The organism is Candidatus Nanosyncoccus alces (assembly GCF_004138395.1).
GTDB classification, from domain to species: domain Bacteria; phylum Patescibacteriota; class Saccharimonadia; order Saccharimonadales; family Saccharimonadaceae; genus Nanosyncoccus; species Nanosyncoccus alces.
Map to the genome: position 1 here is coordinate 55,423 of NZ_PRLM01000003.1, position 57,671 is coordinate 113,093.

Here is a 57,671-nt window from a genome sequence, read left to right on the forward strand (position 1 = left end):
AACGGTTGTTGCCGAATCGAGAGACAAAAATATCTTCTCGATGGTTGTAACGAACGCGTTCATAGAGTTTACGTCATAAGGCATTCCTCTATGTGTTTTCCAAACAGGGAAATATAGCTTAAATTTATTTTTGTCGCCTTGTGTCTCCAAGCAATCAAGCTCTGCGTTCCAAGAGTGACTGGACTTAAATACGATTGCCTGCTTTCCGCCTGCGTTGTAGTAAATCTCCACCGAGCTGTCAGAAAAGCTGTTATTCTTAACAGCCGCTTTGACTTGTTCATATGTAGCTGTTGTGGTGAAGTATTCCGCACTCTCCCAAAAGCTCATTTGCCGCTGTATAATCTTTCCTTCTCTTGCCATTTGATCTGTTTTCTTTGCATTTGAAACGCCTACAGCGATTCCAATTCCAACTACAGCTACTATAATAAGAATGATTAACCAAGTCATACTTTGTTTCCTTTCCGTTATTTATATTTGTCATAAGACTAAACTGACTAATAAGCGTTATAATGAATCGTTTTATCCTTTAAATAAAAATCATCAGTTCCCGATATAGCAGCCCATTCAGATTCATTGCCTTCATAGTAGATTTCAGAAACACTTGCTTCATCGAAATAGAAAACATTCTTGCCAAAATAATCCATTGTTTTGGGTATATATACCGACTTTAAAGCATCGTCGTTAGCAAATGCCATTTCGCCTACACTTGTACATTTTTTCCCGAATGCAATACTCTCTAATTCAAGGCAATTACCAAAAGCATATTCACCGATTGCAGTAACAGAATCAGGAATAAAGATATTTTTAAGCTTTTCACAATTTGCAAAGGCAAAGTCTTTTATTTCTGTGATATTATTTCCCAAAATGACGTCTGTAAGGTTGGTGCACTCATAAAAAACATCCTCACCAAGTTTGGTGACAGAATCAGGTATAGTAACCGATGTTAATGCATAACAACAACGAAAAGCGTTATCACCAATTTCTTCAATATTATCATGAAACAAAACATTTGATAGGCTCTCGCAAGATATGAACGTTTCTTGCTTTATTTCAGTTACCCCTTCTGGTATTTCAATCGATTTAAGACTTTTGCACGAGCTAAAAGCGGCACTATCAATGTTTGTTACACCCTTTCCAATTGATACCTCGGTCAAATTACTACATCTTGCAAATGCTCTTTTACTAATGCTCTCAACACCATCACCAATAACAATCGAAGTTATCATTTGAGTTGTAAAATTGTTTTGCCAATTTGTACCCCATTTGATTTCATCCATTTGTCCTGTGCCGATTATATAAAGTACACCGTCATCCGTTAAATTCCATGTCAAATTATCTCCACATGTACCTGAATCAGAAATATTCCCTATGATTTGAGGTTCAGCATCTGTAAAAAGCTCCTCATCTGTGTTCAAAGTGGGTGAAGAAATAACCGAGGTCGGTGTTTTATATCCATTTTCACTATTAGTGCTGGAATTTGAGCACCCAAATAATAGTACAACTATAATCATCGAAATTGCTAAAGATATATTCTTTTTCATTTTGGATTTCCTCCTAATTTTTAGCTAACTCTTGTCAATTCAACGATATCCGAGCCGTTGAATATATCTATATTGTTCTCGTCAATGATTTTAACCGTAAAGCTAACAGTATCAGCAAGTGGACTGGTGCAGTCGAGTTTATAGTTATCGCCGTTTTTATAAAAAGCGTATGTATCTTTCGGGCTGAAGAAGTTGCAGTTTGTTCCGTCAAATGAAATGATAGAACCTTTCTGCGCTTGACCAAAAGTGTATTCTCCTACGTTTTTCCACTTGCCGACGATGGAAAACTCGTTGATAGTTTGATAGATTTTGGTTGCTATCGTTTCTGACGTTTCTGTAGCTGTTGCATTAGGTTTTATTCCTGATTTCGATACCTCTTCATAATTGCTAAGTATGATAACCGTGTTTATCGTTGACCCATCTATACCTGAAAAACTATCAAACTTATCGGTTTTGGCGTTTTTAATCTTTCGAAAACCATTATGTACAGTGATTTCACCAATAGCATAATCTTCACTCAATTGGTTTATCTCATTTAATGATGTTTTTTCTCCAGCGGGTGAGATGATAACATCTTCGTTGTCAATTTTTGCTTGTATATATCCGTGCCACGCCGGGAAGGTACATTCGTCAACCTTTATTGGTTTATATTGTTCCTTTCCGTTTTTATTAACCACAGTAACATAATACTTTTTGTCCGCACCTTTAATTTTTAATGCAGCCAATCCATTAGAAAAGCCATCACCCTGCTCAATATTCCATTCAGATGGGTATTCGGCTATCAATCTTCCATCGTAATCATAGATGCCTTTTTTGATCTTGTAGTATTCGTTATCCTCAGTGTTATTAATGAGTCCTTCCGATAAATAGTTTATTTTTATATTTGGACCCCAAATAATCTTTTGATTATCACAATAGCTCATCCACTTTTCATAGTTAGTCAAATCGCTTGGTGCAATAGAGCGTATTTCACTGACTGAATCATCCCATCTATCACTAGTTGTAGTTGATCCAATAGTTTTACTATCTTCAAATACATCATAAAAACGCAGGAAAGGAATACCCTTAGAAGTTGCACCTGTTTCTTCGTAAGTTTGAAACAACTCTTGATTGTTTTTGTTGTAGATCATATCAAGATAACCGCCAAGGAAAATCCCTTCTCCATAATACCTAAACGAACCGGTAAGCCATTTGCTCTGATAGTCATCATCAAACACATACTTTTCTTCCAGCTTTGTTTCTTTCTCAATTTCACCGGATGTATTCATTTCGCATATGTATCCAGTATTTGACGAAAAGTCTGCAACCTGTTTTACAATCAGAATAGTTTCATCACCGTAACCCCAGTAAAAATAATTTATTGTATCGTCAGTTTCTCGACTGTCAAAAACTACATTTCCTTTGTTGTTAACAATAATCATTCCCGGTTTGGCTTTTGAAAATCTGCTGCTATTGTCTACGTGTAGACAGGAAACGCCATCTTTAAATTCAGATGCCGTTATTGAATACCATCCATCTCCAACTTCGGATTGTTTAATGTTGTACACTAGGTAACCATTTGTATCAATAACACCGTAATTTAATTCATTATCGTTATCTACATATGTTACCCACGCTCTATCTTCAGAGAAGGGCGTGATTATCTCTTTGATTGAATGTCTTGATTCTACAATCGGTTGGACTTCTGTGGGTGCTTCAGTCGGCGCTTCTGTTATGCGCTCGGTAGCCTGCTGTACACTAGATCCTTTAGCCTCGGTATGCTCTGATGTAGTGTCGCTATTGGTTTTTGAGCAACCAACTAATAACACTATCATTGCAAATGTGATGATAATTGACAACGCTTTATTCATTTAAATTTTCCCCTTAAAATTTGATTTTTTATTTTAAACATATTGTTTATAAGGATAATGTGAGTATCCATGTGATAAACTTATAATAAATGAGGTTGCCTAATTCTCGGCGGAATCAAAAATATCAACGCAACCATATGACTATTCAAAAGGTCATACTTAATCTGACAAAGAATCCACGTAAACGATTTACTGTTCTCCGAGTTGCGAAAGAAACAAAATTAAGCAAAAAAACTCTTTACTCTCATTACACAAATATATACAATGCACCGGAGGAAATAAAAAAGGAGATTTCAAAGAGCTATGGAATTGAACTTAAAAATCAGTATAGTTCACTGTCAAAAATTATCGTTGATAACAACGAGCGGCTATTTTATATTATGATGATATTTATGGCGCACAACAAGGATATTTTTATCCCAATATGTAATAACCTAGCCAACCACACGATATTATTTGAGATGATGAAAATAACATTCCCACATTTAAGTATAATTTGGTTCCCGCTGAACGCTCCGTCTCCGATAATAGGTAGCGAAAAAGCTGATATGTACTTAAATATGTGCGTTGAGATATTAAGCAGATGGGGCTCTAGAACAAAATGCAACATACATAAAAGCAGACGTTATGTCAGGCGACTCTTGATTCTTACATCCGAAGCTTCTATGAGATGTAAGTGAATTGTTCTAAAGAAAAATGAGTATACAATCTCTAATGTAACATTTTTTGGATTCTGTTAAATACTATAACATATTTCCTATTGATTTTCAATACGATATCAAAAGTTTTAAGAAGTTGTTACGTGAAACTCCCCAATTACTACATATTTAACGCGCCAAGTGATTGGACAATCTCCCTAAAGAAATGTAACAATTTCCAAAGAGTGTTAAAAGCCCCTTACCTTAGTGCGTTACAATGTGTTTACACTAAGATAAGGGGGCTATTATTTATGGCTAAAACCGAACCAATCAGAGATAAAGAACAGTTGAAAGCATTAAGCGAATACTTTTTGAGGCAGGGAAATTTGCGGAATTATACCTTGCTAATCATGGGGATATATACTGCCGTTAGGATCAGTGATCTTCTCAATCTCAGATGGAAAGATGTATATAATCAGGAAAGAGATGAATTTAGGCAGCATTTGTCGTTAGTTGAGCACAAGACCGGTAAGCGCAGATCAATTGCTTTAAACGATCATGTCATTAAAGCTTTAAATCTATATCTACCCTGCCGTAAAAGCGAATATATTTTTGATAACGGACGTGGCAAACCAATCAGTAGAGTACAGGCGTGGCGTATTATGCATGAAGCCACATTAGACGTTGGGATTGACGATACTATCGCTTGTCATGGGCTAAGAAAAACATGGGGATACCATGCATGGACAAGCCAACAGGTATCCCCGGTTGTTATTATGGATATTTATAATCACAGCAATTACGAAGTCACCAAACGCTATCTCGGCGTAGAGCAGGATGATTTGGATCAGGCGTATCTAGAGATGAAGCTACTATAAAAAGCACTATTATTCAGTTATTGAAGATTGTATTTGGATAAATCCTTACACGCTGATACACGCCAAGAGGGATCTCCATCTAGTTTATATGAATCTGTTTCATCATTATCCCACACATCTATTGCTGCTTTAGCGGATGGGAGTCGGGGAGAATCGGTGAAATCACGAATTTGAGTGCATTCATATATGTAATCTGTCTGTGATTGCCTACGTTCAGAGGGCGTTGGGTATCTTCTCCAGATAATGAAATTTCCTAATTGCCATGACAATCGGTTATAAAAGATTCTTTCGTAGTAGAGCATCTTTTCTTTAAGATGGGTGATATCATCAGTACCGTAAATGTATTTTGATATTTTAAACCAAATACTCATACCGCGTTTTATCATATCTTCATCTGAATACTTTAGCAAACGGACAAAAACGGGATATAGCTTTACGGTTTCTTCTAATAGAAGATCTACACTGTTAAACTCCGGATCTATGGGGTGATCGGATATTGAATCAATAACGGTTTCAACAATATTCATCTTATTTTCAAGCGCCAGTCGCTCATATTTGTTATATGACTCTTTATCGCCGTGATAATCATATATATCGGCTTTGAATGAATAAATTGAAAAATCATCTTTTTGTCCTACTGCAAACTCATCCCTTATTATTTCTGCAAGCATAGGGTGCATAATCAACACTTCACCATCCCAACTGGCTAACGAATACTTTGTTAATGACCGTATGGCTTCGCCCCGTTCTAATTCATCTTGCAGCATTAAAAATGATTCGCTAGGATACTCAATGATGATATTTCCTTTGTTTTCTTCTGATATACACTCCCATTTTTCGGAATAATCATCACAAGCTTCAATCATTTTATACATATGTACAGAGGAGTTCCCAACAAAACCATCTTCAAAGGAATTGGTTGGGTTTTTGCCTTGTTTTATCAAAGTACGATAATATTGCAGCAATTCGTCTTTCAGACCCTTATAATAATCCGAAAAGCTCTTGATTGGGAAATATTCCAGTTTGTACTTTGCGCAGATTTCAAGCAGATATAGTACCTTATTATATTCTTCAGGGTTCTCTCTTAATTTATCCAAAGTGATTTTAAAAGCTTGCCGAATAGTCATTTCGGCGTAGTCTTTTTTATCAAACAACTTTGTTCCTTGCCTATCCCACAAGTCTAAGTAGTCCTTATAGGATATCTGTTGTGTGGCAATATATGAGCCGACATAATCAAGCGCAAGGGGTAAATAACCAAGTTTTTCGGCTAACTGCTTTGCGTTAGCGTTTCGTTTACGTCCTGATTTTAATTCTAAATACTCCAATGCTAACGAAGGATTAAACAAATCAATTTTGATACGTTTGATCCCATGAAACTCGCTGTTACAGCGAGTTGTAATCAACACTCTTCCTGTATTAGCGGATATTAGTTTCGTAAGAGCATTTTTTGCAATAACAGCATTTTCATTATCTTTATCCAAATAGTCTGCATTATCTATAATCAATAGGTAGTTTGCTCTTGAGTTAATAAAACGATTGAAAGCAATTAACACAGAATCGTAGTCATCTAATGTGTTGACATCAGAATCTTTATCGTTTTCTTTCAAAAAGGTTTTGCAATCATCAATAAGTTTCGATATATCAGTTGCGTTTATCCAGACTACCGTATTATATTCGTCCCTGTTAAGATAAGCATATTTCAATGCAATTTGTGTTTTTCCAACACCTCCCATACCATACAGTAACTGGATACACGGGCTATTGTCATTATCAAAGTTTTCCTTGATTTTATTTAATATATCTTCACGTCCACAGAAAATGAGGTTTTCGATTCGATTTACAAAGAAAATCTTATTTGCATACTTTGACTTTAATGTAATGGCTATGCGAGTTCTTTTACCGGGGATTATCATTGTATATTTAATACAAGCATACTTGAAAAACGAAGCTTTCTCCGGTTTATCCATAAAATGTTGGATTAGGCTGTTGAGTCGTGCATCCTCTGTTTTATATAAATCTTTCGCCTTAGATTTCAACTTGTTTTTAGGGAGGTCTCTATTATTAACAGATAATGAGCCAAGATCACTTCTTTTGCCTTTGTAGTTACTTTCAACAAAAAACTTTTGTCGTCTTGCTTCTGCTCCCAAGGCAAAATAATCGCTATACAGTCCCGTGCAATAAAAAACAATCTCAGAGTCGATGGACTCCTCAAACTTGTCATATGTTAATCCAATCCAAAACGCCTTTGCACATTCTTTTTCATCGTATTGGTCTGAGCTCATCTGTGGATAACCGATTTTTGCTCTTTCGAAAAGAAACTTTGCGGCTTGAAGATAGCAGCCTTCCTTAAGCGCCTCAATAATATGGGTGTATAATTGTGTGGGTTTTTGTTTCGGCACCAAATTCACCCCCTGCAGTAATGTCGTTAGTATTATTTTAGTCTATTTAGAGACTTTTTTCAACAGGTAGTTTAATTTAATCATTTTCAGCAGAGATAGCACAATATATTGTGTTGCTATATAGCATAAACACAATATATTGACATTTTTTCAAATGTGTGCTATAATACAATCATAGAGCTTATGTTAAAAGCTCTATAGCAACTTAAAAGCTTATTGCTGAATGTCCCCGGATTATTGCAGATTTCGCTTGTTTATTGTAGACAGGCGATGATGCAATAATCTATTATTATAAATAAGGGGGACATATCAATGAAGTTCAAACAGTATTTTTGGGATGATTTCTACGGAAAGATCATTTGCGGTTTAAAGGACGGAGACGCTGACGAAATTCACGAACTTGAACATGAGGCATACAATTATTCAGTTGCTGATTTCAGTCAGATGAAAATATCTTTCTCCTCAGTGGACGATCAGCTCGTGACGCTCAAGGGAAAAGATGGTATTTCAAATGATGATCCAATCGGCTTTAAGTACGATTGTGATGAACAGGATGACTTCTGGTTTACTCAAAACTATAGTCAAATAGTCAGAGGTAAAGTGCCTGAATGGAAGCCTGTTCTGATTGGTATACCTTATGATTCTGAAATCATGCTCGTATATTTCCACGCTGACGAAGACGGCGACTTTGACACCGCCGAAAGGATCCAGATTACTTATCTGCCCCATAACCTCAGTATCAGGATTTCCATTGAAAATGATGATCTGATGTACGTTATTAGAAATATTTCAACCGAAATAGGCAAAATGGATATATTGGTAGAGGAATATAGAGGCAAAGATCTGCTGAGAACAAGTACAATCGGCGAAGATGAAAACGGCGGATTTGAACTGATTGAGGAAGTATAAGCAGGAGAGCTCACGGTAACGTGGGCTCTATTTCTTTTGTGTAGTTTTCTTCTGCTATTTTCTGCTATTTTCTGCTGTGATAGAATTACCGAGAAATTGAATTGACCTTTGTTTATTTGTACAGTAAAATGAGCTCGAGCTCAAGAGAAAAAACAAAAATTCAAAGTCCCGGCGCCGAGACGGAAAGGATCTAAAAATGATTACCGAAAACACACTCGCCGAAGACCTTATCATCAACAAGATGAAAACCCTGACCGAAGGTACCTATGACGCTGTAAAGGAACTCCCATGTGATCAGTTTGGTACGATTATCTCTATGCTGATAACAATGTGGTGTTCCCGCAACGAGGTAGATACTCTAAAAATCCTTAAGGCATTAGATATCGTACTAACGGAAGAACACGATAACGCTATCGCCTGCGACTTGGAACAGCAAGGAGATATTATTTTGCCGGAATCAGAAGCGACCTATGAGGTTCGCAATTCCAATGGTAGCTTGCTGTTCAGAGCGACCTACAAAGACAAGAACTGGATCATAGAGGTTAAGAAAAAGGAGATCATTACCAGACTTGCCCTTTATGATGACGGTGATATGAACATCATCAACTATAACATCAATGATAGAGCATTGGTAGACGCACTATCATAATTCCAAATTAAATAGTATCATCTGTGAGACCGCAAGACGGCAGTGCAGATACCTTAATGGTATCTCCTGCCGTCTTTTTTGTTCTCAAATATCTGAATGAAAGGATTTTTACAATGAAGAACAGAATTGTTCCCTATGAATCTAAGAGCACTTCCGTTACCCCTATTAACGTACAGAATTCAGGTGGGTCTCTTGCTCAAAGGACTTACGCTGCCGCAGAATTGGATGCGTTTCGTGATCAGCTGAGAGCAGCTCTTGCTAAACAGGCAATGGATAATACGGCTGTGTTGTCATTAGCGGAGGAACACTTTATCAGACTTGCGCCTACGGGTAAAGCTGAATACCGCCTCATCGTGGAAACCTATGCCCGTAAAGCGTTGGCAGAAATTGTAGGAGGTGACTGGTAATGTGGGAAATAATCGGACTGCTTTTACTGATTCTCGCCGTCGTTATTGGAATTGCTTTTCTCGGTGATTGGCTTGCTGACTTCAACAACTATTCTTCTAATGATCCACCGCGCGTAGAACATAAAAATCAGCACTATGATTATGAGTATGAAAAGGCTAAGGCGGTATATAACGCCGCCGGTAAGAGTCTGAAGCTCAATATGATGCAGATGGAGGCTTTTCGCCAGATGTCAGAAGCGGCGGAAAAGCATTGGAAACAGCCTCACCAAGATTCTATGTTTGACGACATAGATCTGTAATTTGATTCCAGCCGATACAGAATAGTCAAAAAGTATCCAAAATGGTTACTTTTTGGTTATTCCATCGGCAAGAAACTCTAAAGGCTATGATATAACCGTTGCAAACGCATTAAAAACATATTTTAGAAAGGAAGGCAAATATTTATGCCGAAACATAAGATTGAGAAAGAAGCACCGAATGATTATCGTGTGCCTGAGAATATTCCTGCAATTCCTAAGGCGGCTACGATATTGGTAGATTTCCCGTGGTCAAAAGGACAGGGTGGGCATTTTGGAGCCATTGAAAAATATGACCTGATGTCTATGGATCGCATTCTTAAATTCCCACTTAAAGATCTCACTGCAGATAATTGTACATTGTGGTTGTGGACAACAAATTCCTGTTTACCGGATGCTCTGAAAGTCATTAATGAACAAGGCTTTACCTATCGCGGTTACTACGTATGGTGTAAAGCTAAACTAGGGCTCGGTTCTCAATATCTCCGCCAGTGCACAGAGCTATGTGTCGTGGCGACACGCGGAAAAGTTAAGTTCAATAATCACTCCCAAATGAACTGGGGGATCATGCCGACAACCATACATAGCGAGAAGCCGAGAGAATTTATTCCGATTATTGAACGTTTGTGCGACCCTCCGTATATGGAACTTTTCTGCCGTAAGCGCCCATCGAGCAATCAGAAATGGCTATGTTGGGGATCGGAAACTGAGGGCGGGGCGGACTTCTTTATCCCCGGATACCCTGTCCCCAAATACTCCTTTGAGCAAAATAGCGGTGAACAGGAGGAGGTGTGATGCATGAGAAGAAAAGACGACAAGGACGAGCCTACGGAACGCGGACTGATGAGTCGCATCATAGAGGGCGTTATCGTCTTCGCTGTCCTCGGTTTCGTTATCAAGCTGGGCGTAGAATCCATTCTCTCCGTCAAAATCCCACTACTGATTATCGCCGTAATCTGCGGTGCAATCGTTATCGGTTATCGTGTTTACAAACACAAGAGGGATCACGATGATTACTAAGGGCATCATCTTTCACGAGATTTTTATACAGCGCCCGTATGAAGCGGAGATTTTACATAGCATACTCACCAATATCGCCACCCTTTCATCGCGTGGAGCTATTGTGTGGGAGGTGCGCTGTAAAAACGGCAAAGTGAGATATCTGCTTGGAACCCCAAAGAAATCTATCAGCAAGGTACAAGAGGTTTTCAAGGCACATAGCGAAGTGCAGTTTGCCAAAGCAGAGCGCAGGGATTTTGTAGAGGACGCGAGGAAAATCCGCATCTCAAAACCGGTATTATCTCTCAATACCGAAGTATCATCAGCGATGATCCGAGCAGTACTTGCCGCTATGCTTGGGGCAAGAGCTGAGACGGAATCTGTCGTACAAATTATCTTTGGGGCGGCTTTCGCCCCGAAGACCGTCCCTAAGAATCTCCCTGATCCAAATTCTACTTGGCTTGACACTCTGCTCGGCAACATCAAAACCGCTTCACAGGAGTGTCGCCGTGCCGCTAAAGATAAAGCAGACCAGTATTCTTTTGAGGCTGTGATTCGTGTAGGAATGACAGGCGAGCATACAATGACAAGGCTGAATAATATCATATCCGCTATGCGGACGCTGGAATCAGCAGGGGTACATATTCATGCTGAGAAAGAGTCGCCGGACAATCTCAATAATATAGCTTTACCTTGGAGAATGCCGCTAAAATTATCGGTAAAAGAAGCTGCGTGTTTTCTGCTGCTTCCTGCCGGTGAAGAAGAAATCCCCGGTACGCCCAGCTTGCACCCGAAGCCACTATTACCGCCGCAATGGCACAAAGAGCCAACCAGCAATACAAGCAGCCGTGTGTTTGCTGTTTCAACTGATAACGAGCACAAAAAGCTCAGTATCTCACCAAAGGACGCTTTGGAGCACACTTCACTACTCGGTCCCACCGGAAGTGGTAAGAGCACAGTACTTCAACACTTAATTATATCGGATATTAAAGCCGGACGGAGCGTGCTGGTGATTGATCCAAAAGCTGATCTTGTTACAGATATTCTGGAGCGTATTCCAAATGAGCGTAAGGATGACGTAGTGGTAATAGACCCTTCCGATCCTTCCCCGGTTGGTTTCAATCCTTTGGCATATAATCAAGACCCATCGCTCACCGCTGATTCTATCCTTGCAGTATTCCAAGAGATCTTCTCTCAGAACTGGGGTATCAGATCAGCGGATATTTTATCCGGCGCACTTTTGACATTAGCGCAAGTCAGAGGAGCGAATCTGCTGTGGCTCCCACAGCTCCTGACGGATGAGAGCTTTCGCAAGCGCATCACTTCTAATATTAACGACCCTATCGCCTTACAGCCGTTCTGGAAACACTTTGAGGCGATGAAGGATTCAGAGCGCAGAACGGAAATTGCTCCGGTACTTAATAAACTCAGGCAGATCACCTACAGACCGGGACTGAGGAACGTACTCGGTCAGTCTGAGCCGAAGTTTTCGCTGACCGATTTGTTCTACAAGCGGAAGATCGTGCTGGTACCGCTGAATCGCGGCATTATCGGCGCAGAGTCGGCGAAGCTGCTCGGCAGCCTGATCGTAGGGCTGACGTGGTCGCTGGCGCTGTCACGGGCGAAAATACCGCCGGAAAAGCGGCATATGGTATCCGTCTACATAGATGAGCTGCAGGATTATCTTGCCCTGCCGACGTCGTTTAGCGATGCTTTAGCGCAAGCGAGAGGACTCGGCGTGGCATATACAGTTGCTCATCAGTATAGAGGACAACTGCCGCCGGATATCAAAGCAGGGATTGATGTAAACTGTCGTAACAAAATTGTCTTCGGGCTAAACGCTGATGACGCAAAAGATATGGCGAAACAAGCGCCGGAGCTTCAAGCTTTAGATTTTATGAGCTTACCGCGATACCACATCTATACTTCGTTTCAGTCAGGCGGCAGAAGCACCGGCTGGATAAATGGACAGACCTTGCCGCCGTCACCACCCTTACGTTTAGCGGCTGAACTCAAAGCCGAGAGCATGAAGCGTTATGGAGTGCCGGCGGAGCAGACCGAAGCTGAGCTCATTCAGATGATGACAAAGCAAGAATCGCAACCAGACCCTAACATAATTAACAGCCCTATCGGGAGAAAGAGAAAGAAATAATATGAAGCCAAACAATAATAACGGCGAAAATCAAGCTTTTATATCTGTTTCTACGGCATCCAACCGCCCATCCAATCGCTTGGACTTCAAAGGCGCAGTAATGGCTGAAGATGGCGCAGATAAGCAGTATAAGGGAGACGACTCTATCCCCTTTCAGGGGATACCACCTAACTCAGCGGCGGGAGCCGCCCCTGATAAAAAGAGAAGACTGACGAGGGCGCAGCTGGAGAAGTTGGAGAAACGGTTATCCGCCAGAGACCTTTCGGTATTACAGGCTCTCAGAAAATACCGTTTCCTAACCTCTGATCAGGTTGGTAGATTGTATTTTACTAATTGCTCTACCAAAACTTCACGGACACGGAATCAAAATCTGCTCTTAAAACGTCTGTCAGATCACGGACTGATTCGCCCGCTGGCAAGACGGATCGGCGGTTATCAGGGCGGTTCCTCAGTGCAAATCTGGTATCTCACCGAAGCCGGGTTCAGACTGCTGACTCTTAACACGCCGGGCGAACATAAACGGAAACGCTTTTCTGAGCCTTCACCAATGTTTCTGGAGCATACGCTCTCTATCGCTGAGTGCGTGGTACAGCTAACGCTTATCTGCCGCAACAGCCATGACCTGTCTCTGGATGCAGTAGACACCGAGCCGTCCTGCTGGCGTAAATACAAATCCGATGGGCGAGTGTGTTATCTCAAACCGGATGTTTTCGTAGTCACGAGTTATGAAAAATATGAGGATAGCTGGTTTATAGAAATAGATCTCAGTACGGAATCGTCCTCGCAGATCATAGAGAAATGTAACGCCTATTTAGAGTATTTCTACACCGGTATTGAGCAGAAGGAAACCGGCGTCTTTCCGATTGTCACTTGGGTAGTGAAAGATAGCACTCGCAAAGAGAAGATCAAGCAATGCATCCGTGAAAGCATTAAGGGTCAGCCGAAAATGTTCTTAGTCATCACACCGGATGAACTGGAAAAGATGATTAGACAGTATATAGATAGCGGCGAGATATGCTGACGGAGGTAAAAATGTGTAAGACAGGCTTAACCACAAAGTGCCTTAACAAAAAATTACTGGTTTGAGATAAAAAATGAAGCCTCCGGCTCAGTGAATGCTCACCCTCGGAGACTTCGCTAGCTTAATTTTATCGCACTAAATCATTTATGTCAATAGCTATTCCATCACGTTTTACGAAAATCAGATGTTTAATGCCTTTTCCTTCTTTTAGTTTAGAAGTTAAAAAATTGATAATACTTCGGTCTTGCACTTTCTTCATCCTGATTGAAGTGATAGCAATATTAGGGGATTGACGATTTACTGCTTTAATTAGGTTTCTTTCAACTGCTTTTATATTTGAACCTTCAGGAGCTTTGAATTCAAAAATCGTATTGTTTACAAAAGCATCTGCTGAACAAGCAGAGGGGTGGTTAGGAATAAACCTTACATTATAGCCAATGTTAGCAAGACCAGTGGCAATGAATAGCTCATGGTTCCAAATATTTACTCCTTCATCAATAATGATCTGACCTTTAATTTTCTTCATAGCGAAGATTATACCATTAAATACAAAACAAACCAATATGCTCCCTCGGGAGCGCCACGAATAACAATCAAAAACAAGAAAGGAGGCACACACCATGCAAAACAGCGGTCTGATTGGGCTAAAGGTCGCGAACGACGGTCTGGGTTTGAGAACAGCTTTAGAAACACAGTACGATATTGCTGAGCTAAAGCATATCGGGAACTTTGTGTTTCGGGCTAAGCTCAAAGACCAAACGAGCTTGGAGATACAGAGAAAGCCGGTGGAGCTCGCAGCGTTCCATATCCGCATTGTCAGTATCAAAAAGCTCGGCAAATCTATCTAATGCGACATTTGTCGCATAGCACATTAAAAGGAGATGATGCAATATGACGGAAAAAGTCAAAAGCCAGATCCTCGCGATCCGCGACAGCGGTGAAACCAATATGCTGGACTACAGAATGGTACAGTCTATTGCTAACCGTGAGGGTTACTATGAGTTAGTCGTGTATATTGAAGAAAACCGCAGTAAGTATTTTCATTTCATTATGACTGGAGAGGAAGTGTAAAAATGATTATCCGTTACAATGTCACAGGCGAAGAAAGAAAGCATTTGGCTTATGAGTTAGGTAAGATTACGTTATGGGCGCCGGTATACGCTAAAGCACCCACCTTTGCTTACAAGGTTGGCAACTATACTGTAGACAAAACCGGCGCAATTACTTGTCCTACAGGCATGACAAAAGATGTATTGGACAGGCTTGTTAGTTTGCTAAAGGAGGAAGGCTTTGTCCCGGAATCCGTTGAGGGAGACGCTCTAACCATCAGTATTCCAAAGGAAACTGTCACCACTGATGCTTTGCTCCGTCTCAGGCAGATCATCTGCAACAAAGCCGTTTTATTTGAACGTGCTTTTCAGACAAATGTAATCTCGCTTGAAGAATCAGATGACAAGATCAGTTTTCCATGGTTTACCGTTTATGGTGAAGACGGCGAGGCGAAAGCTTACAGTGATTTCGTATTTGCTCTCTGCCGCATGGCACAGGAACGAAAGCGAATCACCTCAAAACCATATGACGGCAATAACGACAAATTCACAATGCGACTGTTTCTGGTTCAGCTTGATATGAAAGGCGATGAGTATAAGCAGACCCGAAAGATTCTGCTTCGCCATCTTTCCGGCAACAGCGCATGGCGAAACGGTACACCAACCGGAGGTGAAGACGCAAGTGAATCCGTTACCTAAGAGAGAAACCATCGCTTGTTTAAGGGAGCGTTTTCCAAAAGGAACCCGCGTCCAGCTGGTTTCAATGGATGATCCGTATAGCAAGCTCAAACCCGGTGATCGCGGGACTGTAGATTTCGTGGACGATGCAGGAACGATTTTTGTCAACTGGGACTGCGGCTCAGGACTCGGCGTTGTTTATGGCGCAGACAGGATACGCATCATTGGAACGTAAAGTACATTATATCCCCAGTCTGAAAAGGCTGGGGATAACCAAAACAAAACCATGGAAAGGAATGATATGATGACAGCTGAACAATTAGAAGTCATCGCTATTCTGCGCAGCTTGAATTATCCGTACAGCTTTATCGCTAATGAGCTGAAGCTGTCTATGAATACGGTAAAATCCATCTGTCACAGAAAGGGCTATAAAGCCTTTGGCAAGCGCAAGACAAAGGATGAAAAAACAGCAGCGCCGATCTGTAAATGCTGCCACAAGCCGCTACCAGAAGGTATGAGAAGCGACGCTAAGTTTTGCTCTACCTATTGCCGTACTAAATGGCGCAGACAGAATTTCAGAATCATTGAAAAATAGACTTGACTATTTTCCCCAACAGAGGGTGAATGTGTGTTGTTAGGAGGTAATATCAATGAAAATCACTGAAATACCGGCAAAAACACAAGAAGAAAAAACCATCCGTGTAGCAGCATATGCCCGTGTATCCTCTGACAAAGACGCTGCCTTTCACTCATTAGAAGCTCAAAAGGCTTACTATGAGGAATATATCAGACAGAATCCTAACTGGACTTTGGTAGATATTTACTCGGATAACGGTATCTCAGGAACCATTATCAACCGCCCGGAGTTTCAGCGGATGCTGGAGGATTGCCGAAACGGAAAAATAGATTTAGTCGTTACCAAATCTATTACTCGTTTTGCTAGGAATACGGTTATCCTACTTGAAACAGTCCGTGAGTTAAAAGCTCTTGATATAGACGTATTCTTTGAAAAAGAGAATATGCACAGTATCAGCCCGGACGGAGAATTGCTTTTGACACTTCTTGCAATGTATGCCGAAGAAGAAGCCCGCTCTGCCAGCGAGAATCAGAAATGGCGCATTCGCAAAAAGTTTGAAAACGGCGAGCCGTGGGTTGGAGATATGCTCGGCTACAGACTGGTAGACGGCAAAATGATCATCGTGCCGGAGGAAGCTGAAATTGTAAAGATGATTTTTAATGACTATTTGTCAGGGATGGGATTACAGACCATAGCCAAAAAATTAAATTCTATGGATTTTCCTGCTAGATATTCTGACCACTGGAGAGCAAATACACTCAGTGTAATCCTTCATAACGAGAAATATACAGGCAATATGTTGCTCCAAAAAACATATCGTTCAGATTTTAGGACAAAACGAAAAGTTAAAAACAGAGGCGAATTAAGACAATACTTTGTAGAAAACAGCCATGAAGCAATTATTGATAGAGATATTTTTATGGCTGTTCAAGAAGAGATGAAAAGGCGACAAGCGTTATTTTTCTCGATCCAACCTGCTAACAAACAAATATCACTATTTAAGGGACTTATTCACTGTGGATTATGCGGAGCTCCGTATCGCAGACGAATAGCAAATTCCAGTAGTCATCCTAAAAATGTGTGGATATGTGGTAAATACTATGATCTTGGTAAACAATATTGCTCATCACAGCAAATCCCTGAGGATATTCTTATTGGCAAAACCAAAGAGGTATTAGGGATAGATAACTTGGACAGAGAGACTATACAAGCAAGAATCTCTAACATAGAGGTTACGGGACATTTTCATCTCCGCTATACGTTTAAAGACGGTTCCGTTCAGTATGTAGTATGGGAGCATAAATCTCGCAAAGAAAGCTGGACTCCGGAAATGAAAGAAAAAGCTCGGCAAAAAACACTAAAGCGTAATGCGGAAAGGAGGAAAAATGAGCAAGGACATGAAGATAACCGTAATTGAATCTACAAAAGATTTGATTCAACAAACGGAAGACCATGCTTCACAAAAGCTACGTGTTGCTGCCTATGCTCGTGTTTCCACAGAGCAGGAGGAGCAGCAATCCAGTTATGAGGCTCAGGTGAATTATTACACCGCATATATCCAGAATAATCCTGATTGGGAATTCGTCGGGGTATTTGCTGATGAAGGTATTACTGGTACAAATACCAAAAAACGTGACGGCTTTAATCTTATGATTGAAAAAGCGTTAAACGGAGAAATAGATCTGATCCTTACAAAATCCATTTCTCGTTTTGCACGCAATACGGTTGATACGCTTCAAATAGTCCGTCAGTTGAAAACTGCAGGGGTTGAGGTGCGATTTGAAAAAGAGAATCTCCATACATTTGATCCTAAATGCGAGATGATGCTAACTATATTAGCTTCACTTGCTCAGGAGGAAAGTCGTTCCATTAGTGAAAATGTCCGTTGGGGCAAAAAACGCAGTATGGAAGAAGGTAAGGTCAGTTTAGCTTATTCTCACTTTCTCGGATATCGCAAAGGAGAAGATGGCAGACCTGAGATTATTGAGGAAGAAGCCGCAATTATTCGTAAAATTTACGAGCTTTTTCTTGATGGATTAACCCCAAAGCATATCGCTACTTATCTTACTGAACAAAATATCCCTACTCCTACCGGCAAAAAGGTTTGGTATTTCAGCACCGTTAGAAGTATCCTGACCAATGAAAAATATAAAGGCGATGCCCTGCTTCAAAAAACTTATACCACGGACTACCTAACGAAAAAGGTAAAGAAAAACAACGGCGAAATGAAGCAGTATCTCGTAGAAAACTCCCATGAGCCGATTATTGAACCCGAAGTATTTGATCTCGTTCAGGAAAAGTTGAAAAAATACGAACAACAAACCAACAGAGTTCAACATTACAGTCCATTTGCCAGTAAAATTATTTGCGGAGATTGTGGTGGATTTTATGGACGAAAAACGAGATATTCACAGAAAGGCAAGCCTTGCCGTGTTTCGTGGTACTGCAATCAGAAGTATAATAACGAGGTTAAATGCAGTACCCAAACCTTGAATGAGCTACAGATCAAAGCTGCATTTGAAAAGGTATTAACGAAACTCGGATATCCCGATCTAACCTTTACCGAAAAGCTATGGAACGAGTTGGTACAGAACGTAATAGTATATTCTAACGGAAAGTTCTTATTTAATTTGAAGAATGGGAACCAGCAGGAAATAACCTTAGAATAGTACCTTATTACAAAGCACTGCGTAATAAAACGTGGTGCTTTTTCATGCAAGAATTGTTATAATAATCTGTAAAGCTTTCTTGATATTGTTATAGCGAAGATATAATCTTTAAAATAGGGTTTGAAAAACTGGTGCATTATATATCATATGTTTCTATCCGTGTCAAATTTGTGTTGTAGCGAGGAAGAACTTCTATAGAGCCAAAAGAGGTGTGCAGAGACAAGTGTTAAATTCAGCCTGATTTAGGCTGTTTTTTGTTGTTTTTGTGGTGATGGCGAGTGTAGCTGGTGCTGTGGCGGCAATAATTTATAGAAGAACAAGGGAATAATGATAGAAGATAGGAAAATCACCCGGTTTGGGTGATTTTTTGTTTTATGTTTTAAGTATTGACAAAAATAAACATGTGTGCTATAATGAGGGCATTGTAGTTTAACAGTTTGGCTAAAAGAAAAAGGGTCAAGTAAGTATAGAAGATAAGAAGAGTGCATATATATATGTTCGGCGAGCTATAAAAGGAGATGATGATATGCCGAAAGAGAAAAAGAATAATGGAAAAAACCATACTACAAGTAACCCCATTTCCGCGGCGGCGAATCCTTCGAGTCCCAGAACTATGTCTTGGGAAGAGATGGTAGCCGAGACAAACAAGAGGTGTGCAGCGATGGCTGGTGATGTTAAAGACATCAAAGTCGTCATGACCGACCAGGGTAACCGACTTAAGTCTGTCGAGGAGAAAACCGACACTCTTACCAAGGAGGTTGATGATCTCAAGAAGAGAGTTAAGGTGGCTGAAGAGTCCGCTAAGACTGGCGGCAAGAAGCCCTCCGTTATAGGATTCCGTTACTATCCCGGCGGTGATCTCAGCAAGCCTTTGTCTGATCCGATTGAAGATTACTGGGAGGCTTGCCAGCTTGGCGGCGGTTTTAGGATCGTGAAGGTCAAATGCCGTCGCAATGGTGACAAGCTGGAGGTTATTCCTTCCAGCGAACTTAATGACTATTCATAAACCCTTTTTCTGCCGGAATCTCCGGCGCCAGCTGTGACTACAGTACATTTGGGAACCCCGGCTAAATGGCCGGGGTTTTCACAGGAAAATTTTTTAGACATAAGCGCTAAAATCTGATGTGCATATTGACAAAAAAGCGAAAGTGTGATACAATGAGATTAGTCTGAGTTTTAGTGTGTTTTAAGACAACGAAGACCATTAACAACCGAATCGTCCCAGATTTCAAATGAAATCTGGGTGCTATCTGTTTAAACTGCTCCCCGAACCGACTGGGGGCGGTACCTCCAGAAAAATATAATAGGAGGTAATTAATATGTTGGCTACAATATTTGCTTTGCTTTTTAGCATTATTGCTACTTTGGCGACAGCAACGTTGGCTCACTATTTTAACTACGGCGGACAGGTCTTTAAAAAGGTCATTGTTGAAGTAAATGGTGAGAAAGTTATCGACAGGAAGATGGGCATAACTAAAGCTGGCGTTACCGGTTGGATGATATCTTTTGCCGTGGGTTTGACATACTTTTTTGGAGTATGCAATGCATGGAGTTTCAAGCAACCGTGGTTGGCTTTGCCGATTAATTTGGCAATTATCGGAGCACTGGTATACCTCACCATATGGTGGATACAGAACGGTGCTGCGATCAAAGAGTTGGTGCTCTTCTTACTAATATCATTAGGATTGACCTTTATTTGGCTCGACAACATGAGAGTGATGTCGGCTTTGTGGGACAATCTAATACTAACAAAAGTCGCCGGAGTGATTCCGATATTAGGGATTCTTGCTGTTGGGGCAATAGTAATTTCTAATATGCTTTTCTATCATTATCATGATAATGAAGTATTAGAGGGAGATTCGGCGGAGGTTGCTGAGGAAAAGAAGGCAAAGGCAGACTGTTTTCGCGCTTCTGGTTGGATAACAAGAGGCGTGGCGATTTTAGTCGCAATAGTAGTTCTGGTGAGTGTGCTTGCTGGTTGCGGCGCGGAAGCTGTAACTGAGGAAGCGATCAATAACCTGACTGTGACGAAACTTACGCCGGAAGATTTGGAGAAACTGAATACTGAAAAGTACGCGGAAGTATCCGAGAAGCTTTTGGCTTCGTCTTTGGGCCCACACGACAAGGAACGTACGGCATCGACAGGCTTTTCTGACGCTTTGACTTACGGTTTTAAAGCTAAGGATAGCCAAAAGATGTTCCTGGAGTTGGAGGAGGAGATCCTCCGTAACCCCGTTTACGGGGTTACCGTAGCGAATGCTTTGAAGGATAAGAAAATCGGTGATAAAACGATTGGATCCTTCAACTCCTGGATGGACGAGATGGTCGAGAGAAACAAAAAGGGTGTTTTCGTCTGGTGCGAGTATCGCAATAACGATACCAGTACTATTTACGTAACAACGGAATATCGTTGTTACGCAGCGACACTCTGTACGCTGCTCGAAAGGTTGGTAGATCAAGGTGTTCAAAGTCGGCAAACGATTGAAAATTGGCCGCTGAATGGTTCAGCGAAAAACAACGATCGAGCCGGCATCAAGGCATCGTACCAATATAAGAAAGAAGCTTTAATTTTGGCTTATATTGGAAAAGACGAAGCTGGCAAAAAGGATGCCAAAGGTCTGCTGGTGATAGGCTTTAATATTCATGATAAGCGGCCGGAATTCTTTAGCGAGAAGGACCAGCCGAAAATCGTGAATGTGCCTAAAACTACGCCGTCTGGCGGAGGAGGAAGCAATCCTCCTGGCAAACCGGATTCGACGAATCCACCGGATAATCCTCCGTCGCCGACTACCACGCCTGAACCGACTACTACTCCTGAACCAACGACGCCAAGCCCGACGTATGATAAGGATCCGAATAAGGCTCCGAGTGAAAACACGGAAGAAAATGACGATCCTGGTCCTGGGCCGAACACCAATAATGGTGATGGGGCTCAGCATTCGAGTGAGGATCGTGATACCAATTCGGATCACTACGAGAATTACGATGATTATCGTGAGGACATGCAGGATATGCAAGACACCAACAATAATCAGCGTACGGGCGATGATGACAATACGCCTTCTACGCAGGGCGGATCTGGCACCAACGTTGATAATAACGGCGATAATGGTACGGGAAACGGAGGGGCTAATGATGCTACTCCGGTACAGAATCCGGCACAGGGTAGTGACGGAGAGGATATTTCAAATAACCCCAATAACCCGGCAGGATCCTGGGGAGGACCTACGGGTTAAAGCAAGATAGCACTAAATTTTGGGTGGAGCCCATGGGCTGGACGCCCAAGCACATTATCAAGAGTCCGGCGGCTTTTGCTGCCGGGCTTCATCCAAAAATAAATTTGAGACTGGGATGATTCGGTTGTATAGACGAAAATTAACAATTCGGCTAGCACAACTATATTAATTAGAAAGGAATAACATGAATAAGATTTACAAATCTATTTTAGGAGTGTCTGCGGCAGCTGTAGTGCTCGCAGGTACGTTGACTCCAGCATTTGTAAGTGCTTGGGGCGATTCGGCCAATGGCCGTCCAAGCTATACGCTTGATCAAATTAATAATGGTGAACTTGGTGATACCATTACGTTTAACTCGATTTCAAACGGTAAAATCGGGGATGAGAAGAACTTCGTAGGCGCAAAGGTGGCTGGTGCAACAGTAGAAACCTGGAATGCCAACGAAATTGAAGTGAAGGATGGCGAAACTTATACGATTCGTCTTTTCGTTCACAATAACAGTCCTAAGGGTATGGATGCGATTGCGAAGGGTGTAAAGGCTACTTTCTCGCTTCCTACGACAGTGGCTAAATCTCATACGATTATCGGGTATTTGGATTCTTCCAATGCTACACCTAATCGTTACTGGGATGAAGTGACATTAAAATCTAGCGACAACTTCTATCTTGAATACGTTGATGGTTCTGCTAAATATAATAACAACAAGGGTACTTTTAGTTTATCTAATGATGTAATCATTTCGGGTGCTACACTCGGGTTTGACAAGATGAACGGTGAAATTCCAGGTTGTTATGAATATTCTGGTGTGGTGACCATCAACGTGAAGGTACACAAATCTGTGTCTGCGAAGGTTTCTAAGCAGGTACGACTTAAAGGTACTAAGACTTGGAGTGAGTCGGTAAATGCTAAGGTCGGTGATGAAGTTGAGTATCAAATTGAGTATGTAAACTTGCTTGCTGATCAGGTAAATAACGTGATGATTCGCGATATTCTGCCAACCAACGTTGAATATATGAAAGATTCAACTTATCTTTACAACTCACAATACCAAAATGGTTTGTTGCTCAAAGATAATACTTTGACAACTTCTGGTATTAATATTGGCAGCTATTCTGCAAAAGGTAATGCGTATGTACGCTTTACTGGTAAAGTAGTGGACAAGACCCTTGCCTGTGGTGATAACCAATTGGTGAACTGGGCTAACTCTACTGTGAATGGTGCAGTAGTGGGTAAAGATGATGCATCGGTGATGGTAAATAAGAGTGGTGATGTTTGTAAAGACAAGCCAACTCCTCCTACGCCAACACCTGATAACCCAACTGATACTCCTACGACAATCGTAGCGACTGGTCCTGCCACAATTGTGACTGGGGCAGTGGGTACTGGTTCGGTAGTGACGATGCTTGGTTACTATATTGCTAGCCGTAAGAAGTTAATGAAATAAGTTGACCGCTTCATTCTAGGGCGGGAAAACTTAAGAAGTCTCCCTGAGTTTCGGCTTGGGGAGATTTTTGTTTGTGTTTTTATGAATTTTTGTGTAAATTTTTGAAAATGCTTATGTTATAATGGTGGCATATGGATCCGTCGAATTTTGGTAGTTTTAGTTCTGGTGGCAATTTTGGTGGTACTGGTGCAACCGGTACACAAAATGGTGGGGTGGCCTCTGGAACTGACACTATCGCTGGCCCGCAACAGTCTGCCCCTGTGCAAGCGCAGGGTTTTGTTGGTACACAGGCGACACAACCGCAAATGGTTGCTCAACCACAGGCGCCGGGTTCGATGCAGTTCCAACCGCAGGTAGTTTCGTCTAGCACGGAAGACGTAGTGTTAGGTGGTGCCGGGCCGAAGAAATCGAGGAGGGGGGTGGTTGTGGGGGTGGTGATAGCATCGGTGGTTTTACTAAGCGTCTTGGCGGTGTTTGTAATAGGCGGCATGGCAAATATAAATAGGGAAAGAAGTGGGCAAAAATTCAATATTTTTGCAAACTATATTCTATATGGAGAGTTTGATAACTCGCAAAGTTTAGAGATTGGTGACGATGATCAGTATACGTTGAGGGGCATCGCGTTTTATGATGCTAATAGGGCCAAGGAATTTTATCCGCTTGCGATGCAATATTGGGATGCATTTAAAAACACCTATTCTAAACAAGATGAGGAGATAAATAATAAAATAGCGGACATTAGTGATGAACTAATTTTTCTTGATAAGTTTGCTAATAGTGGGCTGATATCTGGTAGTAAATTATTGGAGGCCTATTATTATGGTGGCGAAGATGCTTTGATGGATGAATATTCAAAGTATTATTCTGATTTTCGGCAGGATTCGGAGGTGTTTCAGGATTTTATGATTATCCAAGATGCATATGTAGCTAGCGCGATTCAACTTTTGGGGCTATACAGTCAAGAGGGTTGTATAGTTGATGCTAAGGAAGATACAGGATGTGTGGAAGAGAGGCAGCTGATGGGTAATGAGTACTACGATGATGTTATTAGTGTGGACAGGGAGACTTTTCAGTATGCGTTGAATGTTGAGACAAGACTAGTGAATAATGTTATAGAATTGAGTACTTTAATCGCGGAGGAGAATGGGCATGAAAATTAATAAAAGGTACGGTATAGTTGTTTTTCTTTTGTGTATGGTCTTTCCGTTTTTTGCCACTATAGAAAGAGCGCAGGCTTATAGTTATAGTAATGGTGCGGATACGGTTATGGATAAAATAACTAAATATAATGCTAGCGAAGCAATAAAGATTTTTAAGAGTCCTACTTCGGTTCGGTCAGTTGCGGATTTTTTGCATTACGGTACTAGCGGTTTTGCTGATAAGAGTGTTAGTTGCAGTGTACCAGTACCAAATACTGTAATGGCTGGTACGGCTGACAAGAGCCCAACTTTATCATGCTGGGATTTTTGGTATGGCAATAAGTCTTGGAGCGCGTTGATTAAAGGAGAGAAAAGCAATAGTGACCCAAGTATCAATGATGCGGTTAATTATGTTAAGCAGCTTGGGTATACTCAAGATGCAAGTGTGGCTCCTAGTACGAAATGTTTTAAAGTCACATGGACTAATCCGAATGAGACTTCTGCGTCGGGTAGTGCTGGTAGCTTCGAATCTGGATCTGTTTGTGTAGGTGTGGACGATCAGGGATATATGTGGGGGAGTTCTTTGGAATATGGTGAGAAATCAAAAAAACCATCTTCGACGACTCAGTATGAACTTCAAATAGATACTAGTGGAGGAGCATTTGGCTCTTCGTATGTGTATAAAGTAGTACTAAACTCAGGCCCTGGATATAATCCACAGTTTTCGGTTACGGTACAGGATGGTGACACTATGAAAAAATGGACAACTTTTAAGAGTGAGTTTGATTCATCCTTAGCGGATCACAATAAAAATGCTGGTGGCGTGACGGGCAATTTGGCCCTAAGCGTAGAGTCTACTAGTGCTGGAAGTGTGTCGAGCCAGGTGACACTTGATACGACTTTTTCGAGAAATTCGAGCCAGAAGGTTGTTACTTATTCTGGGAATATTTTCTTGAGTGAGGCAGAAGTATACAATATATATCAAAAATATTTGACGAACGGAAGTAAGGTTAAATTGTCGTGCGACGCATCGTATGACTATGATGGTGATTCGTATGAGTGGATAGCGGTACAGATGAAGAGAAATGGCAAGATTGATGATACATGCCATGTGCGGGAGCTGTCTAAGGAATTGTATACCGGCGGGCAGTATTATTCGGGTTCATATGATCCAACGACGAACACTCTTTCTAGTGGTTCGTATCTTTTCACTAAAAGAAATATGTCGTTGGCTGATATCGTTAAGGCTGTAAATAAGATGGACCTTGATAAACTAGAGGACGATATTGATGATTTTACTGGTGCTACTGAGGATGGTGGAGATGGTGAGGGGAAAGTTGATCCTACTTGTGCGAATTCTGGGGGAGCTGGTTCTTTAGGTTGGATAGTGTGCCCAATTTTGGATTGGATGCAATCTGCGGCGGAGGGGGCATACAATAGTTATGTAAAACCAAATCTTGAGGTGCAGTCGGATCTTTTTGGTGAGAACAATGGTAGTAACCCTACGCAGGATGCGTGGACGATATTCCAGGGGTTTGCGAACGTTTGTTTTATTATATTGTTTTTGGTGGTTATCTTTTCGCAGCTTACTGGTGTAGGTATAGACAATTATGGTATTAAAAAACTGCTACCAAAATTGATAGTAGTGGCAGTCTTGGTAAACTTGTCCTACTTAATTTGTTTGTTGTGCGTGGATTTATCTAATATTTTGGGTAATGCCTTTCAAAGTTTATTTAATGGGTTAGGTGTTGATGTTTCTGAAGTGACGTTTACGGATTATGATGGGAATGCTCATGCTATTGGGGCCACTACTATAACCGCAGTAGCATTAGTAGGTGTGTTGTTGCTTACTGGGTATGCTATATGGCAGAATCCGGCGCTCCTGTTGACATTGCTTGTGGGTGTTTTGGGTGTACTAATCTCAATCTTTTTCTTGTTTGTGCTTTTGGCGGCGAGAAAGGCAGCAATAGTGGTTTTGACGGTTGTTTCGCCAGTGGCTTTTGTGTGCTATCTCTTGCCAAACACGAAAAAGTTGTTTGATAGGTGGCTGCAACTTTGGAAAGCAATGTTGCTATTGTATCCAATTTGTGGTTTATTGATTGGCGGTGGTGATTTTGTGTCTAGACTATTGCTCGTAACACTAAATACAGGTGAGGGGGAGGATTTCTTTGGCACGTTTACTGCTATGATAGTAGGTATTATACCTATATTCTTCATCCCAACTGTACTCAAGAGTGCTTTTGCGGCGATGGGGACGATTGGATCGAAGATTGCCGGGTTTGGAACAAATGCGCGTGGTGCAGCGACTAAATGGATGCGGAATAGAGAAGAATATAAGGGGTTGCAAGAACGTGGTGCGGAACGTAGGGCCAGAATTCGTGCCGGTGTAGATAGAGAGGGTCGCGAACGAGATCTTAATGGTTTCCAAAGAGCCATACGTGGTGGTAGAAAAGGACTTTCTCGTTCACGAATGCAATATGCGAAGAATTTGGAAGGGCGAAATCGTGAAGAGGATATAACTACTGGAACTGGGTTTGCTGCATCGCTGGCGAGTGCCGAAGCTAGGGCGGATACTCAAAGGGTGGCGGATTATGAGTCGTTATTGATGAACGGCAAGGTGGCTGGAGTGAACGCAAATGATGCTAAATCGGTAGGACAATATCACGCTGCATCGTTGGCGGAATATCAGAAGGCTCAAAGTGAGGCTGATAGGGCTGCGGCGATGGCTAAGATAAAGGCGGCGCAGAATATATTATCGAAGACTGATAAAGGTAGAGCACAAGTACAGAATAATCTTGAGCAAGCCGTACGTAGTGGCCAGACCGGCGGTTTATCCCAAGCAGCATCGCATTTGTTGGGTGAATATGGAGATAAGTATAAGTCTGTGAACCGTGGTGAGCATGCTATGATTGCGGATTTAGCTACAGCAAGCGTGGGAGCAGATGGGAATATAACTAGTGAAGCAGCTGGAGCTATCCAAGGTAAGTTGGATCGTTTGGATAGTAATGGCAATGTCGTGATGGGTGGTAGTGGAGCCTATAGTATGGCCGGCACTAGCAAATATACAGAAGAGTCGCTTGCTGGGGCGGATGATGCGGCTCTGGATAAGTTGGTACAGAGTGTTGAGAATGGCAGCTTGACGGGCGCTGGGTTGGCGGACCTTAAGGGTACGGCTACTAGGGCATTAGAAAAAGCTCAGAGTGGTAACTTGAATATCAAACCGGAAGTGCGGTCTAAGTTGCAAAGAATACGGGATTATGAACCTCCGCTAGCGGGCGGCCCAAGTAATCCGCCAGCGTCAAGCCCGAAGCCTGTAACTGCGCCGGGGTCGGCGGAAGAGGGCAGAACCTTTGAAGTGCCGAGAGAGAACCGTCCTGCTGGTAATACTGGTAACAAAAATGATGTGCAGGTGAATCCGGGTGAAGGGGACGACCAAGGTACTTGGGATTAACGGAATTAAAATAAGAGTTTGTTATCTTTGAGCAGCTTGGATGACGTGGTCAAAGAGGCAAGTAATGGTTAGTGGGCCAACTCCGCCGGTGGTTGGGGTAATGGCGGCAAGATCGGTGCGCTTGTAAATATCGGGCGACAGGTCGCCTTTGATCACGCCGTCTTCGCTGGCGGTACCAGCATCAATAAGAGTAGCGCCGGGAGGGATGAAATCGCCAGAAATCAACCCCGGTACGCCCGTGGCGCTTATGATTATATCAAATTGCTTAAGTTTTGTCAAGTCATCACCACGATGGAAGAGGGTGGTGTCGTAATTTGATGAGGTAAAAATGTGGTATAGTGGGGCACCAACCAATTTACCGCGACCGACGATGGCGATTTTTTGGTTGTCTAATTTGATATCGTAGCCGGCAAGGAGCCAGAGAATAGCAGTAGCGGTGGCAGAATCGTAAGCAGCGTCTACGCCTAAGCCGTCTACGTCTTTAGTGGGCGAGATGAGATTGCAAAGTTCATCGGTTTTGGCTTTTTCGGTGATAGGAAGTTGGAGGATGATGCCGGAAATTTTAGGGTCTTGATTGGCGGTAGTGATTTTTTCGGCAATATCCGAGGAGCTGGTGGCATGGTAATCGGTGACTTTGATGCCGATGTCATGACCGTAGTTTATTTTGAGATTAACATATTTGGTGATCACCGGATTGTTGCTGTCACGAATGATAAGAAGATGAGGCGGCTGACTTAGGCCGGCAACTTGATGGGCTTGGCGTTCTTTGATGAAGCCAGCAAGATCTTTGCCACTGAGGACTTTCATTAATTGACTCCTGGAGTGGTTTTGGGTGGGTTGATGATTTCGACGGGTTCTTGTTCGAGCCAATAGCCGTAGATATCGTAAATTGTGCCGACGATTTCATCACGGGCTTTGGCAAGATCGGTGTAAGATTTGGCAGATTCATTAATGAGAACAAGAGAAGCTTTATCACTAATGCGCATACCGTGAATGAGTTTGCCGGAAAAACCGGCTTTTTCAATTAGCCAACCAGAGTTAATTTTGTTGCCGTCTTTACCGCGGTAAACTGGATAGCCTTTGGCTTCGGCTGCTTCGGCTTCGGAATCCGTGAGGTAGATATTTTTGAAAAAAGAACCAGAGCTAGCTTTTTCTAGAGGGTCGGGAAGTTTGTCCTTACGGATGGCGCTAACAATGTTACGAATGCCTTGAGGAGAGAAATCGCTGAGGTTGTGATCGAAAGCGTATTTTTCGATAGAGCGGTAGAAAGGGCCGGACATTTGACCTTTTTGAAGGACTAACGTAATAGAAATGACGAAATAACGGTTTTGTTCGGTGGTATTGAGGATGCTTTTGCGATAAGAGAAACCGAGATCGTTGTGAGTGAGGGTTTTGAAAGTGTTGCTGGCAGTATCGTAGACTTCGATGGATTCTAGAGTGTCGGCAATTTCTTGACCGTAGGCGCCGATATTTTGTACGGGTGCAGCTCCGGCGAGGCCAGGGATTTTACTGAGTGCTTCGATGCCAGTGAGACCTTGGTCGCAAGCGTAGGCGACAATATCGTCCCAATATTCGCCACCCATGATGGTAAGTTTGGTGCCGGTGTCAGTCTCTTCGGTATTAATGCCATGCATACGATTAATGATGATAGCGCCATTATAACCTTCGTCGTGGCCAATAGTGTTAGCTCCATAACCGAGTACAAAAACGGGGAGATTATAAGTGGCGGCAAAGCCGTAAGCATCAGGAATTTCTTCTGGTCGTTCAATTTCTAAAACGTAGCGGGCAGGGCCACCGAGCCGCATAGTAGTGAGGCTAGAAATCAAGATATTTTCATTTACTCGCATGGTGAAATTATAACATATTTTGCGCTAAGTTTTGGTTACGGTGGGGATGATAAAGCGTAAGCGTAAGATGGGGGTTGAAATGTCATAGGGGCTGTGCTATGTAGGGTGCAGGAAATGGGGTGGCGTATGTTAAAAACAATGGTACGGAGAAAGGAGGGTTATGGAAGAGCTGGAATTAGACTATGTGATAATCAAGCTAAAAAAGAAATCTCCTCGGAATGTAACAACCGAAGAGAAATCCCAACCTAGAATTGATTCTACCATACGAGATCGTGAAAGTCAACCCTGTTTCCTAACACGATTATATCATATAATATAAAAAGAAAGGTAATACTATTATGGCGAAAAAAGATGCGGTGGCAGAGAACAAAAACACTAAACAAGAAGATGGAAAAAACGAGGCACTGAAACTTGCAATTGCGCAGATTACGAAACAATTTGGCGATGGTTCGATTATGAAGTTGGGTGAGACGCCAAAGATGGATGTAGAGCTTTTGAAGTCTGGTTCTTTGTCGCTAGATTTGGCGCTAGGTGGTGGTTGGCCGAAAGGGCGGATTATTGAGATTTATGGGCCAGAATCTTCTGGTAAGACGACGTTGGCTTTGCATGCGATTGCTGAAATGCAGAAGCAGGGTGGGCAGGCGGCGTTTATTGATGCAGAGCACGCTTTGGATCCAGCTTATGCGAAGAAGATTGGGGTGGATACAGCCAATCTCTTGATTTCGCAGCCGGATAATGGTGAACAAGCGCTGGAGATTTGCGAGACCTTGGTGCGTTCCAATGCGGTGGATTTAATTGTAGTAGACTCGGTGGCGGCTTTGGTGCCGCAGGCCGAGATTGATGGCGATATGGGTGATGCACAGATGGGGCTTCAGGCGAGGCTAATGAGCCAGGCGATGCGGAAGCTCACCGGGATTATCTCTAAGTCGCGTGCCACAGTGATATTTATTAATCAGATTCGGATGAAGATTGGTGTAATGTTTGGCAATCCGGAGACCACTACGGGTGGTAATGCATTGAAGTTTTATGCTTCGGTGCGAGTAGATATTCGTCGGATTGGACAGATTAAGGATGGCGATAATATTGCTGGTAACCGTACTAAGATTAAGGTGGTAAAGAATAAAATTGCAGCGCCATTCCGTACGGCGGAGTTTGATATTATGTACAATGAGGGAATTTCTAAGACTGGGGACATTTTGGACCTTGGTGTACAGTATGGCGTGTTGGAGAAAGCCGGTGCATTTATTAAATATAATGGTGAGACCTTGGGACAAGGGCGTGAAGCGGTGAAGAAATTGTTCCGTGAGAAGCCAGAGTTGATGGCGGAGATCGAAAAACAGGTGCGCGAGAGGGCAATAGATTAGAAGGGAGTGAGGGAGAATGTATCACGACGAAATGTGGCAAGAATTTTATCCTAATGGTGATCGGATAATGGACGGGGGACGTTCGCCGAAGGATGGTAATCCTAAGAGTGGTGAAGAAGATGTATGGGTGGGGGCGACTGTTTTGTGGTTGTATCGTAAGACCGAGCGTGGTATAGAGGTTCTTTTCCAAAAGAGGTCGCATTTTGTTGATCATAATCCAGACAAGTGGGATATTTCAGCTGGTGGTCACGTGAATTATGGTGAGTCTATTACTGATGCAGCAGTACGTGAGGCTAGAGAAGAGATAGGAGTAAAAATTGATAAGGAAAAGTTGAAATATTCCTTTTCTTTGGCAGGGTCCAGTGGTTACAATATATTAGTATATGGATATTTTTATGATTGGACTGGACAAGAGGATAGTTTTCACTTTGATGATAATGAAGTATCAGAGGTGAAATGGGTGGCGTTAGAAGAATTTGATGAATTTGTAAGGGGAAATGTTAAAGAGTCGTTGAAGGGGGCGTATCATACTTTGGGGCTGACAAAGTATTGGTTGGAATATTATGGAAATTTACAAGCTGAGTGATGAAATTTCAGAGGAAAATTCGACAAGATTGGTAAAAAACCATAAGTATGGAGTAGTGCAACCAGAGGCGTCGGGAGGCGTGGGAGTTTCTGGTGGTGCGGTACTAAAAATTACAGATATTAAACAGGCGGTAAAGAATGAAAATCGTGTGAATGTTTTTGTGAACGGAAAGTACTCTTTTTCGTTAGATGTGGCGCAAGTGGTAGATATGGGAGTGAAGGTCGGGCGGATAGTCAGCGAAGATGAGTTGGCGGATTTTAAAAAAGCGAGCGAATTTGGTAAAGCATACCAGCGGGCTTTAGAGTGGGTGTTAATGCGACCACGGAGCAAACGAGAATTGCAGGATTATTTGAAACGACGTGAAATGCAAGGTGAAGCAAAAGAAAGAAAAAAGGATTGGGAAAGAGATCGGGAGATTGCGGATTTGATTGCGAGAGGCGAAGATATAGACGCAAAGCGGTTAGAAAGGAGAACCGAGCGGGCGAAGAAACGAATAAAATATGATTTTAAAGAGTTGATAATAGAGAGGTTGATCGAGCGAGGTTATGTGGATGATGAGAAATTCGCGCGATATTATGTGGAGAATCGGTTTGTAAAAAAAGGTGTGTCGCAGAAACGATTAAAAATGGAGTTGATGAAAAAAGGCGTGGACACAGAAATCATTGAGGAAGTATTGGATGGGCGAGATGACGAAGAAGAGATTTTGAAGATTATCGCGAAAAAACGAGCAAAATATGACGATGAGAAGTTGGTTAGTTATCTTTGCCGGCAGGGGTTTCCGTATCAGCTGGCGCAAAGTCTGGTTGCTGCTCACGGAAAGGATTGACAAAGTTAGGAACAAAGTCTTCCTTGGCGGCCTTTTCTTTTAGGATTTTTTCTTCGTCTTTAACGATTACTTTGTAGTCGGTGATTTCAACGATTTCTTTACGGTGGATGGTGAGTTCTGGATCAATGAAACTTTTGATGGCAGGACGTTTGACGATAAGCTGTTGGACAGTGAAATCTTCGGAAGTAACAGTGAAATTTATAATTTTGCCGAGTTTGGAACCCTTTTTGGTTTCGACTTTGAGACTGATGAGACTGAAGTTGAGCTCCAAGATTTTGGAAATTTTAACGACGTCGTCTGGTGCGACGAGCTCGTCGGTGTCGTCTATAACCATGCCAAAATTAGAGTATTCGCGCACCGAAGAAACATCGAGAATATTGGAGTTTCTATTGATGACGGGGCCTTCTAGCCGGAAGGCGATAATTTTAAGAGTATCGGGGTCGACAATAAAATCTATGATGCGGCCGATAGCGCCACCGGCTTGCATGCTAAGAATTGGCGTACCGATGAGTTTGTTTGCTGCAACTAACATAAGCTAATTATAACACAAGTTGTTCAGCGTCTTCGACGTTGTAGTTACCTATCCGCAACCGGCGGAGAGCCGTAAGATAGGCGCCAGTGCCGAGTTGCTTGCCGATGTCTTCGGCGAGGGTGCGGATATAGGTGCCACTGCTACAATGTACGCGAATTTTTAGTTCTGGATAATTATAATTTAGAATATCGATACTGTAGATTTCGATTTGACGGCTGGGAATTTCGAAGTTTTCGCCTTTGCGGGCTAGTTTGTAGGCGCGTTGGCCATTGATTTTGATGGCGCTGAAACGAGGAGGGGTTTGGGTGATTTTACCGATAAACGAATTAGTGACAGACCCAACAGTATCCAACTCGGGGCGCGTCCAGCCGGCCTGTCGCCACAGGCGGCTGGCGCTAATCCTCGCTTTGCCAAGCTCCGGACCCCCTTCGTTTGGATGCTGTTGGGTCTGCTCTTCTGTATATTGTCGAATCTCACCTTCGGGGTCTCCGGTGGAAGATATGTAGCCAAGCTTTAAAGTTGCTTCGTAGATTTTGTCGAGCTTTAAGAATTCAGCGGATTTTTTGGTCATTTTGCCGGAGAGCAAAATTAAGAGGCCGGTGGCAAATGGGTCAAGGGTGCCGGTGTGGCCGACCTTGACTTTGTGGCCAAATTCGGATTTTAGTTTCCCACGGACTTTGGCAACCACACCAAAGCTAGAAATACCGGCGGGTTTGTCTATTAAAATAATCTGATCTTCCATAATTAAACGTAAAGGGGATTGACGATACAACTAAATTTATGTAAACTAAAAATAGTTGATTTTTAAAAATTGTATGCTAGAATCAATTTAGGATTTAGGAAATCTCTTCGGTTTTATTCCGAGGAGTTTTCTTTTTCTTGAATTTTACGATAACGTATTCAAGGTCAAGCTCTTCCATAAGTCCCTCCTTTCATCCGACACCTAATAATTAAAATTCGCCAATCCCTGTATAAAATATATAATAATTTGTAGGGGTTTTCAAGATACGGACTTTGTGATATAATCGGTTTATTATGATAACAAAAGAGAATAAAGACAAGGCTATTGCCAAGGTCGCCCGTAGCAAGGCAGATGTTGGTTCTCCTGAAGTTCAAGTTTCGATTCTCACTGAACGGATCAAAGAAGTGACCGAGCATGTGAAGAAGAACAAACATGACTTTATGGCCAAAAGAGGTTTGATGCAGATGGTGGGGAAGCGTAAGAAGTTGCTTCGCTACTTGGAAGAGACCGATTTTGAGCTATATAAGAAGACTGTGAAGAAATTAGGTCTCAGGAAATAGTAATAAAAAATAACCCGTCGGATAAACCGGCGGGTTTTTGGTCCGTGAGGACCTGCAGCTACGCCAATTTGGCGTCTTGCTTATTAGCTGCTTTTTCGTAAGCTGCCTTAACTGTGGTGTTACCGAGGATAGGCAGGTAGTTAAAAGCTATTTTAAGGAGGCGTTCAGAGTAACTAATATCGGTTTCGTTATCACGCTGACAAAAATCTGCATCCGCACTGATGGTTTCGAGAAGATTTTCGAAATCATTGGCCCAATACTGGAACGTTTGACAAAATCTATTGGTGTAGATTTTGGCGGGGATTTCGTGGTGCTCGGCATAAGCGGAGTTGCAGAAGGCGTAGCAGTCGATAAAGTCTTTCTTTACTATGAAAGTTGCGGCTGCATCAACGCAAAATTCTTTTCTGAGGTAGTGTTTTCTGAACTTACTCCATAGTTCAGGGAGAAAGTTTCCAGGCAGGTTGTTTAGCCCGAGGATAATGATACGACCGTAGCCGTTTTCGAACTTTTCAATGAAATTAACGTTTGGAAGCTGTTCCAAGGTTGATTCCTCCTTTTGAGATAGTAAGATACGAGGTTTGAAGCAAGAACAAACCTAACTTTTCTATTATAGCACACTTTGAATAAAATGTCAATGTTTAGGTGGGAGTTGCCTGGTTAGGGTGGATTGGAGAAGCTTGCTTTATTGCGTAAATAATGTGTGGTATAATGGGGGTAGTAAGTTAACAGGGAAGACGGCAGATATAGGGAGGGGGCCTATATCTGGAGTTTTCCCGAGAAAGGGTATATTTTTATGGAAATTATAAATCCGAGTGGTAAAAAGACAATTCGAGTGTCAACGGAGTGGTTGGGGCGCGAGTTGACTTTAGAGGTGAATCGAGTGGGTTTTCGGACGACTTCGTCAGTGTTAGTGACCTATGGTGATACGGTAGTGTTGGGTAGCGTAGTGGTAGGCACGAAGCCGGTAGTGCAAGATTTCTTCCCGTTATCGATTAGCTATGAAGAGAAATTTTATGCAGCGGGAAAGATTTCGGGTTCGAAATTTATTAAGCGTGAAGGTAAGCCGGCGGATGAAGCAGTGCTAGTAGGACGGTTGATTGATCGGCCGATTCGTCCACTGTTCCCGAAGGGTTATCGTCAAGAAGTACAGGTGGTGTGTACGGTGTTGTCGATGGATCCGGCATTTCGACCGGATTGTGTAGCAATGATTGCAGCTTCGTCTGCTCTTATGAATGCTGGCGTGCCGTTTGATGGGCCGGTAGCCGGGATCCGAATTGGGCGGACCGGTGGTGAATTTAAGGGTTTCTTAAGTAAAGAAGAACGTGAAGCTTCGCCGCTAGACTTGGTAGTGGCTTGTAAAGACGGCAAAGTAATGATGGTGGAAGCTGGCGCGAATGAGGTGCCAGAAGATACAATCATTGAAGCAATGCATTGGGCAGTAGACAAGGTACAGCCGGTATTAGATTTACAAAGAGAGTTGGCTAAACAGGTGAACGCTAAAGAGCAAGAATATGAGTTGGTATTGCCAGATGAAGCGGTAATGGAAGAGGTGATGAAGTGGGCGGATGGTAAGTTTGGCTCGAAAGTGCGTGGCAATGTAATGGAGCGGGCACAGATTTTGGATGAATTGAAGTACGCGATGCATGATGAGATGGCCTTAAAACATGGCGAGGGCGAGACGGATAACGAGAAAGTAGAATGGTATGATGAGAACTTGCGTGATGTGTATGATCAGGCCTTTGAGCTAGCAGTACATAAGGAGGTACGACGGGGAATTGTCGAAGAGGGTGTGCGGCCAGATGGACGAAAGTTGGACGAGGTGCGACCTTTGAGTTCGCAGGTATCGATTTTGCCGAGAACACACGGGTCGTCGTTGTTTACTCGTGGAGTGACGCAGGCGATGAATATTGTGACTTTGGCACCTTTGTCTTATGCGCAAGAGGTAGATACGATGGAGGTGACGGATGGCAAGAGACGCTATATGCACCACTACAATGCGCCGTCTTATACGGTAGGTGAGCCAGGGCGGATGGGCTCGCCGGGGCGACGTGAGATTGGACACGGGTATTTGGCAGAACGAGCGCTGATACCGGTGTTGCCGAGTGAAGAAGATTTTCCGTATGCGATTCGCAGCGTGACTGAGATAATGTCGCAGAATGGTTCTACCAGCATGGCGGCGACTTGTTCGTCTTGTATGGCGTTGATGGACGCAGGTGTGCCTTTGAAGCGTCCGGTGTCTGGTGTGGCAATGGGGCTAATGGTAGATGTGCCGAAGGGGCAACCGATTACGGCTGAGGATATTGACAAGGCATATGTGTTAACGGATTTGATGGATGCGGAAGATTTTGCGGGGGATATGGACTTCAAGGTGACTGGTACGACGGAGGGTGTAACAGCGCTCCAAATGGATATGAAAGTGCATGGATTGCCGGTAGAGATTCTTGAGAAGGCGATAAAACAGAGCCATGCGGGGAGGATGTTTATTTTGGATCATATTGTAAGCGTGATTCCTGAACCGCGGGCAGAAATTAGCAAGTATGCGCCTCAAATTGAGAAGTTGATGGTGAATCCAGATAAGATTGGAGCGATTATTGGCAAGGGTGGCGAAATGATTAATAAGATTACTGCAGAGACTGGGGCGGAAGTAGATATTGAAGATTCTGGACTTGTAACTGTATCTGGTACAGACCCAGAGAAAATTCAAAAAGCGTTGGATTGGATTCGTGGGTTGGTGGAGGAGCCAGAGGTAGGTAAGATTTATAATGGTACGGTAGCGTCAATCAAAGATTTTGGAGCGTTTGTGACGATATTGCCGGGGATTGATGGGATGTTGCATATTTCACAGATTAGCGATAAACGGTTGAAGAAGGTAGAAGAAGTGCTACATGTGGGAGATAAAGTAAGAGTGCGGCTAGTAGCGATTGATGATAAAGGCAGATTATCTCTCACGATGAAGGGATTGGACTAGTTTGGAAAAAATTCGGAATTTCTGCATTATTGCGCATATTGACCACGGGAAATCAACGATCGCAGATCGGATGATGGAGCTAACTGGGACGGTAGAAAAGCGAGAAATGAAGTCGCAGCTACTGGACTCGATGGAATTGGAGCGCGAAAAAGGAATTACGATTAAATTGGCGCCGGTGACGATGAAGTGGAAGGGGTACACTTTGAATTTGATCGATACGCCGGGGCATGTGGATTTTTCGTATGAAGTGTCGCGGTCGTTGCAAGCGGTGGAAGCGGCAGTGTTGGTGGTAGATGCGACGCAAGGGATTCAGGCGCAGACGCTGGCGAATGTGTATTTAGCGATTGAACAGGATCTTACGATAATCCCGGTGATAAATAAAGTAGATTTGCCGGCGGCAGAAGTGGAAAAGACCGCAGCGGAGATTATGAATTTGCTAGGATGTTCTAGGGATGAGATTATTGAGGCGAGTGGTAAAACTGGTTTTGGTGTTGATAAAATATTAGATAGAATTATAAATTTAGATAGCACGGCAGACTATTCAGTTTCGGACACGCTCAAGGGCGCTCGCCCGAGCTTACGGTCCTCAACTGAACAGTCTTGCCGCGCTCTAATTTTTGATTCTTACTTTGATGATTATCGCGGAGTGGTGCTATATGTACGGGTTTTTGAGGGAGAGATTGCGAAAAATGCTGAGATTTTGATGATGGCGGCAGAGACGAAGGGTTTGGCGCTAGAAGTGGGGGTGCTTACGCCTAGGATGACGCCACGGGAAAGTTTGAAGGCAGGTGAAATTGGCTATATTGTGACAAACCTGAAGACTACGCGGGAGGCTAAAGTGGGCGATACAGTGACTTTGGCGAAAAAACCAGCAAACGCAGCCTTGCCGGGGTATAAAAATGTATTGCCATTTGTATATGCGGGATTTTTTCCGGTATCGAACGATCAATATAAGGATTTACGGGAAGCGATTGAGAAGTTGAGTTTGTCTGACTCGGCGTTGAGGTTCGAGCCAGAAAATTCACCGGTGTTAGGGTTTGGCCTTCGGATTGGATTTTTAGGGCTTCTTCACATGGACATTATCCGGGAACGGCTGGAACGAGAGTTTGGACTGGATTTGATTGTGACGAATCCATCGACAAATTACGAAGTAGTGATGAATAATGGTGAAGTAATGGAGATAAAGTCGGCGGCGGATTTGCCGGATGTTTCGGAGGTAAAAGAAATTCGCGAACCGTGGGTAAAGGGTGAGATTATTTTGCCAAAAAATATGATTGGCAATGTATTGAATCTTATCAATGAGAAGCGGGGCCATCAGACGAATCTTTCATACATTGAGGACCGAGCGGTGATAGATTTTGAAGCACCGATGGCGAATTTGTTGACGGATTTTTACGATCAGCTGAAGTCGGCGACTTCGGGGTATGCGTCGTTTAATTATGAGTTGAATGGATATAGGACAGAAGATTTGGTACGAGTGGATTTTTTGGTGGCGGGGCACAAGATGGACGCGCTATCTATTATGTGCCATAGGAGTGAGGCGGAAGCAATCGGGCGAGAAGTGACGAAAAAATTGAAAGAAGTGATTCCGCGGCAGAACTACGAAGTGGCGTTGCAGGCGGCGATTGGGGCGCGAATTATTGCGCGGGAGACGATTGGGGCGTATCGTAAAGACGTGACAGTGAAGATTCACACTGGGGATCGGGATAGGAAAGCGAAGCTTCTAGAAAAACAGAAGCGTGGTAAGGCACGGATGAAACGGTTCGGTAAAGTTGACATTCCAAGCGAGGCGTTTACGGTGATGTTGAAAAGAGATTAACGTGTTATAATGAAGATATGAAGAAGAAAGGGTTAGCTTTCTGTTGTGCTACGGTGCTTATGCTTTGTCAGTGCTTTGTGTCGAGTGTGGGGGCGATTACTGATGAACAGAGTGCGGCAATAAAGGACCACTGTGAGACGATTCGGGAAAATTTGAAGAGGGTGCAGAAGGAAGACTCTAGAGTGCGGGTATACCTTGGGGGGTATTATGAGACGATTTTGTCTAAATTTATTGTGCCACTAAATGTACGGTTGGTTGAAAATAATTTATCTAGTGCAGGTTTGGTGGAAAATCAGAATAAGTTTGCAGCAGTGAAGGCGGATTTTGCGGATGATTTTGTAAAATATCAGAGAGAACTAGAAGAGTTGGTGGGAATGGATTGTAAAGAGAAACCGGCAGATTTTTACGATAAGTTGACGGCGGTGAGACAAAGACGGCAGGTCATGGTGAAAGATGTACAGAGAATGAGGAGTTTGATCTCGGGGCATGTGCAGCTGGTGGAGTCGCTGAAAGGAGAGTTGTGATGGAACCAGAACAGAAGAAGAGCAAAAAAATAATGCACGGAGGACGGAATTTGGTGATTTTGGGGGTAGTATCAACGGTTCTGGCGGTGATGACTACGGGGGTGAGTTTGGCGATTTACCATAATTCGGGGGATATATATTTGGATCGGTCGCGGCCGGGGTATTTACCGGATGAAGAAGAGATTGAAAATGAGGAAGAGAATGAGGTTGAAGAGTATAGTTTTGAGAAGAGTGGTAAGCTGACGGCCGAGATACTGGCGGAGTATTTGGAAAGATTGCAAGCAGAGATAAAGGCGATAGATGCCTATGAGCAGCCTTTTGATGAGAGCGCATTATCGGATGAGCGTTTGGGTATACCAGTAGTTGAACCGGATAGCCCAGAGGAATAACTTGCTAATTTGCTAGAAAGGGCTTATACTTAAACCAAGATGAAACAGAAGAAAAATAAATCACAAATGTTTGGTATAGTAGCCTTGGGCGTATTAGGAGTTGGTGCGATAGCTGCGATTTTTGGCCTGTCTAATACTGTGGCGGATATTGCAGAGAAGGCAGTATCGAAAACACCAGATGCGATACTGGTGAGCGCTGGGGTGAGTGAAGAAGAATTAGTATCAGTCCCGGTGGTTTACTTTGATCAAAGAGCGGACGAATGTGTGGATTTGTATGATGCGGGCCTGAGCAAGGCCCTTTATGCTAGGCAATTTGAGTGGACGGGTTGTGGTTATTATAACAAGGCTGTAGAAGAGGGGCTGGTAGAGTTCGAGCTAGGTAGTGATTATTTGCCGGTAGCGGTGGGTGGCAAGTTGACGCCGAACCGGGGGATTGATTTGACGCGGTGGTTTAATGCTGTGGATGGGAAGAGCTCTAGCTATGCCGGGACGCTAAAAATGCAGTATCGAGCGAGAGGGGCGGAATTTACTTTTGAAGACAAAGAGTTTTACCCGCTGGATAGAGTGGAATTTAGTGTTGGGGATGCAGTGAATAGTGACGGACACAACCATTTGTTTACGATGAATTTTGCGGTGCCGTTTACGGTATTAGGTAGTGGCATGGAAGAGTTCACGGTGACGGCAGATGATGATACTTTTGTGTTTGTGGGAGATAGACTAGCAATAGATATGGGTGGAGTTCATGATGCGACGACTGGCAAGTTTGTAATTCATGAGGATGGCGAAGTATATGTGGGAGTGGACGGCGAAGAATTGGCATATTCGGGTGTGAATGTTGAGAAAGGAAACGGGTCGATAGTGCGGATTTTTCACGCAGATAGAGATTCGGCAAGTTCGACTTTTAGTGTGAAGTTTGCGGGAATGAATTTGAGCGTGACGGATACGAAGTTGGCGGAAGGTAATGATGGCGGGGTACAGATAGTATATGATCCAAATGACCCGACGTATGTAGCACCACTGGGTGAGAGTTCGGTGTTTCGGCCAGATTCTACGAAAGGTTTGATAGTGATGGCAACGATTGAGGGGGTGGTAATCGTAGCGATATCGGTATTAGTGGTATCGGTAGCACGACTGATGATAAAGCGAAGAGTTGATAAATAATTTAGATTATTTGCGGGGTTTCGAGATGTTGGCTGGACGGCCGTAGTCTGGGGTGATGATTGGGTGTTTTTCCCCGCGGTGATTGTAGAGGGGGATGTTTAGCTCTGATGCTAAGGTGTTGACGACGGTCGCGCCAATCCGGAGGCCGGTAAAGGAGCCGGGGCCGGACATGAAGGTAATTTCAGTGATATCTTGAAAGGTTTTACCGTTTTCTTGCAGCTTATCATGGATGAATTGCAGTAACTTTTCGGCCAGGTCGTTGGCGAAAGTGTAACGGTATTCTTGATCGTTTAGTTTCAAAACGGTTTCAGGAGTGCTGGTATCCAGATATAATTTCATAGGGAGATCTCGCGAGTGTTGTTTTCGTTATATTTTATTTCGATTTTAGTGTGATTTTTGGGGAGCGTATTTTCGATAGATTTGCCCCATTCGATAACGATGACGTTGTCGGGGTTTTCTAAGTTTTCACGAAGGTCATCTAACATAAGACCGGGGTCTGGTAAACGGTAGAAATCATAGTGGATCAGATGGCCTTTGTGGTTTGGCAAAGGGTAAGATTTTGAGATAGTGAAGCTAGGACTAGTGATGGGTTCTTTGACGCCGAGGCCTTCGGCTAGTCCGCGAGTAAAGGTAGTTTTGCCGGCGCCAACGTCGCCGATGAGCTCGATAACATGGTTTTTTAGCGACTTGGCAAAATTTTTGCCGAAATTTAGCATTTCTTGCTCGGATTTGATAATCATTATATAATTATAGCATGAATATTTATATATCTGGTATATCTGGAACGGGGATGGGCCCGTTGGCATTGATGGCAAAGGCGGCCGGGTTCACGGTGTGGGGGTCGGATTTGATAAAAGGGGCGGTGTATGATGAACTAGTAAAAGCGGGAATTGAAGTTTATATTGGGAAACAAGACGGGGGATTTTTGCGAGAGAAGTTGGCGGAGGGTGTGGATTGGTTTGTGTATACTTCGGCTTTGCCGGAAACTCATGCAGAATTGGTGTTGGCGCGCGAAGTGGGAGTGAAATGCACAAAACGAGATGATTTTACGGCGTTTTTGGTGGAGAAATTGGGACTTAAAATGGTGGCAGTGGCGGGAACGCACGGCAAGACTACCACCACAGCGATGATTGTGTGGGCGGCGTTGAAATTGGGGTTACCGGTGGCATATATTGTGGGAACTACGTTAGGGTTCGCGCCGAGCGGGTCGTACAATGAAGGTGATCAATGTTTTGTGTATGAAGCGGATGAATACGATCGGAACTTTTTGAAATACCATCCGTGGTTGGCGGTGATACCGGCAGTGAGTTACGACCATCCGGATATTTACCCGACCAAGGAAGATTACGAGGCGGCATTTGGGCAGTTTGAAGCGCAGAGTGAGAGGGTAGTAGAGGAAAGTAGTTTTGGTGCTGATGGATTTGAGCTGGCTGGCGAAGTGCGACGGAAAGATGCGGCGTTAGCGGCAGAGGCGATTAGTGCGATGGCGCCGGAGATTGCGCGAGCGGAAATTGTGAAAGTTTTGAATAAGTTTCCGGGGGTGGGGCGAAGATTTGAGAAAATTGCGGAGAATGTATATACGGATTATGCGCATCATCCAGAAGAAATTGTGGCGACGATGGATATTGTGAAGGACGAAAAAAGACTTCACGGCAAAAAGGGGATAATAGTGGTGTATCAACCACATCAGAATACACGGCAGCATGAAGTGCGAAATGGGTATACGGATGCTTTTGTGGGGGCGGACAAGATTTATTGGCTGCCAACGTATTTAACGCGGGAAGATCCGGAGTTGCCGGTGTTGACACCTGCGGAATTGATTGATGGGCTAGTGAATAAAGATGTAGCGGAGGTGGCGGAGATCTCGGATGAGTTGGCAGAGAGATTACAAAAGTATGTGGACGAGGATTATTTAGTGATTTTGATGACGGCTGGCCCGGCGGATGGGTGGCTAAGAGAAAAGTTTAGTAAATAATATTGATTTAGACTAATTTTGGCTGAAAAAAGTTTGGAATTTTATTGGGCTTGTGCTAATATAGTAGTATATGAAAGAGGGCAAGGCGAAGTTCGAGAACAAAGGCTTGGTAATTTTGTTGTGTGTATTGGTAGTGGCGATTGTAGGATTGGTGGTTGGGATTGGCGCGGTGATGTTGAACAGTGATAGCGAAGAGGTTGTTGTGGAGACTGATTCTACGGGTGTAGAATACGCTGCTTCTACGGCCACACCGGAGCAGATAGAAGCTTACGAGTCTTTTAAGCAAAAATACGATGTAGTGCTGGCGGAGGCACAGGAATTGTTAAATGAGCCGCCTGTGAATGTTTTGGCTATAGAGGAGCTTTTTGCGAATGCGATGGACGAATATATGACCGCTGGAACTTATAGTAGTGCACAAGAATTTATGGTTGCAGAGTACAATATTTTGATGTCTGGTGGATTTAAACAAGAAGCACTAGATTCTTTAATTCGAATAGACTTTGATATATTTCCAGCGAGTGTGCAGAATCGTTGGTATAATTTGATTGTCAATTTGGCACAAGATTTGGGCAATAATGATTTAGCAGTTAAATACCGGCAGTTGGCGGACTGGACTAAGGAGTCTGCGGAACAAAATGAAGCAGCAATAAGGGAGCATGCGGCTAAATATGACGTCGATGCTGAGTTTATGCAAGGAGGAATATAATGAAGCGTTTATACCAATTTTTGATAGTTGGCTGTTTTTGTCTTATTTGTTGTGGCGCGTTTGGCAGTTCGGATGTTTTTGCTGGCGAGGTTTCGTCGGCATATGTTTATGATTATGATACTTATTGGTATGGTAATGATTTGATAACGGATTTTTATGTGACGATAGATTGTGGTAGTGGATGCGAAATAAGTGATGATTTCCAGTGTTGTGGTACACATTCGCAGCTTGAGTGGACTGGTACGCCGGGCTGGATTAGTGAGACGGGCGCAGGCTCTTATAATGGATATGATTATTACAACATAGTTTTGTATCCGGGTAGTAATAGTTATCAACCTGCTTGTGGCCAAATAAGGAAACCGAGTAACAGGACTTTGACTGCTTATGCGGCGGTGAGGGGTACATTTAATGCTACCAATGATACGAGGACATACTTGACGGATGAGGGTTCTACTACAACTAACCGTGGTGATAGTTGGACTAAGAGTGACAAGGTTAAGTATGGTGGCAATGCAAAGGTAGATACTAGTAAATTTAACCCTACCGGCTATTCGTGGTATAAGTGGGGAAGTAGTTGTGATGATGCAACAACGCGTGATTGCGCGAGGAATAATCTTACTGCTGATACTAATGTTTATGCATACTATACTAGAAATCATTTTAAGGGTCAGGCTAGAGTTTTTGAAGGTGACTCTATCAGTGGAAATGCAAAGGCTAGTACTGGATATGTGGATTCTGATAGTACACGAAACGCTGACATGGAGTGTGTAAATAGTGGGTGTAAGGCAACGTATGATTTGTATTTGAAGACGATAGCTGGTTCTGGTAAGACTAACTTCTCTTCTAATGCATCTAGTTTGTTGCATAGTTCTCCTTATGCTCCAAGTACTAGCGGAACAAAAATTAAAGAAATTACCAAGACTTTGTATCCTGGTGGCAGCGCCTGTTATTACATTACGTTTAGACCATATGGGAGTTTGTCTAACACTACTACAAGGACCGCAAAAGCTTGTATGTCGGCGAAGGTTTCTACTTTTGAAGGTAGAACTAGCGTTTCTGGGGCTGCAGTTAAGGCAGATGGCTATAGGAACACAACGAGCTCTGAGGGTGACCAGCTAGTAACTATAAATAACTGTTCACCGGTAGATGGATGTAAGGTTTCGTTTGAACATTCCTTGAAGCGAACTGCTGGTATTGGATCTACAAATTGGGTGGTTGAACGGACGTCGAATTTAACTTCTTCTAGTTCTGATAGGGCTGTGGGCAATGCAGAGGGTGATGCGGCTTTAGGTAGAGGGACTTTTAGTGCAGCAGAAGAAGTGGTAAAAACGGATGGAGAGATTACGTTGTATCCTGGTATGGTGGTTTGTGAGAAATTGACGTTTAAGCCGAGTAATGACACAACGCAGACTGTCAATGATGTATATACGCGAGTTTGTGTATCGGCGCTTGGTAATGCACAGCCAGGTGATCCGGACCCAGATACTCCGGAAGATCCTGATAATTTGTCTGGTGATACTTCGTTCATTAACATAAAAGTAAGAAACGCCGATGTAGAGAAATATGGTAGTTACCAGAGAGTTGTTTATGCTAAGCCGGGAGATCATATTTCGTGGCGGGCTACTTATAATCCGGTTTTGCAGTATACTTATTTTCTAAAACCGGAGAAAATGAGTATAGATGGCGGGAGTGTATATGATAATAGTGGCAGCTTGATGGGTGCGTTATTTAATGCCAAGAATGGATGTAATGTTAACAATGGTGATGTAATAAAGTGCTGGAATAATGCTTTTGGGTTAAAGAGCAACTTTTCTAGCTATTCCAAATATAACTATGCGAAGATATATGACCTGGGTGAGAGTAGCAAGAGGGTTGAGCAGTTAGAGGATTATGTTGTGGAAAACTGGAATGTAGGGGATTCTCTGGAAGAAACAGCTGCGACAAATACTGCAAATACTGCAAAAGAGGATGGAAATGCATTGAGTTCGACCAATCCTCTGCAGAGCGACCAGGTTACAGCACGGCAAGTAACTTTTAGCAATAACAGTAATAAGAATTGGGGCGATGTAATTACTGAGTCCGTTTCTAAAATAGCTGCGGCAAAGGTACCGTACAATTTTAGGACTGGCGTGGAAATAAAGACTGACGAGAGTAAAATCTTCTATGCTGGGGAGGATGGTTCTGTAGATTTTAAGATTTCGGTATTAGAGAAGACCAATAGTGAAACTACTGATGGTTCTCAAGATCAGGCTTATGCAACCAGTATGAGTGGCGCGAAGGTTCGTACAATAATCTACTTTGGGGACAAGAAGGAGGAACAAGAGAATTACGGTAACTCTGGTAGTGATTTGTGCAATTATTATGGTAAGAGCAATGATAATGTGAATTGTGGTTATGCTACTACTAAAGATGATGAGACTTTTAATGTCGATGACAACAACAAGCCGACTTCGAATTCGCAGTTTAATATTCCAGACGTGAGTGCTGGCTCGAAAATTTGTGCGGCGGTGGCGGTTTATCCTTCTAGTAGTGGTAGCGATACGAATTTAGACCCGAATGGTAGTGGGACATGGCATATTTCGGCGTCTAAGTGCTTTGCTATTGCTAAGAGACCGAGTTTCCAGGTGTGGGGTGGTAGTATATATTCAGCTGGAAAAGTTGAAGTTCCGGCGAGTAGAAAAAATAATTTAGCTGGTCCTTGGGGTTATTCATATGCGATTTCTGGTAGCAATGAACATCGTGTATTCGGCTCGTGGGCAGAGTTAGGTTTGGTGGCTGGCGGTGCAGTGACTGGTCTTGCTAGTGGCGCTGGTACTGGGTATGATGGGCTAGGCTTTAGTGCGAGTCCGGGTGGTAGTGCCGAGGGTGCTTCAACGAACTATTGTTTGAGGAGTACTCTCAGTTTTGCTAACAGTGGTTGTAACGGTGAAGGTAGTGTTGGTGGTTTAGGTGGGACTAGTAGTGATTCTAGTAAGGCTTCGTTGATTTCTAGGTTTACAGGGGGTAGTGGCGATACTTACGATTTAGACTCGGTTGTTGGTAATCGTGAAATTGAGGCAATGGAAGGCTTTAGTGGAGTGACGGTGGGCGAAGGCACGGAGCAGAAGACCAAAACCACAAAAGTGATAGCCGCTAGCGGAGACATAACGATTAAAGGGAATATTACTTATTGGGATGGAAGTTATTCTGAATTAGAGAGTATCCCGAAGATTATTATTTATGGGAATAGTATTAAGATAGATTGTAGTGTGACGCGGGTTGATGCAGTGTTAATTGCGGAAAAAAACATTGACACTTGCGAGACTCCTGAAGGCAATTACAATAGGCTGGATAACTCTGTACCTTTGATAATTAATGGCTCCACTATTTCTGATACTTTGAATTTGAACAGGACTTATGGTGCGGCGACGGGGGCAAATTCGATTGAGCCGGCAGAAATCATTAATTATGATACTTCCCTCTTCTTGTGGGCGAATAAGCAGGCTGATGCGACGACTTCGGGTAAGCTCACCGAAACGTATGTGCGTGAGTTGGCGCCACGGTATTAGAGCGTGCTATAATTGACTTAATGAAGAGTAAAAGTCAGTTTGTTTGTCAGCAGTGTGGGGCAAGTTATGCTAAATGGGTAGGCCAGTGTACCAATTGTAACGGTTGGAATTCGTTAGTAGAGCAAGTAGTAGAAGTGGAACTTGGCAAAAAATCTGCGATTGAAAAAGGGCGGGTATCTGGCAAGAAGCTAGACTTCGTGAAGCTAAATACGGTGACGCCGTCTGACGCGAAGGCGAGGCTTTTGACTGAATTTGATGATTTGAATGCGGTACTAGGTGGGGGGATATTAATGGGAAGTGTGTCGTTATTGGCTGGACAGCCAGGTATTGGAAAATCTACGATATTAATGCAGATATGTGCAGAAGTAGCAAAAAAACACAGCGTATTATACATATCTGGCGAAGAGAGTGCGGGGCAAGTGAAGTTGAGAGCCGAGAGGCTGGGGGCTAAGTCTGATAAGCTGAATTTTGCAGCATCTACGTCGGGTAATGATATTGCAAAGACCATAGAGACTGGTGAGTTCGATCTAGTGATAGTGGACTCCATTCAGACATTAGCGATGGATGAAATATCATCAGCACCTGGTACGGTTTCGCAGGTGACGAATTGTGGAAATTTGATAATTCGGGCGGCAAAGGCGACGGATACAGCAGTGATAATAGTAGGACATGTGACGAAAGAGGGGACTTTGGCTGGACCAAAGGTGTTGGAGCATTTGGTGGATGTGGTACTGAATTTTGAAGGTGATAGATATGGTGGATTTAAGACGGTGCGGGCGGTGAAGAATCGGTTTGGGTCAACTAACGAGGTGGCGATATTCGAGATGGTGGAGTCTGGCTTAAAGGAAGTACAAAATCCATCAGCGGCGTTACTGGCAGAGAGGACAAATACGGATGGCTCAATAATTTTGGCCACAATGGAGGGAAATCGGCCAATACTAGTGGAAATTCAGGCGTTAGCGACGCAGTCTAACTATGGTTATCCCAAACGGACTGCGAGTGGGTTTGACATTAATAGATTAAATTTGTTGATTGCGGTAATGGAGCGGCGGACCAAGTTAAGGCTAAGCGACAAAGATATTTTTATAAATGTGGTAGGTGGAATGAAGCTTCAGGATTCGGCGGCGGATCTCGCGGTGTGTATGGCGATAGCATCGGCAGTGGCGGGACGGAAGCTAAGTGAAGAATATGTGGTGTTTGGTGAGGTGGGACTGGGAGGTGAAGTGCGGTCGGCATTTCGGGCAAGCCAGAGGATTGCGGAAGCCAAGAAGCTGGGCTTTAAGCATGCGATAGCGCCGAGGGCTATTAAAGATCCGTTTGTGATTCCGGCAAAGGACTTGCGTGAAACGTTAATTAAGTATGTAAAATGAGAATTTTAGGGATAGATCCAGGGATTGGAATTTGTGGATTTGGGCTAATTGAAACATTTAGTCGGGCGGATGCGAAGGCATTGGATTATGGGGCGGTGACTACGACAGTAGATGCGCCGATGCCAGGAAGGTTGAAAGAACTGTATGAATCTTTGAAATTGGTTTTTGAACAGACAAAACCGGACGTAGTAGCAGTGGAAAAATTGTTTTTTTCGAAGAATATTACAACTGGGATTGCAGTGGCAGAGGCGCGCGGGGTGATTTTGCTAGTGGCGGAACAATACGGTGCGAAGATTCGTGAATATACACCAAATGAGATTAAAAAAGCTTTGACTGGGTATGGTTCGGCTACAAAAACACAAATGGAAGAGATGGCTCGTGTACATTTGGGACTTAAGGAAAAACCGAAGCCGGATGATGCGGCAGATGCTTTGGCGGCAGCAGTAACGTGTAGTTTGCTATACCGAGAAGATGATATAATAGAGGTAGATAAGTTTTCAAACAGTAGGAGGCGGTGATGATAGCGCATCTTCGGGGTAAAGTTGAAGAAAAATTTGGGAATTTTTTGACGATTGATGTGAATGGTGTGGGCTATGAAGTAGCAGTGCCGATGCCGGATTTTGAGGGGGTGAATTTAGGTGAAGAAAAGAAGTTTTTTACATATCACGTGGTAAGGGAGAATGCGGAAGAGCTATACGGGTTTTCTAGTTTGGCTGCGAAGAAGATTTTTGAGCTTTTGATCAGTGTACAGGGAATTGGACCAAAGGCTGCGATTGCGATATTGTCTCTTGCAGAGGCGGAGGAAGTGCGCAATGCGATAGCGAATGCAGATGCAGCGTTCATATCCAAGGCCTCGGGAGTGGGGAAGAAATCAGCGGAGCGGGTAATAGTGGATTTGCGCGATAAGGTGGGGATTCCTTCGCATTATGGGGCGACTGAGGTGAAGTCTGTAGTGGCGACGACAGTGAATGATGAGGCGTTGGACGCCTTGATTGCGCTTGGTTTTCCTCTAAAAGAGGCTACGGCGGCACTAGAAAAAGTGGATCCTTCTTTGCCAGTTGGGGAACGGGTGAAATTGGCCTTGAAAAATTAAAACAAGTATGGTAAAATAACAGGTAATTGTCTAATATAAAAGGTAAAATATGAGTTTTTCTATCCTAAAGCAAATTGGTGACGCGCAAAAAAAGAAAGCCGTCGTAGATGTCCGGTCTGGTGATACCGTAAAAGTAACCCAAAAAATTAAGGAAGGTAGTAAGTTCCGCTTGCAGATGTTTGAAGGTGTAGTGATTCGGGTGGATCGCAAGGAGTCTCACACGGCACGGATTGTAGTGCGCAAGGTGACCTCTGGTGTGGGTGTGGAAAAATCTTATCTGATTCATTCTCCATTGGTAGAGAAAATTGAGATTACAAAGCGCTCAAAGGTGCGTCGTAATAATTTGAGTTATTTGCGTCAGCGTTCTGGCAAGTCAGCAAGATTGCGTGGCAAGGATTTTGATCGTGCCGAAGTTAATGACGTGACGGTGCCGGAAGAACTAGTAGAGGAAGCGGAAGTTGAAGTAGTAGAGACTCCTGCTGAGGAAGCAAAAGAGACTGAAACAACAAAAGAAGAAGCCAAGACTGAAGAAGCCAAGACTGAAGAAGCTAAGGCTTAATGGCAATTCTTGGGATAGATGAAGTTGGACGCGGCCCCCTAGCGGGGCCGCTTGTTGTGGGGGCGGTGGTTTTGCCGGAGGAGGAGAAAGGGTGGTATGGAGAATTGGCAGATTCGAAAAAGTTATCGGCGAAGAAACGAGAGGAATTGAGTAAAATGATTTGGGCGGAGGCGGTTGTAGGGCTTGGTTGGGTGTCTAATGTGGAGCTAGATGAAGCGGGGATATCGGAAGCGTTGAGGCTCGCGACACGGAAAGCTGTGAAGGCTGTTCAGAGCCTTCATACGAGATTTTCACAGATAGTAATCGATGGAAAAGTTAATTTTTTAGTTGACACGCCATTAGCAAAATATGTGTCTACGGTGATAAAGGCAGATAATTTGATAAGAGAAGTGTCGGCAGCGTCGATTGTGGCGAAGGTTGCGCGAGATAAGTACATGTGCGAACTGGCGGAAAAATATCCAGAATATGGGTTTGAAAAACATATGGGGTACGGAACGGCTTTGCATCGTGCAGCGATTGATAAATATGGGATTTGCCCAGAACATCGGCGAAGCTTTGAGCCGTGCAAAAGTTTAACTGGGTTTTCAAAAGAGAAAAGTGCCCATAAAAATACGACTAAGATTGGCGCACTCGGAGAAGATGCTGCGATGGAGTATTTAATGCAGCAGGGGCATAAAATTGTAGCGCGAAATTATAAAACATATTTTTATGAGATTGATATCGTGTCGATATGTGGAGGCAAAATTTATTTTACGGAAGTAAAATATCGGAAAAATGATGATTATGGTGGTGGTTTGGCGGCGGTGAATGGTGACAAGCAGCGTCGAATGCGATATGCGGCGGAGTCGTTTTTAAAATATAAGAGGGAATTTAGCGAGTTGGATCCTGTTTTGGCGGTGGCAGACGTAACGGGGAAAGATTTTGCGGTGCGAGATTGGTTTGAGATTTTTTAGGTAAGGTTAAGCTTTTTCATATATAATATGAGTATGGAAGCAGAAAAAGATTTACCAAAAGATGAGAAAATAAAAGCTACGTATAAGCTAGGGGGAAGATCGAATTGGGGGATGTATGTAGGGATTGGAGTAGTGGTAGCGGTAGTAATAGGGGTGATTGTGGCAGTGATTGTGATGAATATGAAGAATGATGGAGTGCAAGATGGAGGTGCTGGCTCAACTAGCGTTACGGAAACGGTAGTCGTAGGCGAAAATACGGAACTTGCTAGTGGTAGTGTGACGACTACGATTGGCGGTAAGTCTATTACCTATAGCGCGGCCTATATTGTGGATGGAATAGAGGCAACGATTAGCTCGGGTATATATGAGTCGGTGGGTGATGACGAAGTGGTGTTCTTAGTGATCAACGGCGGAAGTTTAAAAATTGATGGTGATGTGACGATTGACAAAACTGGTAGTGAAGATTTTGCCGGGCGGGGTGATGATTATAGTTTTTACGGGATGAATTCGGCGATTGTGGTGGTGGGCGAGGATTCTTCGGTAGAGATAGATGGTGCAAAAATTAATACAAGTGTGTCTGGTGCAAATGCAGTAGTAGCAACGGATGGTGCAACGGCGGTGATTAAAAATTCTACGATTGCTACTACGAAGGATAATTCACGGGGATTACATGCAACGTACGACGGTGTGATTAATGCGGATGATGTTAACATTTCTACTCAGGGCGGGTCGTGTGCGGCTTTGGCGACTGATCGTGGAGCCGGTACGGTGGTGGCAGATAATATGACTTTGTCTACGGCCGGAGCTGGGTCGCCATTGATTTATTCTACGGGCAAAATTACGGTGACAAATTCTACTGGCACAGCAACAGGAGCGCAAATTGCGGTAGTGGAGGGAAAGAATTCGATTAATTTACAGGGTTGTGAGTTTTCGGCGAATGGCAACGGTAATAGGAATGGCGTAGATAATGCTGGAGTGATGATATATCAGAGTATGAGTGGTGATGCGTCGATGGGAACGGGGTCGTTTACGGCGACGGATTGTACTTTGATGGTATTATCTTCTTCTGGTGTATATGATGCGACACCGTTTTTCTTCATTACGAATACAGACGCGACGATTGATTTGACGGGTACGACAATTTCGTTTGATGTGTCTGAAAAGTTTGTCTCGGCATTAGGTACGAGTGAGTGGGGTAAAAGTGGCAGCAATGGCGGGAATGTGACGGTAAGTTTGTCCGATGTAAATGCAACGAACACGGAAGCTGAAGTGGATTCAATTTCGAGTGTGAGTGGGTTATAGGATTGATAATATGGGAAAAGGCCGCATTTGCTGCGGCCTTTTTTTTGGAGCTATTTGGAGCTTAGATATTGAATTTGAATTCGACAACGTCGCCGTCTTGCATGACGTAGGTTTTGCCCTCTAGTCGGAGTTTGCCGGCGGCTTTGACGGCTTGTTCGGAGCCGAGCTCTTTGAGGTCATTGAAGTTACAAATAGATGCGGCGATGAAACCTCTTTGGAAGTCGGTATGGATGGTGCCGGCGGCTTCAGGCGCGGTAGCACCTTGTTTGATGGTCCAGGCTCGGCACTCTTTTTTGCCGGCAGTAAGGAAGGATTGCAGCCCCAGAGTTTTGTAGGCGGCCTGGATAAGTTCACCCAGGGCATCGTTTTTTACACCGTAGCTTTGTAAGAATTCTTGGCGTTCGGTGCGATCCATGCCAGACATTTCCTCTTCTAGTTTGGCGTTCACAAAAATAGCTTCGTTTGGCGCGACGAGATTTTTTAATTGGGCTTGTAAATTTTCGTCGGTGAGGCCGTTTTCATCTACGTTAAACATATAGATTACGGGCTTGTCGGTGAGATATGGAATATTCTCGTCGGTAGGATCTTTTTTGCGCTTGGCGGTGATTTTGGCTTTGGTTTCTTCGTCGGCGAGCTGGAGTTCTAGATTGATGATATCGATATCATCTTTGGCTTGTTTTATGATGTCATCTTCGGGTTTATTGTCGGCTCTTACGATGTCGTTGTTTTTGAAGGCACGAACGACGTGGCAAATGGCTTGACATTCTCGAATATGAGCGAGGAATTTATTGCCGAGGCCTTCGCCTTTACTTGCTCCGGCTACTAATCCAGCGATATCGACAAACTCTACGGTGGCGGGGATGACCTTGTTGGTTTCGTACATTTTGGCAAGAGTATTAAGACGTTCGTCGGGGACTGGAACGATGCCGATATTAGGCTCGATGGTAGCAAAAGGGTAGTTAGCAGCCAAAGCACCAGCGTTGGTGAGCGCGTTGAATAATGTGGATTTACCGACGTTTGGTAGACCGACGATTCCTATCTTTAAATTCATAACCAACCTGTGTATCTGTTATTATTGGTATAATTATAACATATTTTGGTGTATAATGTAAGGTATGGATATTGCAAAGGCTGTTTTGAGAGAGTTTAAGGAGCCTTTTGGTCGACCTACTGATATAATTGGCTTTGGTTTAATTGGTAAAAATATAGCCAATGATATTTTACCTATAATAGGGCAAAAAGAAATTTGCTTTTTTGACGAAAAAATTAAATCCGATGCCACCTTTCATTATCTTGATTTTGTAGATATGTTAGAAAAAACCGAAATAATGATTTTTACTATTGAATTGCCGGAAAAATATTACAAACAATTGTATAAGATGAATAAAAAAGTAAAAATTTTCATCCCAAAAGATTTAATAAAGACCATTTCAATTTTGAAAGAGAAGGGTTTTTGTGAAAATTTATTCTACTATAAAAAGAAGTTCCTGCGCTCGGCACATACTGCGCCCTGCAAGAACTTCGACACTTATGTTATATCACAAAAAGAAAGTCCCGAACCTACGCAATCCAGCGTTGCCTGACGGACTTTCGATGTTATTATAACATAAAAAAGAAGCTCTCGCGGTAGGTACCTTCGGCGCCGTGCGAGTGCTTCGATGTTTATATTATATCAAATTAGTGCAAAAATATCAATAATTTGACCGCGTTTTGTTATCATAATAAGTTTTTTGATTTGTTTTCTTGATTTTATTTGTGAAACCAAGAATTTTCTAATATTATCGTCGCGCGAGTTTTTCATTCGAGATGTGTCTATAATAATATTTGGCGATTGCCTTAAAGCCTTTTTAAGCAAGTGTTCCAGTGAGTTCGCATTGGCTGATTTGGGAGATTTTATTTCGTATTCTATACCATCTAATTTTATATCCGCAGTATGCAAGTTGCCTTCCTCTAAGAATTCAACGTAATGGCCAGCTAGAGAAAGAATTTCTGCCACTCGCAGCTCGTGAGGCCAAGGTTTGCGACCTGGTGCAATAAAAATTCCAGTTTTTCGTTTGTTTTGCATTATATTATTATAAATTATTTGATTCTGGAATAAAAATCGTTATGTTTTTCCATTTTGGTTTTGGTAATTTGATTTTAAGGGAGAACGAGATATAAAAATCAGGTTGGTTTAGAAATTCAAGATTCCTATCTTTAGATTCATAACCAACCTTTTCCTTTCCGTTATTTTAGTTCGATCTTCTTCTTAATTTCTGGCTTATCGAGATAATCTCGGTATCTTGCAGGGATTTGACGGTAAAGTGAGGAAGCGCGACCTTTGACTGGCATTAATATTTTGCATAATTTATCCTCTTCGACTAGGAATTTCGCCATTTTGTAATAATCGCCGTCACCGGAAACTAGAATAATCTTTTCAAAATCTTCATGTTTGTATAATTTCTTCATAACCGAGAAGACTATATCGGTATCGACATTGCCTCAAAAAAGAGGGATTTGCTTAGGTATTTCTCCGTTCGCATTACCCTCATCGTAATACTCTTTAATTATAGCATACTTTGTCGTAAAAATCTAGTATGTTTTTGCTGTAACATGTATATGACAAGTGTGGCCATCTCCACCTTGGGTGCCCATGTTTTCTATGTTGACGATGGTGCCGTCTATTAGGCTAGATGGGTCATTGTCTTGTAAAGTGTTGGTGGTGGGAATGTCGCCAGAGAGTTGCTTGGTGATACTTTGAGAACGGAGATCGATGAAATTTTTGAGAGTTTGAGTGCCGAGGTCGAATTGCTGTACATTAAAGAAAGCGGTAGGGTCATTTGCGACGTAATCACGAATGAGCGAATAGATGCGGATGATTTCGGTGGTGTAAGAATCTGATTTGGAGATTAGCTCGGCTAATTTATTGTGGTATTTTTGTAAATATTCGGGGTTTTGGGCGATGATTTGCCAGAGTGGACGTTGATTTTCTGCGACATCGGATAGGGGAGAATCTATGCCCCAATTGATCAGTCTGGTTAAGTAGGTCACGTCTTTGTTGCTAGTATTATTGATGAGAGTCCCAAAGGCAAGATTGTAGTCCCAGGGTAGGATGGTGGTGAAACCATTCTCTTGCAATAGGTAGTAATTATGCATAGAGCTTCCGGTGTAGCTATCAAAATTGAGCAGGAAATTGTGAACAGCAAAATAGTTGATAACGGCGTCTATGTCCCAGTAAGTTTCGATGTTGCTGTTATCGGATAAGGCTTTGATAGTTTGAATGAGTTCTGTTTCATCTTTTCGGGTAGCTTGGTTGACGACGTGATCGAAGATATCGCTATAACTGGCTGGATCGTTATCGATGTAGACTAAGTCAGCACCGGCGTTAGTGGTAGATTCTTCTGGCGGAGTGGGTTTGTTTGAGTGTGGTGGATTCTGCTGAGATACTTCGGCCGTTGGGTTGATTGGGGGTGCTGGTTCTTGCCTTGCGGGCTTTTCGGGTTTGTAGAGAACGCTATCTGCTGCGTTGCCATTGCGGGCGAGAAAAGAATCTTCGACTTCTTCTACGGCAACATATAATCCGTATGGTTCTCCATTGATGGAGAGTTCGGCGTAACTGGCAAGAGGAGTTTCGACTCCCATGTCGCGCATGATGAAATATGACAAATAGTCCTTCATATAAGTAGTGTCGGACATGGAGTTATTGAGGTTGAGCTTGTCTAAACCATAGTAAGTTTGATCCTTGACGTATTTGCCAAAATTGATTTTGAAACTGTAACGGTCAGAATTGGAAGTAGCGACTTCGGTGAGCGAGGTGGTACCCTTGGTAGCGAAAGAGACGTTATTGATTTGATAGTCGTCAATGGTAACGTTGGCTTGGTATTTGGTTTTTTCGGTGGGGTTGGTGAGTAAATCTTGCCAACTAGATTCGGGGATTTCGATGTTGATTTTATGGACGTAAGATCCGTCAAATAACGTGTCGGCATAATATTTGTTGTTGGAATTTGATGTAGTGGAGATTCTAACGATAATAAAGATGGTGGTAAGTAGTAAAACAATGGATACGAAGACGATTAAAGGTTTTTTATGTTTTGAAAGATTCATGTGACTTGATTATAACATGGAGATGGGCGTGATATGATTTATCGAACTGGAGTGGCGGACATAAAAATAAACCCCGGTATGGGCCGGGGTTTATTAATGTGCTGAAGTGATCAGAAGATGTGGAATGATGCAAACAGTGGCGCAAGGGTATTGGCTACTGTTGACATGGTTTTGATGAAGATGTCGAGGGCCACGCCGACGACATCTTTTCTGGTGTCACCGACGGTGTCACCAACGACAGAGGCTTTGTGAGGACCAGAGCCTTTGCCGCACTCTTTGAGGCCGCCAGATTCGATGTGCTTTTTGGCGTTGTCAAAGGCACCGCCGGAATTCCCCATGAAAATAGCTCGGGGAATAGCAACGATTGTAGCGCCGATAAGCAAACCACCGACGAATTCTACGCCGAAGAATAAACCACCGATTACCGGTATGAGTAGTGCCAATAGCGACGGGATTAACATTTTGTGCAAAGCCTGTTTGGTGGCCATGTGAATGCATTTTTCGTAATCGGGTCTTTTGGTGCCTTCGATGATGCCGGGAATTTTTAGCTGTCTGGAGCCTTCGTCAGCCATTAAATGTGCCGATTCGATAGTATTGTCGGTCAATAGAGCAGAGAAGTACTCGATAAGTGCGCCTCCCACAAGACCACCGGCAATTACGACGAAGTTGGCAATGTTGAGGATTGGCGTAGTTGTGACAGAATAACTGCCCACATAGGCAAAAATCAACGATACCGTAGCGAAAGCTGCAGAACCGATGGCAAAGCCTTTGCCAATAGCTGC

56 protein-coding genes and 1 pseudogene (2 of these 57 only partly in view) are annotated in these 57,671 nt (G+C 43.1%); 40 read left to right on the top strand and 17 right to left on the bottom strand.

Annotated elements, in window-relative coordinates; translation table 11 throughout:
* The 3 genes in view from G3RUM_RS01830 to G3RUM_RS01840 are tightly spaced (at most 47 nt apart) and all read right to left on the bottom strand, a layout consistent with a single transcriptional unit that may run on beyond the window.
* Window positions 1–447, bottom strand: partial view of a hypothetical protein gene (locus tag G3RUM_RS01830; RefSeq protein ID WP_129734811.1) — the 5' portion only. The gene continues 45 nt to the left of window position 1, outside the view; 447 of the gene's 492 nt are visible here — the first part of the coding sequence; its start codon is at window positions 445–447; the stop codon falls past the left edge of the window.
* A 47-nt stretch (window positions 448–494) separates the two neighbouring features.
* Complete coding sequence (locus G3RUM_RS01835) at window positions 495–1,541, bottom strand: leucine-rich repeat domain-containing protein (protein ID WP_129734813.1); 1,047 nt, start codon at window positions 1,539–1,541, stop codon at window positions 495–497.
* 20 nt (window positions 1,542–1,561) lie between these two features.
* Entirely contained in the window at window positions 1,562–3,391 is a 1,830-nt protein-coding gene (locus G3RUM_RS01840; RefSeq protein WP_129734815.1) for a hypothetical protein, read from the bottom strand.
* A 949-nt stretch (window positions 3,392–4,340) separates the two neighbouring features.
* Here G3RUM_RS01840 and G3RUM_RS01845 point away from each other — a divergent pair.
* Window positions 4,341–4,907 carry a tyrosine-type recombinase/integrase gene (locus G3RUM_RS01845; RefSeq protein ID WP_129734817.1) on the top strand — a complete coding sequence of 189 codons (567 nt, stop codon included), beginning with the start codon at window positions 4,341–4,343 and terminating at the stop codon, window positions 4,905–4,907.
* Window positions 4,908–4,924: 17 nt separating this feature from the next.
* On the opposite strand, the gene G3RUM_RS01850 is transcribed toward G3RUM_RS01845, so the two are convergent.
* The gene (locus tag G3RUM_RS01850) at window positions 4,925–7,306 is read right to left on the bottom strand and encodes an NB-ARC domain-containing protein (RefSeq protein ID WP_129734819.1); all 2,382 of its coding nucleotides are present in this window, start codon (window positions 7,304–7,306) and stop codon (window positions 4,925–4,927) included.
* 312 nt (window positions 7,307–7,618) lie between these two features.
* On the opposite strand from G3RUM_RS01850, the gene G3RUM_RS01855 reads away from it, so the two are divergent.
* From G3RUM_RS01855 to G3RUM_RS01890, 8 genes are all read left to right on the top strand, one after another.
* Entirely contained in the window at window positions 7,619–8,215 is a 597-nt protein-coding gene (locus G3RUM_RS01855; protein WP_129734820.1) for a hypothetical protein, read from the top strand.
* A gap of 196 nt (window positions 8,216–8,411) precedes the next feature.
* Entirely contained in the window at window positions 8,412–8,864 is a 453-nt protein-coding gene (locus G3RUM_RS01860; RefSeq protein WP_129734821.1) for a hypothetical protein, read from the top strand.
* 23 nt (window positions 8,865–8,887) lie between these two features.
* A complete protein-coding gene (locus G3RUM_RS01865; protein ID WP_129734823.1) occupies window positions 8,888–9,271 on the top strand; it encodes a hypothetical protein in 384 nt (127 codons plus the stop codon).
* Entirely contained in the window at window positions 9,271–9,570 is a 300-nt protein-coding gene (locus G3RUM_RS01870) for a hypothetical protein (RefSeq protein ID WP_129734825.1), read from the top strand. The genes G3RUM_RS01865 and G3RUM_RS01870 overlap by 1 nt, the downstream gene beginning before the upstream one ends.
* A gap of 144 nt (window positions 9,571–9,714) precedes the next feature.
* Window positions 9,715–10,362 (top strand): MT-A70 family methyltransferase, encoded by a 648-nt coding sequence (locus G3RUM_RS01875; RefSeq protein ID WP_129734827.1) that lies wholly within the window; start codon window positions 9,715–9,717, stop codon window positions 10,360–10,362.
* A gap of 3 nt (window positions 10,363–10,365) precedes the next feature.
* Window positions 10,366–10,587 (top strand): hypothetical protein, encoded by a 222-nt coding sequence (locus G3RUM_RS01880; protein ID WP_129734829.1) that lies wholly within the window; start codon window positions 10,366–10,368, stop codon window positions 10,585–10,587.
* Window positions 10,577–12,718, top strand: coding sequence for a type IV secretory system conjugative DNA transfer family protein (locus tag G3RUM_RS01885; protein WP_129734831.1), 2,142 nt, complete (start codon window positions 10,577–10,579; stop codon window positions 12,716–12,718). Before G3RUM_RS01880 ends, G3RUM_RS01885 begins: the two co-directional genes overlap by 11 nt.
* A gap of 1 nt (window position 12,719) precedes the next feature.
* The gene (locus tag G3RUM_RS01890; protein WP_129734833.1) at window positions 12,720–13,739 is read left to right on the top strand and encodes a replication-relaxation family protein; all 1,020 of its coding nucleotides are present in this window, start codon (window positions 12,720–12,722) and stop codon (window positions 13,737–13,739) included.
* 127 nt (window positions 13,740–13,866) lie between these two features.
* Here the strand turns inward: G3RUM_RS01890 and G3RUM_RS01895 are convergent, their stop codons facing one another.
* Complete coding sequence (locus G3RUM_RS01895; RefSeq protein WP_129734835.1) at window positions 13,867–14,265, bottom strand: CdiA C-terminal domain-containing protein; 399 nt, start codon at window positions 14,263–14,265, stop codon at window positions 13,867–13,869.
* A gap of 94 nt (window positions 14,266–14,359) precedes the next feature.
* Here G3RUM_RS01895 and G3RUM_RS01900 point away from each other — a divergent pair, with 94 nt between their 5' ends.
* From G3RUM_RS01900 to G3RUM_RS01955, 12 genes are all read left to right on the top strand, one after another.
* The gene (locus G3RUM_RS01900) at window positions 14,360–14,587 is read left to right on the top strand and encodes a hypothetical protein (protein WP_129734837.1); all 228 of its coding nucleotides are present in this window, start codon (window positions 14,360–14,362) and stop codon (window positions 14,585–14,587) included.
* Between the two features lie 43 nt (window positions 14,588–14,630).
* A complete protein-coding gene (locus G3RUM_RS01905; RefSeq protein ID WP_129734839.1) occupies window positions 14,631–14,810 on the top strand; it encodes a DUF5049 domain-containing protein in 180 nt (59 codons plus the stop codon).
* Window positions 14,811–14,812: 2 nt separating this feature from the next.
* Window positions 14,813–15,487: a hypothetical protein gene (locus G3RUM_RS01910; protein WP_129734841.1), complete on the top strand. Its 675-nt coding sequence runs from the start codon at window positions 14,813–14,815 to the stop codon at window positions 15,485–15,487.
* Window positions 15,471–15,701, top strand: coding sequence for a DUF4314 domain-containing protein (locus G3RUM_RS01915; protein WP_206660896.1), 231 nt, complete (start codon window positions 15,471–15,473; stop codon window positions 15,699–15,701). Before G3RUM_RS01910 ends, G3RUM_RS01915 begins: the two co-directional genes overlap by 17 nt.
* A gap of 66 nt (window positions 15,702–15,767) precedes the next feature.
* The gene (locus tag G3RUM_RS01920; protein ID WP_206660897.1) at window positions 15,768–16,061 is read left to right on the top strand and encodes a hypothetical protein; all 294 of its coding nucleotides are present in this window, start codon (window positions 15,768–15,770) and stop codon (window positions 16,059–16,061) included.
* Between the two features lie 55 nt (window positions 16,062–16,116).
* On the top strand, window positions 16,117–17,460 hold the full coding sequence (locus G3RUM_RS01925; RefSeq protein WP_129734847.1) for a recombinase family protein: 1,344 nt from the start codon (window positions 16,117–16,119) through the stop codon (window positions 17,458–17,460).
* Window positions 17,429–18,712 (top strand): recombinase family protein, encoded by a 1,284-nt coding sequence (locus tag G3RUM_RS01930; RefSeq protein WP_129734849.1) that lies wholly within the window; start codon window positions 17,429–17,431, stop codon window positions 18,710–18,712. Before G3RUM_RS01925 ends, G3RUM_RS01930 begins: the two co-directional genes overlap by 32 nt.
* Window positions 18,713–19,238: 526 nt before the next feature.
* Window positions 19,239–19,718 (top strand): hypothetical protein, encoded by a 480-nt coding sequence (locus G3RUM_RS01935; protein WP_129734851.1) that lies wholly within the window; start codon window positions 19,239–19,241, stop codon window positions 19,716–19,718.
* A gap of 313 nt (window positions 19,719–20,031) precedes the next feature.
* The gene (locus G3RUM_RS01940; RefSeq protein WP_129734853.1) at window positions 20,032–21,948 is read left to right on the top strand and encodes an APC family permease; all 1,917 of its coding nucleotides are present in this window, start codon (window positions 20,032–20,034) and stop codon (window positions 21,946–21,948) included.
* A 184-nt stretch (window positions 21,949–22,132) separates the two neighbouring features.
* Window positions 22,133–23,392, top strand: a complete 1,260-nt coding sequence (locus G3RUM_RS01945; protein WP_129734855.1) for a DUF11 domain-containing protein — start codon at window positions 22,133–22,135, stop codon at window positions 23,390–23,392.
* A gap of 131 nt (window positions 23,393–23,523) precedes the next feature.
* A complete protein-coding gene (locus tag G3RUM_RS01950; protein WP_129734857.1) occupies window positions 23,524–24,552 on the top strand; it encodes a hypothetical protein in 1,029 nt (342 codons plus the stop codon).
* Complete coding sequence (locus tag G3RUM_RS01955; RefSeq protein ID WP_164998334.1) at window positions 24,542–27,982, top strand: TrbL/VirB6 family protein; 3,441 nt, start codon at window positions 24,542–24,544, stop codon at window positions 27,980–27,982. Before G3RUM_RS01950 ends, G3RUM_RS01955 begins: the two co-directional genes overlap by 11 nt.
* 21 nt (window positions 27,983–28,003) lie before the next feature.
* Here G3RUM_RS01955 and G3RUM_RS01960 read toward each other — a convergent pair whose 3' ends face one another.
* Together G3RUM_RS01960 and murB are read right to left on the bottom strand one after the other, a co-directional pair.
* Entirely contained in the window at window positions 28,004–28,789 is a 786-nt protein-coding gene (locus G3RUM_RS01960; protein WP_129734861.1) for a bifunctional 5,10-methylenetetrahydrofolate dehydrogenase/5,10-methenyltetrahydrofolate cyclohydrolase, read from the bottom strand.
* A complete protein-coding gene (gene murB, locus G3RUM_RS01965; protein ID WP_129734863.1) occupies window positions 28,789–29,829 on the bottom strand; it encodes a UDP-N-acetylmuramate dehydrogenase in 1,041 nt (346 codons plus the stop codon). The genes G3RUM_RS01960 and murB overlap by 1 nt, the downstream gene beginning before the upstream one ends.
* 338 nt (window positions 29,830–30,167) lie before the next feature.
* On the opposite strand from murB, the gene recA reads away from it, so the two are divergent.
* From recA to G3RUM_RS01980, 3 genes are read left to right on the top strand one after another with little or no spacing between them, the layout of a single operon-like run.
* Window positions 30,168–31,193, top strand: coding sequence for a recombinase RecA (recA, locus tag G3RUM_RS01970; RefSeq protein WP_129734865.1), 1,026 nt, complete (start codon window positions 30,168–30,170; stop codon window positions 31,191–31,193).
* Between the two features lie 16 nt (window positions 31,194–31,209).
* On the top strand, window positions 31,210–31,779 hold the full coding sequence (locus G3RUM_RS01975) for an NUDIX domain-containing protein (protein WP_129734867.1): 570 nt from the start codon (window positions 31,210–31,212) through the stop codon (window positions 31,777–31,779).
* The gene (locus G3RUM_RS01980) at window positions 31,757–32,605 is read left to right on the top strand and encodes a regulatory protein RecX (protein ID WP_129734869.1); all 849 of its coding nucleotides are present in this window, start codon (window positions 31,757–31,759) and stop codon (window positions 32,603–32,605) included. Before G3RUM_RS01975 ends, G3RUM_RS01980 begins: the two co-directional genes overlap by 23 nt.
* On the opposite strand, the gene G3RUM_RS01985 is transcribed toward G3RUM_RS01980, so the two are convergent.
* A complete protein-coding gene (locus tag G3RUM_RS01985) occupies window positions 32,532–33,137 on the bottom strand; it encodes a PRC-barrel domain-containing protein (RefSeq protein WP_129734871.1) in 606 nt (201 codons plus the stop codon). The two genes, G3RUM_RS01980 and G3RUM_RS01985, sit on opposite strands and share 74 nt — an antisense overlap.
* A gap of 7 nt (window positions 33,138–33,144) precedes the next feature.
* Window positions 33,145–33,879 (bottom strand): tRNA pseudouridine synthase B, encoded by a 735-nt coding sequence (locus G3RUM_RS01990; protein ID WP_129734873.1) that lies wholly within the window; start codon window positions 33,877–33,879, stop codon window positions 33,145–33,147.
* A 290-nt stretch (window positions 33,880–34,169) separates the two neighbouring features.
* On the opposite strand from G3RUM_RS01990, the gene rpsO reads away from it, so the two are divergent.
* The gene (rpsO, locus tag G3RUM_RS01995; protein WP_164998337.1) at window positions 34,170–34,439 is read left to right on the top strand and encodes a 30S ribosomal protein S15; all 270 of its coding nucleotides are present in this window, start codon (window positions 34,170–34,172) and stop codon (window positions 34,437–34,439) included.
* 58 nt (window positions 34,440–34,497) lie between these two features.
* Here the strand turns inward: rpsO and G3RUM_RS02000 are convergent, their stop codons facing one another.
* Window positions 34,498–34,980 (bottom strand): hypothetical protein, encoded by a 483-nt coding sequence (locus tag G3RUM_RS02000; protein WP_129734878.1) that lies wholly within the window; start codon window positions 34,978–34,980, stop codon window positions 34,498–34,500.
* A gap of 252 nt (window positions 34,981–35,232) precedes the next feature.
* Here G3RUM_RS02000 and G3RUM_RS02005 point away from each other — a divergent pair, with 252 nt between their 5' ends.
* The 5 genes from G3RUM_RS02005 to G3RUM_RS02025 are packed head-to-tail and all read left to right on the top strand — an operon-like array spanning window position 35,233 to window position 41,300.
* Entirely contained in the window at window positions 35,233–37,407 is a 2,175-nt protein-coding gene (locus G3RUM_RS02005; protein ID WP_129734880.1) for a polyribonucleotide nucleotidyltransferase, read from the top strand.
* Window position 37,408: 1 nt separating this feature from the next.
* Window positions 37,409–39,226: a translation elongation factor 4 gene (gene lepA, locus G3RUM_RS02010; RefSeq protein ID WP_129734882.1), complete on the top strand. Its 1,818-nt coding sequence runs from the start codon at window positions 37,409–37,411 to the stop codon at window positions 39,224–39,226.
* A 17-nt stretch (window positions 39,227–39,243) separates the two neighbouring features.
* Complete coding sequence (locus G3RUM_RS02015; protein ID WP_129734884.1) at window positions 39,244–39,750, top strand: hypothetical protein; 507 nt, start codon at window positions 39,244–39,246, stop codon at window positions 39,748–39,750.
* Window positions 39,750–40,139, top strand: a complete 390-nt coding sequence (locus G3RUM_RS02020; RefSeq protein ID WP_129734886.1) for a hypothetical protein — start codon at window positions 39,750–39,752, stop codon at window positions 40,137–40,139. The genes G3RUM_RS02015 and G3RUM_RS02020 overlap by 1 nt, the downstream gene beginning before the upstream one ends.
* Window positions 40,140–40,178: 39 nt before the next feature.
* A complete protein-coding gene (locus G3RUM_RS02025) occupies window positions 40,179–41,300 on the top strand; it encodes a PA14 domain-containing protein (RefSeq protein WP_129734888.1) in 1,122 nt (373 codons plus the stop codon).
* Window positions 41,301–41,306: 6 nt separating this feature from the next.
* Here the strand turns inward: G3RUM_RS02025 and tsaB are convergent, their stop codons facing one another.
* Together tsaB and tsaE are read right to left on the bottom strand one after the other, a co-directional pair.
* A complete protein-coding gene (gene tsaB / locus G3RUM_RS02030) occupies window positions 41,307–41,639 on the bottom strand; it encodes a tRNA (adenosine(37)-N6)-threonylcarbamoyltransferase complex dimerization subunit type 1 TsaB (protein WP_129734890.1) in 333 nt (110 codons plus the stop codon).
* Entirely contained in the window at window positions 41,636–42,040 is a 405-nt protein-coding gene (gene tsaE, locus G3RUM_RS02035; protein ID WP_164998335.1) for a tRNA (adenosine(37)-N6)-threonylcarbamoyltransferase complex ATPase subunit type 1 TsaE, read from the bottom strand. Before tsaE ends, tsaB begins: the two co-directional genes overlap by 4 nt.
* Window positions 42,041–42,054: 14 nt before the next feature.
* On the opposite strand from tsaE, the gene G3RUM_RS02040 reads away from it, so the two are divergent.
* From G3RUM_RS02040 to G3RUM_RS02080, 9 genes and pseudogenes are all read left to right on the top strand, one after another.
* Window positions 42,055–43,275: a Mur ligase domain-containing protein gene (locus tag G3RUM_RS02040; RefSeq protein ID WP_129734894.1), complete on the top strand. Its 1,221-nt coding sequence runs from the start codon at window positions 42,055–42,057 to the stop codon at window positions 43,273–43,275.
* 70 nt (window positions 43,276–43,345) lie between these two features.
* Window positions 43,346–43,981 (top strand): hypothetical protein, encoded by a 636-nt coding sequence (locus G3RUM_RS02045; protein WP_129734896.1) that lies wholly within the window; start codon window positions 43,346–43,348, stop codon window positions 43,979–43,981.
* Entirely contained in the window at window positions 43,981–47,529 is a 3,549-nt protein-coding gene (locus tag G3RUM_RS02050; RefSeq protein ID WP_129734898.1) for a hypothetical protein, read from the top strand. The genes G3RUM_RS02045 and G3RUM_RS02050 overlap by 1 nt, the downstream gene beginning before the upstream one ends.
* Before the next feature lie 20 nt (window positions 47,530–47,549).
* Window positions 47,550–48,899: a DNA repair protein RadA gene (gene radA, locus G3RUM_RS02055; protein WP_206660898.1), complete on the top strand. Its 1,350-nt coding sequence runs from the start codon at window positions 47,550–47,552 to the stop codon at window positions 48,897–48,899.
* A complete protein-coding gene (ruvC, locus tag G3RUM_RS02060; protein WP_129734902.1) occupies window positions 48,896–49,417 on the top strand; it encodes a crossover junction endodeoxyribonuclease RuvC in 522 nt (173 codons plus the stop codon). The genes radA and ruvC overlap by 4 nt, the downstream gene beginning before the upstream one ends.
* Window positions 49,417–49,992, top strand: a complete 576-nt coding sequence (ruvA, locus tag G3RUM_RS02065; RefSeq protein WP_129734904.1) for a Holliday junction branch migration protein RuvA — start codon at window positions 49,417–49,419, stop codon at window positions 49,990–49,992. The genes ruvC and ruvA overlap by 1 nt, the downstream gene beginning before the upstream one ends.
* 49 nt (window positions 49,993–50,041) lie before the next feature.
* Window positions 50,042–50,386, top strand: a pseudogene (gene rplS / locus G3RUM_RS02070) (50S ribosomal protein L19); the annotation flags it as partial.
* Between the two features lie 164 nt (window positions 50,387–50,550).
* Window positions 50,551–51,504: a ribonuclease HII gene (gene rnhB, locus G3RUM_RS02075; protein WP_129734908.1), complete on the top strand. Its 954-nt coding sequence runs from the start codon at window positions 50,551–50,553 to the stop codon at window positions 51,502–51,504.
* A gap of 33 nt (window positions 51,505–51,537) precedes the next feature.
* The gene (locus G3RUM_RS02080) at window positions 51,538–52,806 is read left to right on the top strand and encodes a hypothetical protein (protein ID WP_129734910.1); all 1,269 of its coding nucleotides are present in this window, start codon (window positions 51,538–51,540) and stop codon (window positions 52,804–52,806) included.
* A gap of 61 nt (window positions 52,807–52,867) precedes the next feature.
* Here the strand turns inward: G3RUM_RS02080 and G3RUM_RS02085 are convergent, their stop codons facing one another.
* Window positions 52,868–53,857 (bottom strand): redox-regulated ATPase YchF, encoded by a 990-nt coding sequence (locus G3RUM_RS02085; protein WP_129734912.1) that lies wholly within the window; start codon window positions 53,855–53,857, stop codon window positions 52,868–52,870.
* A gap of 64 nt (window positions 53,858–53,921) precedes the next feature.
* Between G3RUM_RS02085 and G3RUM_RS02090 the strand changes: the two genes are divergently transcribed.
* Window positions 53,922–54,389: a hypothetical protein gene (locus G3RUM_RS02090; RefSeq protein ID WP_129734914.1), complete on the top strand. Its 468-nt coding sequence runs from the start codon at window positions 53,922–53,924 to the stop codon at window positions 54,387–54,389.
* Between the two features lie 89 nt (window positions 54,390–54,478).
* Here the strand turns inward: G3RUM_RS02090 and G3RUM_RS02095 are convergent, their stop codons facing one another.
* The 4 genes from G3RUM_RS02095 to G3RUM_RS02110 all read right to left on the bottom strand — a co-directional run.
* Entirely contained in the window at window positions 54,479–54,871 is a 393-nt protein-coding gene (locus tag G3RUM_RS02095; RefSeq protein ID WP_129734916.1) for a CdiA C-terminal domain-containing protein, read from the bottom strand.
* Window positions 54,872–55,032: 161 nt separating this feature from the next.
* Window positions 55,033–55,254 carry a hypothetical protein gene (locus G3RUM_RS02100; protein WP_129734918.1) on the bottom strand — a complete coding sequence of 74 codons (222 nt, stop codon included), beginning with the start codon at window positions 55,252–55,254 and terminating at the stop codon, window positions 55,033–55,035.
* Between the two features lie 123 nt (window positions 55,255–55,377).
* Window positions 55,378–56,889, bottom strand: coding sequence for a CotH kinase family protein (locus G3RUM_RS02105; RefSeq protein ID WP_129734920.1), 1,512 nt, complete (start codon window positions 56,887–56,889; stop codon window positions 55,378–55,380).
* A gap of 110 nt (window positions 56,890–56,999) precedes the next feature.
* Window positions 57,000–57,671 carry the final stretch of a sodium-translocating pyrophosphatase gene (locus G3RUM_RS02110; protein WP_129734922.1) on the bottom strand. The gene runs 1,425 nt beyond the window's last position, so the window shows 672 of its 2,097 coding nt (coding positions 1,426–2,097); its start codon lies off the right edge, out of view; it ends in the stop codon at window positions 57,000–57,002.

Excerpts from the sequence above, each read along its gene's own strand:
- G3RUM_RS01835 (WP_129734813.1), bottom strand. The coding sequence starts at position 1,541 with ATGAAAAAGAATATATCTTTAGCAATTTCGATGATTATAGTTGTACTA.
- G3RUM_RS01840 (WP_129734815.1), bottom strand. The coding sequence starts at position 3,391 with ATGAATAAAGCGTTGTCAATTATCATCACATTTGCAATGATAGTGTTA.
- G3RUM_RS01845 (WP_129734817.1), top strand. The coding sequence starts at position 4,341 with ATGGCTAAAACCGAACCAATCAGAGATAAAGAACAGTTGAAAGCATTA.
- G3RUM_RS01855 (WP_129734820.1), top strand. The coding sequence starts at position 7,619 with ATGAAGTTCAAACAGTATTTTTGGGATGATTTCTACGGAAAGATCATT.
- G3RUM_RS01860 (WP_129734821.1), top strand. The coding sequence starts at position 8,412 with ATGATTACCGAAAACACACTCGCCGAAGACCTTATCATCAACAAGATG.
- G3RUM_RS01870 (WP_129734825.1), top strand. The coding sequence starts at position 9,271 with ATGTGGGAAATAATCGGACTGCTTTTACTGATTCTCGCCGTCGTTATT.
- G3RUM_RS01875 (WP_129734827.1), top strand. The coding sequence starts at position 9,715 with ATGCCGAAACATAAGATTGAGAAAGAAGCACCGAATGATTATCGTGTG.
- G3RUM_RS01880 (WP_129734829.1), top strand. The coding sequence starts at position 10,366 with ATGAGAAGAAAAGACGACAAGGACGAGCCTACGGAACGCGGACTGATG.
- G3RUM_RS01885 (WP_129734831.1), top strand. The coding sequence starts at position 10,577 with ATGATTACTAAGGGCATCATCTTTCACGAGATTTTTATACAGCGCCCG.
- G3RUM_RS01890 (WP_129734833.1), top strand. The coding sequence starts at position 12,720 with ATGAAGCCAAACAATAATAACGGCGAAAATCAAGCTTTTATATCTGTT.
- G3RUM_RS01895 (WP_129734835.1), bottom strand. The coding sequence starts at position 14,265 with ATGAAGAAAATTAAAGGTCAGATCATTATTGATGAAGGAGTAAATATT.
- G3RUM_RS01900 (WP_129734837.1), top strand. The coding sequence starts at position 14,360 with ATGCAAAACAGCGGTCTGATTGGGCTAAAGGTCGCGAACGACGGTCTG.
- G3RUM_RS01905 (WP_129734839.1), top strand. The coding sequence starts at position 14,631 with ATGACGGAAAAAGTCAAAAGCCAGATCCTCGCGATCCGCGACAGCGGT.
- G3RUM_RS01910 (WP_129734841.1), top strand. The coding sequence starts at position 14,813 with ATGATTATCCGTTACAATGTCACAGGCGAAGAAAGAAAGCATTTGGCT.
- G3RUM_RS01920 (WP_206660897.1), top strand. The coding sequence starts at position 15,768 with ATGATGACAGCTGAACAATTAGAAGTCATCGCTATTCTGCGCAGCTTG.
- G3RUM_RS01925 (WP_129734847.1), top strand. The coding sequence starts at position 16,117 with ATGAAAATCACTGAAATACCGGCAAAAACACAAGAAGAAAAAACCATC.
- G3RUM_RS01930 (WP_129734849.1), top strand. The coding sequence starts at position 17,429 with ATGAGCAAGGACATGAAGATAACCGTAATTGAATCTACAAAAGATTTG.
- G3RUM_RS01935 (WP_129734851.1), top strand. The coding sequence starts at position 19,239 with ATGCCGAAAGAGAAAAAGAATAATGGAAAAAACCATACTACAAGTAAC.
- G3RUM_RS01940 (WP_129734853.1), top strand. The coding sequence starts at position 20,032 with ATGTTGGCTACAATATTTGCTTTGCTTTTTAGCATTATTGCTACTTTG.
- G3RUM_RS01945 (WP_129734855.1), top strand. The coding sequence starts at position 22,133 with ATGAATAAGATTTACAAATCTATTTTAGGAGTGTCTGCGGCAGCTGTA.
- G3RUM_RS01950 (WP_129734857.1), top strand. The coding sequence starts at position 23,524 with ATGGATCCGTCGAATTTTGGTAGTTTTAGTTCTGGTGGCAATTTTGGT.
- G3RUM_RS01955 (WP_164998334.1), top strand. The coding sequence starts at position 24,542 with ATGAAAATTAATAAAAGGTACGGTATAGTTGTTTTTCTTTTGTGTATG.
- G3RUM_RS01960 (WP_129734861.1), bottom strand. The coding sequence starts at position 28,789 with ATGAAAGTCCTCAGTGGCAAAGATCTTGCTGGCTTCATCAAAGAACGC.
- murB (WP_129734863.1), bottom strand. The coding sequence starts at position 29,829 with ATGCGAGTAAATGAAAATATCTTGATTTCTAGCCTCACTACTATGCGG.
- recA (WP_129734865.1), top strand. The coding sequence starts at position 30,168 with ATGGCGAAAAAAGATGCGGTGGCAGAGAACAAAAACACTAAACAAGAA.
- G3RUM_RS01975 (WP_129734867.1), top strand. The coding sequence starts at position 31,210 with ATGTATCACGACGAAATGTGGCAAGAATTTTATCCTAATGGTGATCGG.
- G3RUM_RS01980 (WP_129734869.1), top strand. The coding sequence starts at position 31,757 with ATGGAAATTTACAAGCTGAGTGATGAAATTTCAGAGGAAAATTCGACA.
- G3RUM_RS01985 (WP_129734871.1), bottom strand. The coding sequence starts at position 33,137 with ATGTTAGTTGCAGCAAACAAACTCATCGGTACGCCAATTCTTAGCATG.
- G3RUM_RS01990 (WP_129734873.1), bottom strand. The coding sequence starts at position 33,879 with ATGGAAGATCAGATTATTTTAATAGACAAACCCGCCGGTATTTCTAGC.
- G3RUM_RS02005 (WP_129734880.1), top strand. The coding sequence starts at position 35,233 with ATGGAAATTATAAATCCGAGTGGTAAAAAGACAATTCGAGTGTCAACG.
- G3RUM_RS02015 (WP_129734884.1), top strand. The coding sequence starts at position 39,244 with ATGAAGAAGAAAGGGTTAGCTTTCTGTTGTGCTACGGTGCTTATGCTT.
- G3RUM_RS02020 (WP_129734886.1), top strand. The coding sequence starts at position 39,750 with ATGGAACCAGAACAGAAGAAGAGCAAAAAAATAATGCACGGAGGACGG.
- G3RUM_RS02025 (WP_129734888.1), top strand. The coding sequence starts at position 40,179 with ATGAAACAGAAGAAAAATAAATCACAAATGTTTGGTATAGTAGCCTTG.
- tsaB (WP_129734890.1), bottom strand. The coding sequence starts at position 41,639 with ATGAAATTATATCTGGATACCAGCACTCCTGAAACCGTTTTGAAACTA.
- tsaE (WP_164998335.1), bottom strand. The coding sequence starts at position 42,040 with ATGATTATCAAATCCGAGCAAGAAATGCTAAATTTCGGCAAAAATTTT.
- G3RUM_RS02040 (WP_129734894.1), top strand. The coding sequence starts at position 42,055 with ATGAATATTTATATATCTGGTATATCTGGAACGGGGATGGGCCCGTTG.
- G3RUM_RS02045 (WP_129734896.1), top strand. The coding sequence starts at position 43,346 with ATGAAAGAGGGCAAGGCGAAGTTCGAGAACAAAGGCTTGGTAATTTTG.
- G3RUM_RS02050 (WP_129734898.1), top strand. The coding sequence starts at position 43,981 with ATGAAGCGTTTATACCAATTTTTGATAGTTGGCTGTTTTTGTCTTATT.
- radA (WP_206660898.1), top strand. The coding sequence starts at position 47,550 with ATGAAGAGTAAAAGTCAGTTTGTTTGTCAGCAGTGTGGGGCAAGTTAT.
- ruvC (WP_129734902.1), top strand. The coding sequence starts at position 48,896 with ATGAGAATTTTAGGGATAGATCCAGGGATTGGAATTTGTGGATTTGGG.
- ruvA (WP_129734904.1), top strand. The coding sequence starts at position 49,417 with ATGATAGCGCATCTTCGGGGTAAAGTTGAAGAAAAATTTGGGAATTTT.
- rnhB (WP_129734908.1), top strand. The coding sequence starts at position 50,551 with ATGGCAATTCTTGGGATAGATGAAGTTGGACGCGGCCCCCTAGCGGGG.
- G3RUM_RS02080 (WP_129734910.1), top strand. The coding sequence starts at position 51,538 with ATGGAAGCAGAAAAAGATTTACCAAAAGATGAGAAAATAAAAGCTACG.
- G3RUM_RS02085 (WP_129734912.1), bottom strand. The coding sequence starts at position 53,857 with ATGAATTTAAAGATAGGAATCGTCGGTCTACCAAACGTCGGTAAATCC.
- G3RUM_RS02090 (WP_129734914.1), top strand. The coding sequence starts at position 53,922 with ATGGATATTGCAAAGGCTGTTTTGAGAGAGTTTAAGGAGCCTTTTGGT.
- G3RUM_RS02095 (WP_129734916.1), bottom strand. The coding sequence starts at position 54,871 with ATGCAAAACAAACGAAAAACTGGAATTTTTATTGCACCAGGTCGCAAA.
- G3RUM_RS02100 (WP_129734918.1), bottom strand. The coding sequence starts at position 55,254 with ATGAAGAAATTATACAAACATGAAGATTTTGAAAAGATTATTCTAGTT.
- G3RUM_RS02105 (WP_129734920.1), bottom strand. The coding sequence starts at position 56,889 with ATGAATCTTTCAAAACATAAAAAACCTTTAATCGTCTTCGTATCCATT.